The 51,988-nt window shown below is 64.1% G+C and carries 37 protein-coding genes and 2 pseudogenes; 19 read left to right on the forward strand and 20 right to left on the reverse strand.

From position 1 onward, the window contains the following. Positions 1 to 144 precede the first annotated feature (144 nt). From IFT67_RS19650 to IFT67_RS19665, 4 genes and pseudogenes are all read left to right on the forward strand, one after another. A pseudogene (locus IFT67_RS19650) lies at positions 145 to 800 on the forward strand (alpha-hydroxy acid oxidase). Between the two features lie 246 nt (positions 801 to 1,046). Beyond that, positions 1,047 to 1,985, forward strand: a complete 939-nt coding sequence (kdgD, locus tag IFT67_RS19655; RefSeq protein ID WP_192239787.1) for a 5-dehydro-4-deoxyglucarate dehydratase — start codon at positions 1,047 to 1,049, stop codon at positions 1,983 to 1,985. 31 nt (positions 1,986 to 2,016) lie between these two features. Next, positions 2,017 to 2,907 carry a LysR substrate-binding domain-containing protein gene (locus IFT67_RS19660; RefSeq protein ID WP_244647625.1) on the forward strand — a complete coding sequence of 297 codons (891 nt, stop codon included), beginning with the start codon at positions 2,017 to 2,019 and terminating at the stop codon, positions 2,905 to 2,907. After that, the gene (locus tag IFT67_RS19665; protein WP_192239788.1) at positions 2,886 to 4,448 is read left to right on the forward strand and encodes a carboxylesterase family protein; all 1,563 of its coding nucleotides are present in this window, start codon (positions 2,886 to 2,888) and stop codon (positions 4,446 to 4,448) included. Before IFT67_RS19660 ends, IFT67_RS19665 begins: the two co-directional genes overlap by 22 nt. Here IFT67_RS19665 and IFT67_RS19670 read toward each other — a convergent pair. Beyond that, positions 4,445 to 6,280, reverse strand: coding sequence for a DUF8034 domain-containing protein (locus IFT67_RS19670; RefSeq protein WP_192239789.1), 1,836 nt, complete (start codon positions 6,278 to 6,280; stop codon positions 4,445 to 4,447). The two genes, IFT67_RS19665 and IFT67_RS19670, sit on opposite strands and share 4 nt — an antisense overlap. Further along, the gene (locus IFT67_RS19675) at positions 6,277 to 7,629 is read right to left on the reverse strand and encodes an MFS transporter (protein ID WP_107964647.1); all 1,353 of its coding nucleotides are present in this window, start codon (positions 7,627 to 7,629) and stop codon (positions 6,277 to 6,279) included. Before IFT67_RS19675 ends, IFT67_RS19670 begins: the two co-directional genes overlap by 4 nt. Positions 7,630 to 7,913: 284 nt before the next feature. Between IFT67_RS19675 and IFT67_RS19680 the strand changes: the two genes are divergently transcribed. From IFT67_RS19680 to IFT67_RS19690, 3 genes are all read left to right on the forward strand, one after another. Beyond that, the gene (locus IFT67_RS19680; protein ID WP_192239790.1) at positions 7,914 to 10,793 is read left to right on the forward strand and encodes a TonB-dependent receptor; all 2,880 of its coding nucleotides are present in this window, start codon (positions 7,914 to 7,916) and stop codon (positions 10,791 to 10,793) included. Between the two features lie 696 nt (positions 10,794 to 11,489). Beyond that, positions 11,490 to 12,197, forward strand: a complete 708-nt coding sequence (locus IFT67_RS19685; RefSeq protein WP_244647627.1) for a peptide-methionine (S)-S-oxide reductase — start codon at positions 11,490 to 11,492, stop codon at positions 12,195 to 12,197. 403 nt (positions 12,198 to 12,600) lie between these two features. Then, positions 12,601 to 14,424 carry a diguanylate cyclase gene (locus IFT67_RS19690; RefSeq protein ID WP_192239791.1) on the forward strand — a complete coding sequence of 608 codons (1,824 nt, stop codon included), beginning with the start codon at positions 12,601 to 12,603 and terminating at the stop codon, positions 14,422 to 14,424. Between the two features lie 410 nt (positions 14,425 to 14,834). Here IFT67_RS19690 and IFT67_RS19695 read toward each other — a convergent pair whose 3' ends face one another. The 9 genes from IFT67_RS19695 to IFT67_RS19735 all read right to left on the reverse strand — a co-directional run bounded on the left by IFT67_RS19695 (position 14,835) and on the right by IFT67_RS19735 (position 25,315). Further along, the gene (locus tag IFT67_RS19695) at positions 14,835 to 15,557 is read right to left on the reverse strand and encodes a FadR/GntR family transcriptional regulator (protein ID WP_192239792.1); all 723 of its coding nucleotides are present in this window, start codon (positions 15,555 to 15,557) and stop codon (positions 14,835 to 14,837) included. Continuing rightward, entirely contained in the window at positions 15,554 to 16,306 is a 753-nt protein-coding gene (locus IFT67_RS19700; RefSeq protein WP_192239793.1) for a helix-turn-helix transcriptional regulator, read from the reverse strand. Before IFT67_RS19700 ends, IFT67_RS19695 begins: the two co-directional genes overlap by 4 nt. Before the next feature lie 96 nt (positions 16,307 to 16,402). After that, positions 16,403 to 17,707 (reverse strand): MFS transporter, encoded by a 1,305-nt coding sequence (locus tag IFT67_RS19705; protein WP_192239794.1) that lies wholly within the window; start codon positions 17,705 to 17,707, stop codon positions 16,403 to 16,405. Between the two features lie 9 nt (positions 17,708 to 17,716). Further along, complete coding sequence (locus IFT67_RS19710) at positions 17,717 to 18,652, reverse strand: alpha/beta hydrolase (protein WP_192239795.1); 936 nt, start codon at positions 18,650 to 18,652, stop codon at positions 17,717 to 17,719. A gap of 123 nt (positions 18,653 to 18,775) precedes the next feature. Further along, a complete protein-coding gene (locus IFT67_RS19715; protein WP_192239796.1) occupies positions 18,776 to 20,179 on the reverse strand; it encodes an FAD-binding oxidoreductase in 1,404 nt (467 codons plus the stop codon). Between the two features lies 1 nt (position 20,180). After that, the gene (locus tag IFT67_RS19720; protein WP_192239797.1) at positions 20,181 to 22,385 is read right to left on the reverse strand and encodes a TonB-dependent receptor; all 2,205 of its coding nucleotides are present in this window, start codon (positions 22,383 to 22,385) and stop codon (positions 20,181 to 20,183) included. A gap of 75 nt (positions 22,386 to 22,460) precedes the next feature. Then, on the reverse strand, positions 22,461 to 23,222 hold the full coding sequence (locus IFT67_RS19725) for an SDR family NAD(P)-dependent oxidoreductase (protein ID WP_192239798.1): 762 nt from the start codon (positions 23,220 to 23,222) through the stop codon (positions 22,461 to 22,463). 9 nt (positions 23,223 to 23,231) lie between these two features. Next, a complete protein-coding gene (locus IFT67_RS19730) occupies positions 23,232 to 24,716 on the reverse strand; it encodes a carboxylesterase family protein (RefSeq protein WP_192239799.1) in 1,485 nt (494 codons plus the stop codon). 131 nt (positions 24,717 to 24,847) lie between these two features. Next, positions 24,848 to 25,315 (reverse strand): NUDIX domain-containing protein, encoded by a 468-nt coding sequence (locus IFT67_RS19735; protein ID WP_342450656.1) that lies wholly within the window; start codon positions 25,313 to 25,315, stop codon positions 24,848 to 24,850. A gap of 207 nt (positions 25,316 to 25,522) precedes the next feature. On the opposite strand from IFT67_RS19735, the gene IFT67_RS19740 reads away from it, so the two are divergent. Next, positions 25,523 to 26,695 carry an alpha-hydroxy acid oxidase gene (locus IFT67_RS19740; protein WP_192239800.1) on the forward strand — a complete coding sequence of 391 codons (1,173 nt, stop codon included), beginning with the start codon at positions 25,523 to 25,525 and terminating at the stop codon, positions 26,693 to 26,695. A 430-nt stretch (positions 26,696 to 27,125) separates the two neighbouring features. Here the strand turns inward: IFT67_RS19740 and IFT67_RS19745 are convergent, their stop codons facing one another. Together IFT67_RS19745 and IFT67_RS19750 are read right to left on the reverse strand one after the other, a co-directional pair. Beyond that, positions 27,126 to 27,599, reverse strand: coding sequence for a PaaI family thioesterase (locus tag IFT67_RS19745; RefSeq protein ID WP_192239801.1), 474 nt, complete (start codon positions 27,597 to 27,599; stop codon positions 27,126 to 27,128). 9 nt (positions 27,600 to 27,608) lie between these two features. Further along, entirely contained in the window at positions 27,609 to 29,078 is a 1,470-nt protein-coding gene (locus IFT67_RS19750) for an efflux transporter outer membrane subunit (protein ID WP_192239802.1), read from the reverse strand. Positions 29,079 to 29,164: 86 nt separating this feature from the next. Between IFT67_RS19750 and IFT67_RS19755 the strand changes: the two genes are divergently transcribed. From IFT67_RS19755 to IFT67_RS20460, 6 genes and pseudogenes are all read left to right on the forward strand, one after another. Next, complete coding sequence (locus tag IFT67_RS19755) at positions 29,165 to 29,782, forward strand: TetR/AcrR family transcriptional regulator (RefSeq protein WP_192239803.1); 618 nt, start codon at positions 29,165 to 29,167, stop codon at positions 29,780 to 29,782. A 73-nt stretch (positions 29,783 to 29,855) separates the two neighbouring features. Continuing rightward, positions 29,856 to 30,602: efflux RND transporter periplasmic adaptor subunit (locus IFT67_RS19760; protein WP_342450657.1), on the forward strand; the 747-nt coding region annotated here is incomplete at its 3' end. Between the two features lies 1 nt (position 30,603). Further along, positions 30,604 to 30,896, forward strand: a pseudogene (locus IFT67_RS20825) (permuted SH3 domain-containing protein); the annotation flags it as partial. Continuing rightward, on the forward strand, positions 30,893 to 34,012 hold the full coding sequence (locus IFT67_RS19765; RefSeq protein WP_192239805.1) for an efflux RND transporter permease subunit: 3,120 nt from the start codon (positions 30,893 to 30,895) through the stop codon (positions 34,010 to 34,012). The pseudogene IFT67_RS20825 and the gene IFT67_RS19765, both read left to right, overlap by 4 nt. Positions 34,013 to 34,155: 143 nt before the next feature. Beyond that, positions 34,156 to 34,617 carry a Rossmann-fold NAD(P)-binding domain-containing protein gene (locus IFT67_RS21040; RefSeq protein WP_197983181.1) on the forward strand — a complete coding sequence of 154 codons (462 nt, stop codon included), beginning with the start codon at positions 34,156 to 34,158 and terminating at the stop codon, positions 34,615 to 34,617. Then, positions 34,518 to 34,862, forward strand: a complete 345-nt coding sequence (locus IFT67_RS20460; protein WP_197983178.1) for a Rossmann-fold NAD(P)-binding domain-containing protein — start codon at positions 34,518 to 34,520, stop codon at positions 34,860 to 34,862. The genes IFT67_RS21040 and IFT67_RS20460 overlap by 100 nt, the downstream gene beginning before the upstream one ends. Positions 34,863 to 35,034: 172 nt before the next feature. On the opposite strand, the gene IFT67_RS19775 is transcribed toward IFT67_RS20460, so the two are convergent. From IFT67_RS19775 to IFT67_RS19785, 3 genes are read right to left on the reverse strand one after another with little or no spacing between them, the layout of a single operon-like run. Then, positions 35,035 to 36,402 (reverse strand): MFS transporter, encoded by a 1,368-nt coding sequence (locus tag IFT67_RS19775; RefSeq protein WP_192239806.1) that lies wholly within the window; start codon positions 36,400 to 36,402, stop codon positions 35,035 to 35,037. A 3-nt stretch (positions 36,403 to 36,405) separates the two neighbouring features. Next, on the reverse strand, positions 36,406 to 37,785 hold the full coding sequence (locus tag IFT67_RS19780; protein ID WP_342450658.1) for a mandelate racemase/muconate lactonizing enzyme family protein: 1,380 nt from the start codon (positions 37,783 to 37,785) through the stop codon (positions 36,406 to 36,408). Further along, on the reverse strand, positions 37,667 to 38,605 hold the full coding sequence (locus IFT67_RS19785; RefSeq protein WP_192239807.1) for a dihydrodipicolinate synthase family protein: 939 nt from the start codon (positions 38,603 to 38,605) through the stop codon (positions 37,667 to 37,669). Before IFT67_RS19785 ends, IFT67_RS19780 begins: the two co-directional genes overlap by 119 nt. Positions 38,606 to 38,721: 116 nt before the next feature. Between IFT67_RS19785 and IFT67_RS19790 the strand changes: the two genes are divergently transcribed. The 5 genes from IFT67_RS19790 to IFT67_RS19810 all read left to right on the forward strand — a co-directional run bounded on the left by IFT67_RS19790 (position 38,722) and on the right by IFT67_RS19810 (position 48,262). Beyond that, positions 38,722 to 39,438 carry a FadR/GntR family transcriptional regulator gene (locus tag IFT67_RS19790; protein ID WP_132741312.1) on the forward strand — a complete coding sequence of 239 codons (717 nt, stop codon included), beginning with the start codon at positions 38,722 to 38,724 and terminating at the stop codon, positions 39,436 to 39,438. Positions 39,439 to 39,661: 223 nt separating this feature from the next. Next, positions 39,662 to 42,601 carry a TonB-dependent receptor domain-containing protein gene (locus IFT67_RS19795; RefSeq protein ID WP_192239808.1) on the forward strand — a complete coding sequence of 980 codons (2,940 nt, stop codon included), beginning with the start codon at positions 39,662 to 39,664 and terminating at the stop codon, positions 42,599 to 42,601. Between the two features lie 136 nt (positions 42,602 to 42,737). Then, complete coding sequence (xylB, locus tag IFT67_RS19800) at positions 42,738 to 43,523, forward strand: D-xylose 1-dehydrogenase (RefSeq protein ID WP_192239809.1); 786 nt, start codon at positions 42,738 to 42,740, stop codon at positions 43,521 to 43,523. 344 nt (positions 43,524 to 43,867) lie between these two features. Further along, positions 43,868 to 46,651: a TonB-dependent receptor gene (locus IFT67_RS19805; RefSeq protein WP_244647635.1), complete on the forward strand. Its 2,784-nt coding sequence runs from the start codon at positions 43,868 to 43,870 to the stop codon at positions 46,649 to 46,651. Between the two features lie 54 nt (positions 46,652 to 46,705). Beyond that, the gene (locus IFT67_RS19810) at positions 46,706 to 48,262 is read left to right on the forward strand and encodes a sulfatase family protein (protein WP_192239811.1); all 1,557 of its coding nucleotides are present in this window, start codon (positions 46,706 to 46,708) and stop codon (positions 48,260 to 48,262) included. A gap of 214 nt (positions 48,263 to 48,476) precedes the next feature. Here IFT67_RS19810 and IFT67_RS19815 read toward each other — a convergent pair whose 3' ends face one another. The 4 genes from IFT67_RS19815 to pdxR all read right to left on the reverse strand — a co-directional run bounded on the left by IFT67_RS19815 (position 48,477) and on the right by pdxR (position 51,736). Further along, complete coding sequence (locus IFT67_RS19815) at positions 48,477 to 49,061, reverse strand: glutathione S-transferase C-terminal domain-containing protein (protein ID WP_192239812.1); 585 nt, start codon at positions 49,059 to 49,061, stop codon at positions 48,477 to 48,479. Beyond that, positions 49,058 to 49,459: a hypothetical protein gene (locus tag IFT67_RS19820; RefSeq protein WP_342450659.1), complete on the reverse strand. Its 402-nt coding sequence runs from the start codon at positions 49,457 to 49,459 to the stop codon at positions 49,058 to 49,060. The genes IFT67_RS19815 and IFT67_RS19820 overlap by 4 nt, the downstream gene beginning before the upstream one ends. Further along, the gene (locus IFT67_RS19825; RefSeq protein WP_192239814.1) at positions 49,456 to 50,199 is read right to left on the reverse strand and encodes an SDR family oxidoreductase; all 744 of its coding nucleotides are present in this window, start codon (positions 50,197 to 50,199) and stop codon (positions 49,456 to 49,458) included. Before IFT67_RS19825 ends, IFT67_RS19820 begins: the two co-directional genes overlap by 4 nt. Positions 50,200 to 50,323: 124 nt before the next feature. Beyond that, positions 50,324 to 51,736: a MocR-like pyridoxine biosynthesis transcription factor PdxR gene (pdxR, locus tag IFT67_RS19830; protein ID WP_244647637.1), complete on the reverse strand. Its 1,413-nt coding sequence runs from the start codon at positions 51,734 to 51,736 to the stop codon at positions 50,324 to 50,326. Positions 51,737 to 51,988: the final 252 nt, after the last annotated feature.

Raw genomic sequence — 51,988 nt, forward strand, 5'->3', positions numbered from 1 at the left:
GCTCATCCACGCTCTCCTCACGGAGCCTGAATCAGATCGCGCCTCTCACATCAATGGGTCCTGACCCTAGGAGTTGGTACCCGACGTCCTGAACGACGTTTCGAAGATCAGGACCGGCACGGCATGCTTTACAGTCTGTCGACGATGGGAACGACACGGCTGGAAGACCTTGCCCATGCATTCGTCGGACCGAAGGTTTTCCAGATTTGTATCTTCAAGGACCGCGGCCTGACCACAGAGTTCGTCGCGCGTTACCGAGATGCAGGCTTTCACGGGCTGGCGTTGACCGTCGACACGCCGGTTACCGGCAACCGCGACCGAGACAGGCGCAGCGGACTGTCCCTGCCGCCGAGCTGATGCTGAAGTCGTTCCTGAGTTTCGCGCGTCATCCGTCATGGTCGTTGCCCGCGTTGACAGGGTCCAAATTCGATCTCGCGAACGTCAGCCACAAGATCGACGCGCTTGCGTGGGGGCCGATGAGCCTGTTCGAGTATCTCGGCGGCCAATTCAATCGATCGGTCGGTTGGCGCGATATCGAATGGCTCGCACGCGAGTGGAACGGGCCGCCCGCGATCAAGGGCGTGATGACACCTGAGGACGCGCGGCGTTCGATCGCGACGGGCGCGACCGGCGTGATGGTGTCGAACCACGGCGGACGCCAGCTCGATGGAGCGCCCGCCCCGATCGACCTGATCGCAGCGGTGCGCGAGGCGGTTGGCGATGGGCCGGACGTCATCTGCGACGGCCTCATCCGACGCGGCTCGGACGTGGCTTCTCAAGATGATCATCCGTTCACGTGAGTGCTGCCCCTGTTCCGGGAGGGATCACTACTCTTTGGAACGACGGGACCCGGGACGAAGCCGCCATTTATGGACTCGACAGCGAACGTCACATAGCAGTTTGATCGGTACAATTGCGCGGATCAAGCCACGGCGTGCATCGATCTAGCGCGCCTTTGGTTTGGACCCGCGTCGTCCCGCGACCTACCACCACCCTCGAAACGGCCGCGACCTGAGAGCGGCCAGACGATCGAGGGGATGCACGTTATGACGACCATGAGCCCGACCGAGATGGCGCAGCGCCTTGGCGGCGGATTGCTGTCGTTTCCCGTCACGCATTTCGATGCCGATGGCGCATTCGTCGAGGACGCGTATCGCAAGCACTGTGCGTGGATGCTCGAACACGAACTGTCCGGCCTGTTCGCCGCCGGCGGTACCGGCGAGTTCTTCTCGCTGACGCCCGCCGAAGTGGCGCAGGTCGTCGGCGCCGCCGTGGCCGAAGCCAACGGGCGTCTCCCGGTGATCTCGGGCTGCGGCTACGGCACCGCGATCGCCACCGGGATCGCGCGCGATGCGGAGAAGGCGGGCGCGGACGGCCTGTTGCTGCTGCCCCCCTATCTGGTCGGATCGAAGCAGGAGGGGCTTGCCGCGCATGTCGAGGCGGTCTGCAAGGCGACCGGGCTAGGCGTGATCGTCTACAACCGCGACAATGCGATCCTCGACGACGATACGCTGGCCGGGCTCTGCGACCGCAATCCCAATTTGGTCGGCTTCAAGGACGGCGTCGGTGACATCGAGCTGATGACGCGCGTCTATGCGCGGATGGGCGACCGGCTGACCTATATCGGCGGCCTGCCGACCGCCGAGACGTTCGCGACGCCGTATCTGACGATGGGCGTCACGACCTATTCGTCGGCGATCTTCAACTTCCTGCCCGAATGGGCGCTGGCGTTCTACAAGGCGGTGCGCGCCGACGACCGGGTCGAGGTGCTGAACCAGCTCCGCGATTTCGTGCTGCCCTACATCACGCTGCGCAACCAGGGCCGCGGCTATGCGGTGTCGGTCGTCAAGGCGGGCATGCGCGTCGTCGGGCGCGATGCCGGGCCGGTGCGCTCGCCGCTGACCGATTTGTCCGCAGCCGAGGACGAGCGGCTCCGCGTGCTGATCGAGAAGGTTGCCCCCGCTGCTCTCGCCAAGGCGGCGTGACAGCGGGCGAAAACCAACGGATAGTCCGGCGATGATGTTCGAACTGAGCCAGCTTCGCTGCTTCGTCGCCGCCGCCGAGGAACTCCATTTCGGGCGCGCAGCCCAGCGCCTGAACATGACGCAATCGCCGCTCAGTCGGCAGATCCAGCTGCTCGAGCGGATCCTCGACGTGACGCTGCTCGAACGCACCAGCCGGCAGGTGAGCCTGACGCCCGCGGGTCGCGTGTTCCTGATCGAGGCGCGGCGGATCGTGCGGCTGTCGGAGAGCGCGGCGCTGTCGGCGCGACGCGTGGCGAAGGGCGATGCGGGACGCGTCGCGATCGGCTTCACCGCCGTGTCGGGGTATAATCTGGTGCCGCAGATCGTCGCGCAAGCGAGAGCGAGCCTGCCCAATATCGACCTCGAACTGCGCGAGATGGTGACGACCGACCAAGTCGACGCGCTGCTGACCGGGCTAATCGACATCGGCTTCGTGCGGCCGCCGCTCGATCGTCACGAGTTCAACACCGTCTGCGTACAGGTCGAGCCGCTGGTCGTCGCGCTGCCTGCGGGGGATTCGCGACAGGCGAAGGCGGTGCTCGAACTGAGTGATTTCGATGGCCTACCGCTGATCATGTATGCGCGGCAGGGCGCGGGGTATTTCCACCAGATGCTGATCGGGCTGTTCGACGCTGCCGGCGTGTCGCCGCACTATGTCCAGCACGTGACGCAGATCCATTCGATGCTGGGGCTCGTGCATGCGGGGCTGGCCGCAGCGATCGTGCCTGAATCCGCATCGGGGCTGCACATGAACGACGTGCAGTTCCGCCGGCTTGCGACCGAGCCCGAGAAGCCGGTCGAGCTGCACATGGCATGGCGGCGGGACAACAGTAACCCGGCGCTGGAGCCGATGCGGCGACTGTGCGCCGAAACCGCGGCGTGATCGACCGGCGCGCGGTGCTCGCCGGGCTCGCGGCGACACCGGCGCTGGTCGCGGCGCGCGTACCGGGCGATGCGGTAGCGACGACGCGCTACGGACGAGTGCGCGGGACGGTCGAGCGCGACGTGCTGGTGTTTCGCGGCGTGCGCTACGGGGCGGATACGCAGACGGGGCGATTTGCGCGTGCGGTGCCGCCGACGCCGTGGACCGACATTGCGGACGCCACGCGCTACGGCGCTGCGTCGCCACAGACCAAGGCGACCGAGCCTACGAGCGAGGATTGCCTATTCGTTAACGTCTGGACACCTGCGCTCGACGCGGCGCGGCGGCCGGTCATGGTCTATATCCACGGTGGCGCGCACGCGCACGGGTCCGGGTCCGATCCGCTGTATGATGGCGGCAATCTGGTGCGGCGGGGCGACGTGGTGGTCGTTACCTTGAACCACCGGCTGGCGGCGCTCGGCTACGCGTATCTCGCGCCGCTTGGCGGGCCGGCGGAGTCGGGGAACGTCGGCAATCTCGACATCATTCTCGCGCTGCAATGGGTGCGCGACAACATCGCGGCGTTTGGCGGCGATCCGGGGCGGGTGATGCTGTTCGGCCAGTCGGGCGGTGGCGCCAAGATCGTCACGTTGATGGCGATGGCCGAGGCGCGCCCGCTGTTCCACGCCGCCGCGACGATGAGCGGCCAGCACGTTACGGCGGCCGGGCCGAACCACGCTACGATCCGGTCACGGGCGTTTATGGCGAAGGCCGGCGCGGGCGACTTTGCGGCGCTGAACGTGCTGCCGATCGAGCGGCTGGTCGAGGCGATGGCGACGACCGATCCGATCGAGGGCAAGGGCGAGATCAGCTTTACCTCGACGCTCGATCATCATGTGCTGACGCGGCATCCTTTCTATCCGGATGCTCCGCGCGAGGCGGCGCATATCCCGCTGATCGTCGGCAATACGCATGACGAGACCGGGTTGTGGATCGGCGAGATCCTGAAGCGCGGCGACACGAATTGGGAGAACCTACCCGAACGGCTCGGGCGCGAGATGACCAAGGATCTCGCGCCCGATCACGTCATCGCGCGCTACCGCGACCTCTATCCCGATCGGACGCCGGGGCAGATCCTGTTGGCGGCATCGACTGCGGGTCGGTCGTGGCCCGGGCATCTGATCCAGGCGGAGGAGCGGGCGAAGATCGGTGCGCCGGCCTGGATGTATCAGCTCGACTTTCCAGCACCGGAAGCGGGCGGCGTGCTTGGCGCGTTCCATTCGCTCGATATCGGGCTGGTGTTCGATAATACGCGGGAGCCGAGCGCGCGGACGGGTGATGGCGCTGAAGCGAGACGGCTTGCCGGGCGGATGGCGGATGCGTTCATTGCGATGGCGCGGACCGGCGATCCGAACTGTGCGAGCGTGCCGACCTGGCGTCACTATGACCTGGCGCGGCGCTCGACGATGATCTTCGATCGGGCGGTTCGGATGGAGGACGATCCCCGGCGCGAGGAACGCCTGCTGTTCGCGGTCGCTCCGTATATCAAGCCGGGCGGCTAGCGGTCCCACGGAAAGGCGAGCGTCGGGCGGTTGGCGTAGCGGCGCATGCGCAGGCTCAAGCGCGCGCCGGCGCCGGGCTCGAGCCGGATCGTGAACGCCGCGCCGGCGACGTCGGTCGTGCGGCCGTCGATCGTCACCGCCTCGATCCGGTGCTCGGCATAGGCGCCGCCTTGCACTACGACCGTACGCGCCTGGCTGATACTCAGGTTCACCAGCGTCACCTCGGTCGTCGTGTCGCCCAGCGTATGCACCAGCGCGGCGACATCTTCGGGCACGCCAGCGCGTTTGCGGTCCGCATCGAAGTAGCGGAGCCGGCAGTGGAGCGGCACGCCGCCTTGCGCTGGCGAGGTCTTCGACCAGGGCGGGCGGGCGATGTGCAGGCCCCCGGTCATGAGCTGCACAAGGCTGGTGACGTTGGCCGGGTTGATGTCGATCGGCCAGTCTGCGAGCCGGGTTTCCGGCGTCGTCGGATCGGACACGCGCGCGGCGACGCGGTCGGCGACCGCATTCAGGTCCGCGCGCAACGCGGTTACGGCGTAGCTCGGGTTCTTGCCTTCGAGGAAGCTCACCCACGGATGATCGCCGGCAGCCGCGCGATCGGCAGGGGTTTGCGACATGTACCAGATCTCGAAGCCGTTGGTCTTGAACGGACCGGGTTGCCAGCCATACCAGCCGTCCGCGCCGTGCATCGTCGGGGTCGACAGCACGCCCCCGATCGTCCTGGCCTGCGCATTGATCCGCGCGGTCTGACGGCGCCAGACGTCGATATAGCCTTGGTCGCCGGACAGCAGCGTGCCGGTCATGAACGCGGTGATCGAGCGGGGCACGCGGTTGCGGTTCTCGCGCTTGCCGGTCTGCGGCACGATCGGCGAGAAGCCCCAGCCGTATACGCCGCTCCACCAGTCGCGCGGGACGATGCCGTCCAGACCGACGCGGCTGGGGATGAAATCTCCGTTCGCTTTTGCACGGCCAACCCACGCGTCGAGATAGTCGAGCGCCCAGGTCCGGTATCGGTCCCCTGCCCCGAGCGCATAGGCGTTCAGTCCGAGCGTCGTCGCCTGCAGGTTGAGCGGATTGTCGCCAACAACGTCGCCGTATTCGGCATAATGCGCGAGCGTCTGCGCGTAGGTCGTCTCGCCATGTTCCATGTGGAAACGTTCGCCGGCCGCGAACGGATCGCCCGCCCAGTCGAGCTCGGTCGCACGGCGCAGCATCGGCCCCCGGCTCCCGTTCATCAGGCTGCGCATGATCCGCAGCTTCGGATCGTAGTTGCGGGTGGTCGGATCGCGGCCGGTGTAGAAATCGGCGTAGCGACGCGTGCGCTCGATCAGCTTCAGGTCGCGCGGACCTGACAGCCCCATCATGTTGAAGGTCGTCAGCCCTTCCGCATTGTGCTGCCAGTCCATCTGGACGGGAAACTCGCGGAAATACATACCCGCGCGGGCGATCGGCACGTCAGCCGTGCGCGCCGCGGCGAACTGCTTGAGGTGCCCTTCCCAGGCTCGCGCATAAAGATCGCGGATACGATCGGGACCGCCGAGCGCGTGGAGGATCGCCCAGTCGTTCGTCGCTTCCGCCGCATCGTCGGGGCCGTCGTTCGCACCCCAGCGCTCGAACACGCGCAGCCACCCGCGACGATCGACATATTTCGCGTAGAACGCCTCGCACGCCTCGGCATTGGCGGCGAGCAACCGGCGTTGCAGGACCGCCCATTCCGGCGCTGCCATCGGTGTCGCGACCCGCAGCACCGCGGGTGCAGCACGGGCGGCGGCGGGCAAGGTGGCGAGCGCGGCCGCGGCACCCCCGAGCAGCGTACGGCGATCGACGGTCATGCAGCCAGCTCGACCCGGCGGATCGGGCCGACGATCACGAGGAACGAAAAGATCGTCAGCAGGCAATGCGCGCCGACGAACACCAGCGCCCAATCGAACGAGCCCGTAGCGCCGACGATAAAGCCGATGACGATCGGGGTGACGATTCCGGCGACGTTGCCGAACATGTTGAACACCCCGCTGGTCAGCCCGGCGAGCTGCTTCGGCGCGACGTCCGACATCACCGCCCAGCCGAGTGACGCGACGCCCTTACCGAAGAACGCAACCGCCATCAGCGTGACGACCAGCCATTCCGCCTCGACGAACACGCAGGCGATGATCAGCGTCGCCAGCAACATCCCGAACACCAGCGGCACTTTCCGCGCGATGTCGATCGAGCCGGTGCGCTTGAGCAGGAGGTCGGACGTGTAGCCACCGACCAGTCCGCCGACGAAGCCGCACAGCGCCGGTGCGGCAGCAGCGAAGCCCGCCTCCATGATGTTCAACCCGCGCTCCTTCACGAGGTAGATCGGGAACCAGGTGACGAAGAAATAGGTCAGCACGTTGATGCAATACTGGCCGAGATAGATGCCGAGCAGCATCCGGTTCGCGAGCAGCTGGCGCAGGTTCGTCCACGAAAAGGCCTGCGGACGGTTGGCGGCATCCTCCATTCGGATGAGCCCGCCGCCAGCCTCGATATGCGCGAGTTCGGCGGCGTTGATCTTCGGATGGCGGACCGGGCTGTGGATGTAGCGGACGAACAGCGCGGTCGCGGCCAGGCCGATTGCGCCCATCACCCAGAACACCGCGCGCCAGCCATAGCTGTGCACTAGCCAGCCCATCAGCGGGGCGAAGGCGACAAGCGAGAAATACTGCGCCGAATTGAAGATCGCCGACGCGGTGCCACGCTCCGCGCCCGGAAACCAGGCGGCGACGAGGCGGGCGTTACCAGGGAAGGATGGGGCTTCCGCGAGGCCGACGAGGAAGCGCAGCGCAAACAACATGGCGACCGCAGAAACGCCCGCGATCAAACCGGTCAGCCCCTGGGTCGCGGTGAAGATCGACCAAGCGAGGATCGCGCCGGCATAGACGCGCTTGGTACCGAACTTGTCGAGTAGCAGCCCGCCGGGGATCTGCGCGAGGACATACGCCCAGGCAAACGCGGACAGAATGAAGCCGGTCTGGACCGACGACAGCCCGAGTTCGGTCGATGCAGCAGACCCCGCGATCGAGAAGGTCGCACGGTCGGCGTAGTTGATCGACGTGATCAGGAAGATCAGCGCGATTACACGGTAGCGCACCGCGGTCGGGCGCCCGGCCACGCCTCCTGCAACCGCGTCTTTGGCGGGGGCTGCTGCGGCGATCGTCATGCTTCGCTCTCCTGTCCGGCACTCGATCTGCGCGAGTGTTCCGGTCCGGTGTATCGAGCGGAAGGCGGACGGTCCAAGTCCTAAAACGGGTTGATCCAGTCAAGCAGCGACTTGATCGGGTGACTTGGCGCCAAGCCAATGCCGGATCAGTGCATCATTCGCATCGATCGATGCCTGAATGAGATTGGCTTAGGCAACGAAACCCGGCCTAACACAGATTGCGACAGACCGGCTCCAACGAAGCCGGCGACGGGCACGAACGTGCCGGAGTTAGGGGAGTGAGTATGACCGGGATCCGCAGCTTCAAATCCGTATTGGCCATGTCGAGCGCGATCGTCGCGTGTTCGCTGGCGACGATGGCACACGCGCAAAGCGTGCCGGAAACGACCGCACAGAAAGACGCTCGGGCTGCTGGCAACACGACCGATACCGACGCGCCTCCCGCCTCCCCCGCCCTGCCGCCCGAGCAGACCGTGACCGACGCGCCGCTCGCAGCGGATGCGCCAGATATCGTCGTCACCGGGTTTCGCGCGAGCCTGAACACCGCGATCAACATCAAGCGCACGCAGACCGCGACCGTCGATATCATCAAGGCGGAGGACATCGCCGAGTTTCCCGACCTCAACCTGGCGGAATCGTTGCAGCGCATCCCCGGCGTCTCGATCAGTCGCGTCAACGGCGAGGGTCGTAACATCTCAGTGCGCGGTCTCGGCCCCGACTACACGCGCGTCCGGATCAACGGGATGGAGGCGATCGGCACGACTGGCGGCACCGACAATTCGGGCGGTGTGAACCGTGGCCGCGGGTTCGATTTCAACATCTTCTCGTCCGACCTGTTCAACAGCATCGCAGTCCGCAAGACCGCGACCGCCGATGTCGAGGAAGGCTCACTGGGCGGCACCGTCGACCTGCAATCGTCACGCCCGTTCGACTACAAGAAGGCCACCGCGGTCATCTCGGCGAGCGCCAGCTACAACGACTTGCGCGAGAAAGTGACGCCGAAGATCTCGGGACTCATCACCAAGACCACGGACGATGGCCGGTTCGGCGTGCTGCTGTCGGTCGCGTACGAAGAGCGTGCGATCAAGGAGGAAGGCGCGAACATCACGCGCTGGACGTATGGCGGTTTCAATGCCGGTTTCAACGCGGCGTCGCGGTTGCCGGGCAAGACGCTCGCACAGATCAACGATCCGAACCCCGCAACCGGGTTGTACCATCCACGCATCCCCGGCTTGGTAAGCTACGACATCTTCCAGAAGCGGCTTGGTGCAGCGGGATCGGTCCAGTTCCAACCGACGCCCAAGACCTTGATCTCGCTCGACGCGCTGTATTCGCGGCTCGACGGGACTCGCAAGGAGTCGCAGTTGCAGGCGATCAGCTTCAGCCGTTCGGGCACGGGCAAGCCCCAGACGATCATCCGCGACGGCGTGGTCGACGGCGACAACAACATCATCAGCGGCACGTTCGACAATGTCGATCTGCGCACCCAGTCACGCTACGACAAGCTGGTCACCGATTTCTACCAGGTGACCGGTACGCTCGACCAGAAGTTCGGCGAGAACTTCAAGATCGGTGCGGTCGTCGGGTATGCGGACTCGAAGTTCAGCAATCCCATCCAGTCGACCGTCACGATCGATGCCGCCAATACGCCGAACTTCTTCTACGATTTCCGCACCCGGTTTCCGACCATCAGGCCGGGCGTCGACCTGACCAACCCGAACAGCTTCGCCTTTACCAACGGCACGTCGGAAGTTCGTATCCGCCCGCAGACCGTCAGTAACAGCTTCACCAACGCCAAGACGTTTGCCGAATGGACGGTCAACCCGTTGCTGAAGCTGAAGGTCGGCGTCGACTGGCGCCGGTTCGATTACAGCTCGACCGAGCAGCGGCGCCTCTCCGGGGAGTCGGTCGTGCAGACGCTGACGCCCGCACAGCTCGCCGCGGCCACGACGCTCTTCTCGGGCTTTGGCAAGGGACTGGACACGCCAGCCGGTACACCGACAGCGTGGGTCGTCCCCGATCTGGCCAAGTTCGCCGAACTCTACGGAATCTACTCCAACTCGCTCTACACTACCGGCGGGGTGACCAACGCGAGCGCCCGCGGATCGTACATCACCGTGCGTGAGGACGATATCGGCGGCTGGGGCATGGCGGAGTTTAACTTCGCCGATCGCGGCCTGCCGATCCGCGGCGATGTCGGCGTACGTTACGCCAACACCGATCAGCGCTCGACCGGCTATGCAGGCCAGGGTGCCGCGACCAACCTCGTCGTCGCAGACCGGAGCTATCATCGCTGGCTGCCGTCGGGGAACCTGGTGATGGACGTCACCGATACGCTGCTGGTGCGCTTCGCAGCGGCCAAGACGCTCGCACGCGCCGGCATCTCGGCGATCGCACCGGGCGGCAACCTCAGCGTTTCGGGCGGCAACCGGACCTTCAGTAGCGGCAACCCCGATCTGAAGCCGACGGAATCGGACAATCTCGACGTCTCGGTCGAATGGTATCCGACGCGCGGCGCGATCTATGCGGTATCGGCGTTCCAGAAGGACATCGGCACGTTCGTCCAGTCGCTCAGCACCACGGTGCCGTTCAGCAGCCTGGGCCTGCCAGACTCGCTCCTGGCTGGCACGAGCGCATCACCGACCGATCTGTTCATCGTCAGCCAGCCCGTCAATTCGAGCGGCGGGCGACTCAAGGGCTTCGAGGTCAACGTACAACAGCCTTTCAGCTTCCTGCCGGGCTTCCTCTCCAACTTCGGCGTGCTGGCCAACTACACGCACGTGACGTCGAACATCCAGTATCTCACGTCCGCGACCGGTGGCACGTCGGTGACGGCGCCGCTGATCGGGCTGTCGAAGCACGCCGCCAACGGCACGCTGTATTTCGAGACGGCGAAGTTCCAGATCCGCGGCTCGATCGCCTATCGCTCGCGCTATCTGACGGCCGTCCCCGGCACCGAGGGCAACGCGTATAACGGCACGAGCGGCACGACCAACGTCGATGCACAGATGTCGTACAACCTGACCGACAACCTCAAGTTCAGCGTCGAGGCGATCAATCTCACCGATCAGGTCAACGACCAGTTCGTCGACGAAACCAACCGCCTCAGTGTGCTGACGCATAGCGGACGACAGTTCACGGCGGGGATGCGCTTTTCGTTCTGATAGACGTCGCACGTAGCTTGGCCGACAGATCGCCAACCCCGAGAAATTGGGCGCATACCGCGAGAAGAGGTTACTTTATTCTCACATTCGAGTGCCGGCCCGGCCAACGGACTCGATCAGACGATTTTGTTGCAATGAGTATGCGCCGACGGCACAAACATCTGTGCGCCGCTTTCGAAGGTCGACCGAGAGAAAGAGACCTATACAACGCTCAACCCAAGCAGGGCCGAAACCGTGACCTTGAGCGTCAATTCTCGCCCATATCGAGAGAAGCAAATTTCCGGGAGACGACGATCCGATCCTACGCACGGAAATGCGACGACTAACTCCTAGGCCTGTGCCGCCCCCCACGCTGACGCGCCCAGCACTAAGCCGGTCGATACTTGGTTTTGTCCGTTGCCCTTGGTGTGACACAGAGCGCGATTGGCGAACGCGATAAGTGCGTCGGGCGTGCTGCATACCCGCCTTCTCGCCAGCGAACTGTCGCTGCTGCGAGGCTCATCTTCGTATTCCATCGTCCGCAGGAAGCTGCCTGTGTGGAAGTTGCAGACGATGCACTGCGTTGCATGCAAACTCCGCGATTTCTACCGTCCGCAACTGGGCAAGCACGTCCCTGCCCTACGACTTCCGGCCAGACCCTCAAGCAGACGGTCATAGGCTATTCGCGATCTCCCACAAACGGACGTCCAAGGCGACTTGCGTGTCTTTCGAAACCAGCCGTTCGTCCAGGTGCTGTCCAGCAGGTGTAATTGGGCCGGTATTCGTCAGTACCGTTGGCGTACGGGCTCGTGGAGCCGACGGTTCGGCCGATGCTGGGCCACTATGCGATCAACGCTCCACGTCGCCGCCATTGAACGCGAAAAGCGGAACGCCATCTCGCTGGACCGGATGGAGAGGATGACCATGGAAACGGCAGGCTTCGGCGGCGGGTGTCATTGGTGCACAGAAGGCGTGTTCCAAATCCTGCGCGGTGTTTCCGAGGTCCATCAAGGCTTCCTGCAGTCGACCGCACCCGATGATGCCTGGGCCGAAGGAGTAGTGCTCCGCTTCGATCCCGGGATGATTTCGCTCGACATTCTGATCGAGGTTCATCTGCGCACCCATTCGGCAAACAGCGGCTATACGCCGAACGGGCGTTATCGCAGCGCAGTCTACGTTGCGGATGCCAACCAGCGGCATCAGGCTGGCACGGCGATCACCGGGCTTGGGAAGGATGTTGACACCGCTGCGCGGACGAAGGTGCTCCTGCTCGCCGGGTTCCGGTCATCGGAAGAGCGCTACCGCAACTATTACCGTACCGATCCGACCCGACCGTTTTGCCGACGCTATATCGACCCCAAGCTGGTTGCTATCCGACGCGACTTCGCCCGGCATGTCCTGTCCGAGGGCGATGGAGTCCGATAGAGATTCCGGCGGCTGTCATGCCGTCGCGCGGCAGCGACCCCTGCTATTCCTCTGCCCCGCCCCGATATCATTGCGATCTACGTTGAGACCGTCTGCTCGCGGGTCAGCAGCATTCGTCAGATCGGTATCGTCGGCTTTGCCGGCGATGCGGAGGTCACTCGTGTCGGCCGGATATTTCCTTCCTTCCCAGCGTTCTTGTCAACCGTGCATGCTACTGCTCCACGCCGAGGGTGGGCAGGACTTAATAGAGGTCGTTCAGCAGCAGTTTTGCCTGGTTCGTGGCTTGTCATTCATTCACATTCTTATCGATCCGATCAATCTTTCCAACTCGACGAAGCAAGACCGGTGCGATGCATAATGCCGAGTAACCAAACGCTAAGTCTTTGCCGTTAAGCATGCTGCCATGTTCGTCTCGCTAACCGCCCGTATCACCGCGATCGGGCTCATAGTCCTGCTTGCGCTGGGCTCTTTGGCGGGGCTACTCGCAGATGCGTCGTACCAGGCCAGCCAGAGCTTCCACTGGGCCGCGCATTCCGCCGGAATTATCGAGACGACCGAGGCCGCACTCGGCGATCTGCGCGAAGCCGAGTCCGGCCAGCGCGGCTTCGTCATCACCCGCAATCCGGCCTATGCCCGATCGTTCGCCGAACGTGTCGACAGCGCCGCCCGAACCATCGCGAGAGTGGTTGATCAGACCGAAGACAACCGACTTCAGCATGCACGCGCGCGGGAGATCGCGTCGCTGATGAAGGAGCGCTCCGCCTTCCTTTTGCAGCCGCTCGACCGTGCTCGTCGGGGTGATTTCCCCGGAGCGGTCGCGATCATCGCGAGTGGCCGGGGGCGGGAATTGATGGACGCGATCAGCGTGCGGGCCAAAGGCTTCCTCGACGAGGAACGCGCGCTTCAGACCATGCGGCAGGATGCCGCGGTGCAACGCCTGCGCAGCGGCAAAAGGCTCGCCATCCTCGGTGCGATCGCCGTCGCGCTTCTCGTCGTCGGCAGCTTTGCGTTGCTGGTACGGGCGATCCGCCGCCCCCTGGATACCATGATGCGCGCGATGACCGCGCTGGGAAGTGGCGAGCAGGAGGCGCGCATCGACATCGCGATGGGCTCACGCGAGTTTACCCGCCTCGCCACGGGCTACAATGCGATGGCCGACCGACTGGAGGGCGCCGTCGCCGACCAGGGGGCCAGCGAGCGCCAGTTGCAGGTCGTCAATACGGAACTGGAGCGGAATACCAGGACGCTTCGGGAACGTGGCGACGTGATCGAACTGCTCGGCGGCATGGCGCATCGCATGCAGGCTGCGCGTACCGACGACGAGCTGGCACAGATCATCCGGGTATTCGTGCCGCAGGTGCTCCCGAACATCCCAGGCGCCCTGTATGCGCACAATAATTCGCGCAACTGCCTGGTGCCCGTCGCGACCTGGGGTGGCATCACCGTGGCGATTGACGGCTTTGCGCCCGAACGATGCTGGGCGCTACGCCGCGGCCAGAGCCACTCCGTAAAAGATCCCAGCCGCGAAATCGTCTGCGGTCACGTGGCCGAGGACGAGGTCTATCACTGCGAACCGTTGCTGGCGGGCGGCGAGGTCATCGGCGTGCTCTATCTGCAAGGACGGATCGAAGCCGAGAACCGCTTCCGGATGAGCGTGCTGACCGAGAACATCGCGTCCGCGCTGGTGAACCACCGCCTGCAGCGATCGCTGCGCGAGCAGACGATCCGTGATCCGCTGACCGGTCTGTTCAATCGTCGCTACATGGAAGAAGCGTTGAAGCTGGAGATTGCCCGCGCAACCCGTGCTAGCGGTCCGCTGAGCCTCGTCATGTGCGACATCGATCATTTCAAGCGGTTCAACGACGAGTTCGGCCACGATGCCGGCGATGCCGTGCTGCAGACGGTAGCCGCAGAAATGCGCAGTCGGTTCCGTGACGGCGACGTTATCTGCCGCTTCGGCGGCGAAGAGTTCACAATCATCGCGCCGGGTACGACGGCGGAGGCGCTTGCCGGGCGCGTTGAAATCGTACGTCAGGCGATCGCCGAATTGAACGTCCGGCATGGCAACCGCACGCTGGGCTCGACCAGCATGTCATTCGGCATCGCGACCTGGTCCGACGCCATGGACCGGGATGGCTCTACACTTATCCAGGCGGCAGACATGGCACTGTATCAATCCAAGCGTGACGGCCGCAACCGCGCTACCATCAGCATGCTGGCGGCATAATTCCAGCCGGTCAGGTACGATCAGACAAGCCCGACAAAAGCTTATACTGCGCTAGCCAGCTTCTTGCGCCGACGACGATGCTTGCGGCGCGACGACCCAGAAGCGGACGCTAAGGCGGCCTGAAGCCCTTCCAAACTTCGGATGTCCGTTCATGTTAGTGCGAAATTGTCTGAAATATTGATACTTTGCATTCCGTCAGTCAACGGGCAGGGTCAACTGAATGCATTTCAGAAGGAATATGAATTTTCTAACTTTTCGGATAGACCTTCAATAGGTTGCCGTTGCAATAACGATCAGACATCGGTTCTCATTGAACAATGACCGATTTGTCCACCTGATATGATAAGACTCTGGCCTTCGGAGACACCTGTTCCGGACGCCTTACTTACATCGCGCTGACCAAATACCGGTTAATTGACTTCTTCACGTCGCGCGAACAGATCTCCGATGGACGCGACAAAGTGCGTGTTCATTGCTGCGATCGCCGCTTTCGGATCACGGTCGGCGATCGCTTGTGCCAGGTCGTGATGGTGCGCCAGCACGGCGGTGCGCTGTCGCGCGGTGGTTCGCGTCGCCCAGGCGGCGGGCACTGCGTGGATCATCATCGGTGCGAACGAGCGGATGATCTGCAAAAACAGCATGTTGCGCCCTGCCTGCGCGATTGCCTGGTGAAACGCGATGTCGTGGCGGGTCAGCGCGTCGACATCGGTACCGGCCGCTTCCATTGCCTCGGCCAGAGCGACGATCGTCCGTGCCTCATCGTCGTTGCGTTCGATCGCCGCGAGCTCAGCGGTGCGGAGTTCCAACGTGCGGCGCACGTCCCAGATCTGCACCATCGAGATCTGCGCCGTCGCCACCGCGTGATCGAGCGAGGTCGCCATCACCGATCCGTCGATCGCCGCGACACGCGCACGCCGGCCGTTGCCCACGTCGATCAGCCGCAACGCCGCCAGCGCGCCGAACGCCTCGCGGAGGACTGGGCGGCTCACACCGAGTTCTGTCGCAAAATGGCCCTCGGACGGCAGCGTGTCGCCGACCTTCAAGTCGTTCGTGCGGATGTGCGTGCGGACCGCGTGGACCGCCTGATCGACGAGCGAGCCGCCTTCGACCAGTCGCAGGCTTGCCGCGCTCATGCTGCGAGCCGTGGTGTGCGCAGCGACGATGGGGTGGCGCCGAACTGCCGGGAGAAGGCTCGCGTGAAGCTGGCATTATTCAAATAGCCGCATTGGTACCCTATCGACGATACCGGCAGGTCGGTCGCCATCAGCATCTGGCGTGCCGCTCCCAGCCGCCTGTCCAGCAACGCGTCGGCGACGGTGCAGGCGAACATGTCGCGGAAGCCGCGCGTGAGCTTAGCCCGGTTCAGGCCACAGGCACGCGCGATCGAATCGAGCGTCATCTTCTCGCCCCAGCGCTCGTCGATCATCCGCTTCGCCGCGACGATCCGCTGGCTGTCGCGAGCGGACAATTGCCCGGCACCCGCGAGAGGGACAAGGTCGTCCTCGACGATCCGCTGGAACGTGCTGGACAGGAGCTCGATGCATTTTGCCGAACGATGCGTGCTGCGCCAGGGTTCGGGCAGCGTGCAATCGAGGATCGCGGCGACCATCATCCGCAATTCGCTCGGCAGATGGCACGCAATGTTCGCGTCGGGTGCGTAATCGAAGACCCGCAGGCAGGCGCCACGTTCGACCGCAAGGACGAGGATCGCGCGCTCCTCCGAAGGCATCGTGCCGGTGGTGACGGTGACGTGCGCGGGTGCGTCTTCGCCAAGCGTGAAGCAAAGGACCACCGCGTCGGCGGAAACAGCCGCCGGGTCGACCAGGCCCTCGCCGATGAATGCCGCCATCTCGGACGACACCGTGACCCGTTCCTTCTGCATGCTACCCTCGCCCAACACCGATCTCCTGTTCCCGATTGCCGGGATTGGGTCGATCATGCAGCTATCGGATAGCTCGCGCAAGAGCTATCTTACAGGTCAAGCGGTTGCCGATACCGGTGCGCGACGCATCGCCATCGTGAAGGCGATGACGGAGATCGCGCTGGTCACCACGCCGACGATCGCGAGACCTTGCGCGAGATGCGCCTCGCCGCCCAGCATGCCGCTTGCCGCCGCGACCAGCGTCGGTGCGAGCCCGTAGCCGATCAGCCCAGCGATCGCGATGAACGCGCCGATGCATAACCCGCGGAGTTCGTTGGGGATCAGCACAGTCAACGCCACCGAGGTCACGACACCCGTCACCGCGCCGCACGTCACGAGAAGACCGACGGCGACCCCGAACAGCAGGACCGAGGGCATGACCGGGAACAACGCTGCAGGCACGCCGACCGCCGCGGCAACGATCGCACCAATCAGCAGGCCACCGCGCCGCCCGCTCTTCTGTCCGCGGTCGGCGGACAGGCCGCCAACGATCGCACCGACGACGCCCGAGCCAAAGAGCAGCGTGCCCATCCAGCCGGCGAACTGGTCGGGCTGCAGGTGGAAAGTGCGCGACAGGACCGGCGAGACCCAGATCCCGGCGGCGGCATCGGCCATCACGACGCTGATCTGGCCGATGAACAAGGGGATCAGGAACACGCGACGCGCCCAGAGTTCGCCGGCCACGACCTTGAACGGCGCATGCGTGCCCGCCGCAACCTCCTGCCGCGCCGGTTCGCGCAGCAGGAACAGCGGCAGGATCGCGATCACGCTGATGACCGCAAGACCCAGATGGACGCTGCGCCACGGCATCATGCCTGCGAACCACGTCGGCGCGCCGCCATGCGCGAACAGGCCGAACAGCGCGCCTGACAAGCCCAAAGCGAGCGCGACGCCGAGCGACTTGCCGAGGTTGACGATCAGCATCGCCCTGCCCCGCTGCGTCGGGACGCAGAAGTCTGCGCACAGCGACAGCGCCGCGGTCAAGGCGCCGGTCGTGCCGATCCCGGTCAGCATGCGCGCGACGAACAGCAGCGGCACGCCGTGCGCGAACGCGGTGAGCACCGTGCCCAGCGTCCAGACTAACGCGAGCGCGATCATCATCCGCACGCGGTTGTAGCGATCGACCAGGATACCGATCGGGATCGAGAACACCGCGAGCGGCAGTGCCGCCGACAGTCCCTGGATCAGGCTCAGCGTATAGTCGCTAAGATGGAGTTCGGCCTTCGCGCCCTCCTGCACCGTCCCGAACGAGCCCATCATCGTGAAGCCGACCGCCATCGCCAGCGCGAGCGCGAGCAATGGCAACAGCGTCCTTGCGAACGGCGGAGAGGCCGCGTCGATCGGTCGGGCGAAATCGGTCATGTGAGGTCCTTATGCAAGCGCACGGCGCAGTGCCTCGTGGCTGTCGCGGCGCGCCTGTTGCGAGACCGGACCGTCGGCGAAGACATCGAAGGCGTGATAGCCGCCGGGATAGACGTGAAGCTCCACCGGCACGCCCGCGCGGATCAGCCGCGTCGCGTAGTCGATGTCCTCGTCGACGAAGAGATCGAGCGCACCGGTCGCGATATAGGCACGCGGCAGGTTGCCGAGGTCGGTCGCGCGGGCGGGGGCCGCGTAGGGCGAAACGTCGTTGCCACCGGGCGCGTGGCCGAGCAGCGAGGTCCAGCCGAAGCGGTTGCTCTGCGCAGTCCATATGAACTCGCCTGCGTACGGATGCGGCGCGGCGGTGCACGTACGATCGTCCAGCATCGGATAGATCAGGTGCTGGAACGCGAGCGCATACTCACCACGGTCGCGCACCATCAGCGCCAGCGCCGCCGCATACCCGCCGCCCGCGCTTTGCCCCATGACGCCGAGCCGCGTCGGATCGATGCCAAGCTGCTCGGCATTAGCGATCGTCCAGGCGAGCCCGGCGTAGCAATCCTCGATCGGACCCGGAAAGTTCGTCTCGGGCGCGAGGCGATACTCGACCGACACCATGACGCATTGCAGGTCGGCGATCAGCGGACGGACCAGCGGATCATATTCGCTGACCTTGCCCATCACATAGCCGCCGCCGTGGATGTGATAGATGCAGGGCAGCGTGCCGGTGACGCCCGCCGGGCGGTACACGTGGAGATCGATATCGGGTGCGCCCGCAGGTCCCGGAACGGTGTGGATCTCGAGCGTCGCCAGCGACTCGTCGGCCGGCGGCAGCATCGACGGCCGGTCGCGCATCGCCGGCAGGATATCCGCGGTGAGCGAAATCTGCGGCATCATTTCCAGCAACGGGCGGAGCGTGGGATCGACGAGGTGTAGGCTGTCCATATCAAGTCCTTCTTCCCCCTCCGGCATGCGGGAGGGGTCGGGGGTGGGTCGGCTCGCAGCGAACCCTAGCGCTTGCCCATCAGCCCACCACCCCCGCCCCTCCCTTCCAGGGAGGCGAGCGAGTTAAAACGCGAAGATCTTGCCCGGGTTGAACAGGTTGTCAGGATCGAGCGCATGCTTCAGCGTCCGCATCAGATCGACCGCATCGCCGAGTTCCGCTACCAGCCAGTCCTGCTTGCCGATGCCGATGCCGTGCTCGCCGGTGCAGGTGCCGTCCATCGCCAGCGCGCGCTCGACCATCCGTGCGTTGATCGCCGACACTTCGGCCAGTTCCGCCTCGGACTCCGGATCGATCGAGAAGACGACATGGAAATTGCCGTCGCCGACATGGCCGAGAATGGTTGCAGGCACTGACGAGGCCTGCAGGTCGGCCTTGGTCTCGCCGATGCACTCCGCCAGGCGGCTGATCGGCACGCACACGTCGGTCGCCCAACCGACAGCGCCGGGGCGCAGGTTGACCGCCGCGTAATACGCCTCGTGCCGCGCCTTCCACAGCTTCGAGCGTTCCTCGGGCAGGTTGGACCAGCGGAAATCGCCGCCGCCGTTCGCCGCCGCCAGCTCGCGCACCGTTTCGGCCTGTTCGTCGACATAGCGCGGCGAGCCGTGGAATTCGAAGAACAGCGTCGTCAGTTCGGGGTAATCGAGCTTCGACCAGGCGTTGACCGCCTTCATCTGCATGTCGTCGAGGATCTCGACGCGGGCGAGCGGCACGCCGATCTGGATCGCCTGTACTACCGTATCGACCGCGCCGTTCAGCGTGTCGAAGCTGCACACCGCGGACGAGATCGCCTCGGGAATGCCGTGCAGCCGCAGCGTCACCTCGGTGATGATGCCAAGCGTCCCCTCGGAACCGACGAACAGCCGGGTCAGGTCATACCCCGCCGCCGACTTGCGCGCGCGGCGGCTGGTGCGGATCTCGCGGCCGTCGGGCGTCACCACGCGCAGGCTCAGCACAGCCTCGCGCATCGTGCCGTAGCGCACCGCGTTGGTGCCGCTCGCCCGCGTTGCGGCCATCCCGCCGATCGTCGCATTGGCGCCGGGATCGATCGGGAAGAACAGCCCCAGGTCGCGGATATGCTCGTTCAGCTGTTCGCGGCGGACGCCGGCCTGCACGGTGCAGTCGAAATCCTCGGCGTTGACCGTGACGATCTGTGTCATCTCGGACAGGTCGACAGAGATGCCACCGTGCACCGCCAGCGTGTTGCCCTCGATGGAGGTGCCTGCCCCGAACGGCACGATCGGCACCTTGGCGGCGGTGCACAGCTTGACGAGATCGACCACCTCCGCGGTCGATCGGCAAAAGACGACCGCGTCGGGCAGCATCGGTGCGAAATGCGCCTCGCTACTGCCGTGGTGGAGCCGCATCGCGTCGCTCATCTGGAGCGCATCGCCGAACCGCTGCTTGAGCACCGCGACGAACGCCGGGTCGAGCGGCGCACGCTCTATGGGGTCGAAATGCATGGTCATCCTAGAACCGGAAGCTCGCACGCACGCCGTACCGGCGGCGATCGCCCTGGATCGCGAGGTTCGCCGCGAGCGGTGCGAGCCCGGCCCGTACCAGCGCCGATTTGTCGATATAGCTTTCGATGAACTTGGTGTTGAACAGGTTCGTGCCGAACGCCGTGACGGTCAGGCCGCTCGAGAAACGGAAGCCGAGCGAAGCGTTGGTGATCGCATAGGCGGACAGTTTCGGCGCGACATTGGGGTCGAGCGAGGAGCCGATGCGGCTGCCCTTCCCGAAGATCCCGGCATCGAGCAGCACGGCATTGTCGCCGACCGGCACGGTGTAGGTCGTGTTGAAGTTGAAGTTGTAGTCGGGCGTGAAGATGATCCGGTCGCTCGATACGTGGACGCCGGTGGTCGCGAAATACTGGCTGTCGTCGGTGATGCGGGCATGGAGATAGGACGCGCCGGCATCGATCCGCCACTGGTTCGTCACGCGCAGATGCGCCTCCACTTCGGCACCGTAGCTCTCGACCGTACCGGTGTTCAGGTTGATCGCGACGAACCCGCCGGTCTCACTCGGTGCCAGCGAGTTCTGGCCGATGAAGTCCTTATAGTCGTTGTAGAACACGTCCGCGTTGATCGTCAGGCGACGGTCGAACGCATCGAATTTCGTACCGAGTTCATAGGTCCAGACATTGTCCCCCTTGTACGTCGCGTCCTGCGGCCGCGTGCCAGGTCCGTTCTGGCCACCGCCGCGAATACCCTTGGCGACCGATGCGTAGCTCATCACCGCCGGCGTCCAGTGCTGCGTCAGCGTGACGCGCGGCTGGAACTGGTCCTTCTTGTAGTCGGGCGCGGAATAGGGCGTCGTGCCGTTGACCTGGCTCGCGACCAGCTTTTGGTGATCGTAACGGCCGCCTACGGCGAGATCGAGCGTGCCGACTTTCAGGAACGCGGTGGCGAAGATCGCGCGCGTGTCGTTGCGGACATAGGTCGACGACGGCGTGGTCGATGCCGGCGCCGGGAAGGTTGGCCCCAGCAGCGCGCGGAAATCGATCGTCGTCAGCTGATCGCTCGTCTGCGTGTAGCGGTTGCCGTACAGCCCGATCAACGTCGAGAAGGCATCGCTCCACTGCGTATCGAAGCGCAGTTCGGCGGTCTTCGTCTTGAGCGTCGACGTACCGCTCGCGCGCAACAGGTCGACAACGCTGTAGTCGCCATCACCGGTCGTGGAGAGATCCTTCTGGTTGTAGGCCCCGATCGCGGTGATCTTGGTTTTTAGCGAAGCGACGTCGAACTCGCCCTTCACGTTCGCACCGTAATAATCGATCACCGCGCGGTTCAGGACGTTGGTCGCGCCGTCAAGGCGGTAATCGGTCGGCCCGGCGACGTGGATGTACGACGTGCTGCCGCCGGCGGCCTGGTCGTAGTTGCCGTTGACGGTGAACACCGCCCAGTCGGCGGGCGTGAAGCGGAGCGTGCCGCCGATGCTCTGCTGCTTCAGCGGGTTCATGTCGCCGATCGTCAGCGTGTTGCGCATGAAGCCGTCCTGCTCGTGATAGGACGCGCCGATCCGGAACTGCAGCAGATCACGGACGATGGGGCCGCTGACCGAGCCCGAAACCGAGGCGTAGTTGTCGGTGCCGGCGATCGCGGCGTCGAACCGCCCTTCCCACTCGTTGCCCGGCTGCCGCGTGATGACGTTGATCGCGCCGCCCAGCGTGTTGTTGCCGAACAGCGTCCCCTGCGGCCCGCGCAACACTTCGATCCGCGCGACGTCGACGATCGGCGAGTTCAGGTATGAAGTGTTCGGTTGATAGATGCCGTCGATGAAGATCCCGACGCCCGGCTGTACCGTATCGATCAGCGTCGTACCGATCCCGCGGATCGAGACGAACGCACGACCGACGCTGTCCGAATTGATGTTGAGGCCCGGCGTGTAGGACGCGATGTCCTTCACCGTGTTGACCTGGAGCTCCTTCAGCCGGTCGCCGGTGACCGCGGTGACTGCGATTGGCACGTCCTTCAGCGATTCCTGACGCTGACGGGCGGTGATGATGATGTCGTCGGAACTTGCGGGCTGCGTTGGCTGGGTCGCATCCTGCGCCAGGGCCGGCATGGTCGTGAGAGCGGCGGCGGCACATCCTGCGGCGAGCAATGTCTTGAAGCGCATTGGATCCTCATCCCTGTAGAGCGCCGATCCATCGCCGGCTACTTCTAGGATCAAAGCTATCCGATAGCTTACCTGTATGAAAGGTCTCTCGCTATGCTGTGCGGCTCGCGGACTTCGCCGATCGGTGCGCTACCAGCAGCTGTAACCGCCATCGGCCAGGACGATGCTGCCGGTCATCAGGCTCGCCGCATCGGAGGCGAGAAAGGCAACGATCGACGCGACTTCTTCGGGTTCGCCAAGCCGACCCTGCGGCGTGCCGTCGATCCAGCGCTTGTACATCTCCCCCTCGCGGTCCGCGAAGCTGTTGAGGACGGTGTTGATGTAGGTCGGGGCCACCGCGTTGACGCGGACGCCGCGCGGTGCCCATTCGGCGGCGAGGCTCTTGGTAAGCTGGTGCACCGCGGCTTTCGACGCGTTGTAATAGCTCTGCGGCTGTGGCCGGTTGACGATGAAACCGCTCATCGACCCGACATTGACGATCGCGCCCTTCCCCGCCGCCAGCATGTGCCGGCCAAAAGCGCGCGCACACCAGAAGGTGCCGTTGAGATTGACGTCGAGCACGTTCAGCCAATGCTCGTCGGCGACGTCCTCGGCCGCGGTTTCGCTGCGTGCGATGCCGGCGTTGTTGACGAGGATGTCGATCGCCCCGAGCTGGTCGGCAACGGCAGTGACACGCGCCGAATCGGTCACGTCCATTGTCACGCCGTCGGCCGCATAGCCCTTGTCCGACAGCGCCGCCTGCCCGGCCGCGATCGCCGCTTCGTCGCGGTCGGCGATCGTCACGTGCGCGCCCATTTCGGCCAGCGCTTCGGCACAGGCGAGGCCGATCCCCGCCGCGCCACCCGTCACGAGCGCACGGCGGCCGGTCAGTTTCAGTCTTTCGAAATACATGGTCGGTCCTCAGGGCAGGAAGGGTGCGGCCGGTATGGCCGGCTCATGCCGCGCCTCCTGCCGGACAAGCGAATAGACCTGCCGCGTTTCGGCATCGAATTCGACCCAGGGCAAACGGCCGTCGGTCGCGAACCGGATCCACAGCGCGTGCATCCGTTCGGCAAGATCCTGTGGTGGGTTGGGTCCGCACAGACCCTGCTCGCCGGTCGCACACGCTAGGGTGTCGAACACGAACGGCAACTCCATGCCGTGCGACGCGCCTAGCTCGCCGCCGAACATCGGCGAGCGCCAATCGAACTCGTACATGTGCGTGCGCCCCTTGTGCGCCTCGGCAAAGCGGCGTGCGGGCCAGCGAAAGACGAGGTCGTTCATCGCATCGGTCAGCGCCTGCCCTGGCTTCCTGCCCTTCGTGCCGATCCCGTATGCCTTCAGCACCTTGCGCGCCTGCGGTTGGGACTTGTGGAGGACATAGGTCGCCAGCAACCGGCCGATCTTGTCACGCACGCCGGTGGGGACGAGGTACAGGTTCATCTCCTCGGCATTGGTGCCGATCAGCAGATCGACCCCAGAGCCCGCGCCGTTCGCCAGCGCATCGAGCGGACGCTCCGGCAGCACGTCGTCGCCGTGAACGGGAACGAAGCGGCTGATTCCGAACACCGGTTCGTGGCCCGCCTCGTCGCGCAGATCGATCCGCGCGGTGGGTGCCGATACCGCCTCGACCGCGTCGATCAATGCGTCGTACGGCACGCTGCCAAAGCCGGTAGCGTCGGAGGTGATCTTCAGGATCTTCGCGAGCTTCTTCACCAGTCGCTGCATCACCGGGACCGACCGCGTCATTCCGCCGTGTCCGCTCTGGACGATCGCCCGCCGGAACAATCCCTTAGCGAGCGGCGAGGCGATCAGATCGGCGATCGCCATGGCACCCGCGGACTCGCCGAACACCGTGACGTTGCCCGGATCGCCGCCGAACGCGGTTATCCCGTCCCGTACCCATGTCAGCGCAGCGATCATGTCGCGCAGGCCGAGGTTGGTCGGCACGCCCGGGATCGGCAGGAAGCCGTCGACCCCCATCCGATAATTGATCGCGACGCAGATCACGCCATCGCGCGCGAACGTGCTGCCGTCCTGAACCGGCGCGTCCTTGCTGCCAATCACGAACCCGCCGCCGTGGATGAAGACCATCACCGGCAGACCAGTCCGGTCGTCGTCGGGGCGCCAGATATTTGCCGTCAGATACTCGTCACCCGGCGCCCAGCCCTCGCCGATCAGCGGTACGGTATCGAGGCCGGGAAACGCCTTGGTCCGCTGCGGCGCATTGGGTCCGGCCACCGTCGCGTCGCGCACGCCTGACCACGGCACGACCGGTTGTGGCGGCGCGAAGCGGTTGGCGCCCACCGGCGCCGCGGCGTAGGGCACTCCGAGGAACCGCCGTACGTCGCCCGCGGCACTCCCCTGCACGATACCGTCGGCGGTCGAAACGATGGGTTCGCTCACGATGTTCTCTCCTCCCGACCGCGGCTCCGGTCGGAGGACAAAGGTAGCAGCCCGGCAACGCACGTCGCGAACTCACGTTATGCCCATCGTTGCTTTCGTCGTGCAGTCCGGCGGGCCGGCGAGCGCCCGCTTTACCAGGCCCCGGTTCCGGTCGCCCCCTGCCGGTATTCGGCGATGCGCCGTCGGGTCGCCGGCGATGTCGCCTCCGGGAGGTCGTCCAGCGGGAACCAGCCGGCCTGTTCGATCTCCCGCAGGTCGGCGCGGCCAAGAACACCACTTGCCGCGGTCCGCACGACGAAGATGACGATATGGTCGTCCTTGCCCTCTCGGCAGCTGTGATAGACGCCTAGGACCCGCTCGATCACCGGGTCGGCAATCGCCACTTCCTCGGCAAGCTCGCGCATCAGCGCGGCGGCGATACTCTCTCCGCTCTTCACGCCGCCGCCCGGCAGATACCAGTGATCGGCATAGGTATGCCGCACCAGCGCGACCCGCCCGTCCCGGTCCAGCAGCAGCGCACGAACACCGATCGTGCGGGGGCTGGCGATCCGCCAAACCAGCTTGGCTGCCATGCCGATCAACCGATGACGTACACCCACGCGTCCATTCCCCTGCTTGTGATCGACTCATCCCAAGATACCCAGGAACCTGGTTTTACGCCCGATGTCGTTGGGAGGCACAGCCAACCAGCGGACGGGCACAGCGAAGCCCTTTGTAGCGCGCTCCGACCGCGCGCAGATTACGTTCGCATCGCCGACATTCTGATCACGGAAGCAATCAGTGGCGATAGAAAAGTGGCAGGACCGATGACGCGACTTCGACGGGCGAACAACATAGCCGATCTGCGTCTGCTGGCGCGCAAACGGCTGCCGCGACCGATCTTCGACTATATCGACGGTGGTGCCGACGACGAGGTGTCGCTGCGCCGAAACGTCGATGCGTTCTCGCACTACGAGTTGGTGCCGGACGTGCTGAACGATGTCTCGGCTATCCGGACCGGCACGACGCTGTTCGGACAGCCATCACGCTGGCCGCTGATGCTGGCGCCGACCGGGCTTACCCGCATGTTCCACGGCCATGCCGAACTCGCGGTCGCGCGCGCGGCCGCGCGGCACGGTATGCTCTACAGCCTGTCGACGATGGGGACGACGCGGCTCGAAGACCTTGCCCAGGCGTTTGCCGGGCCAAAGGTCTTCCAGATCTATATCTTCAAGGACCGCGGCCTGACCGCAGAGTTCGTCGCGCGCTGCCGGGACGCAGGCTTTCACGGGCTAGCGCTGACCGTCGATACGCCCGTCGCCGGCAACCGCGAGCGGGACCGACGCAGCGGACTGTCGCTGCCGCCCAAGCTCACGCTCAAGTCGCTGCTAAGCTTCGCGCGTCATCCCTCCTGGTCGCTGCTCGCGCTGACGGGATCGAAATTCGATCTTGCGAATGTCAGCCACAAGATCGACGCGCTGGCATCGGGGCCGATGAGCCTGTTCGATTATATCGGCGGCCAGTTCGATCGCTCGGTCGGGTGGCGCGATGTCGAATGGCTCGCACGCGAGTGGAACGGGCCGCTCGCGATCAAGGGCGTGATGACACCCGAGGATGCGCGGCGTTCGATCGCGTCGGGCGCGACCGGCGTGATGGTATCCAATCATGGCGGACGCCAGCTCGATGGATCACCCGCGCCGGTCGACCAGATCGCTGCAGTACGCGACGCGGTCGGCGATGCGCCGGACGTCATCTGCGACGGCGGCATCAGGCGCGGGTCGGACGTGGTGAAGGCGTTGGCGCTAGGAGCGACCGCCTGTTCGATCGGGCGCCCCTATCTGTACGGCCTGGCAGCGGGCGGAGAGGCAGGCGTTGACCGCGCGCTGACGCTGTTGACCGAGGAATTCGAGCGTACGCTGACGCTCGCCGGCGTAAACGATGTCGCAGCCCTATCCCGCCGCCATGTTCAGAATCGGGAAAACATGCGCGATACGGCGTAGTTTTCGGCACGAATGGGATCCCCATGTTCACATCCGGTATTGAGCAGGCTCATCGACACGTGGCTATCCGCCGCCTGTCACCTTGAGCGCTCTGATGTGTTTCGGCATAGGTGTACTCAAGAAAACCAGCCTCATTGACCGATTGACGATCTAAAGTTTGAGCACTCGCCGACATCTGCAAAAAAAGATTTAGAGTTGACCCAGAAGCGGACCTTTGTGACCTCATCTTCGCTTCTCAAATCCGGCCGTTCGTTCATCCGGTTAGATGGCAACTTTCAAGGGAGACGAGAGACCGTTCGCTGCAACCAGTTCCCGTGGTCAGTATATGAGAGCCCCGCGAGTTGTAACGACACCTAAGCATCTGCATTTGCTGGATTGGCGTGACCGACCGGCAGCGGTACGCCAAGGTAAAACTGCAGCATCCCAGACGTCACGCGGTATCAATTGCGGGTTTAACCGGGCGGAGTTCGAAGACGAGCAGGGTGGACGTCGCGGTGGCGCAAATCTGTCCCTTTTCGTTGAACAACGTGGCCTCGGAGAAAGCCGCGCAGCCACCCATCGAGATCAGGCGCCCTATCGCTCTGATCTTGCCGCTGGCGTCGTTCAAGGAGCGGAGGAACGACACTTTCAGCTCCAGCGTCGTATATCCTAACCCTGGTTTCAGACCGGTGTGGGCGGCGATACCGCAGGCGCTGTCCAGGATCGCAGAGATATATCCGCCATGCACCGATCCCATGGGGTTGTAGGACGTGCCGTCGGGCGTGGCTTCGAATACGGCATGGCCATGTTCCGCTTCAACTAGAGAGATACCCAACTTCTCGCCCAGAGGAGGTTGTCGTCCGCTAGCAAGCAGAGCACGAACCTGAGCAAGGCCGTCGGGATTTGTGGCGGCATCGGTCGTCATGGGTTATCCTCACATTGCAGGCGTCGATAAGGTCACTGGAGCAACTGGATCCCAGCCTCCTCCTAGAGCGCGGAACGAGGCAACGGCGCCACGGCTGGCGGCTGCGCGTGCCTGGATCACACCGTCCCGCGTTTCGAGCAGGCGCCGGTCCGCATCCAGGACCTCGATCAGGCTCGACACCCCGCCCTTGTAGGCCGCAAACGAGGCATCTCGCGCGCGGCTCAACGACGTCTCGCCCTGGCTGAGCATGGTGGACCGCGCTTCCTGTTGAACCAACGTCGAGAAGGCATCCTCGACATCCTGCGATGCGCGCAGGACGGCCAGACGATAGGCACCAAGCGCTTCCGCGTTTCGTCCTCTGGCGCTCTTCACCTCGGCATCGACGCGGCCGAAGTCGAAAAGGCGCCAGCGCAGGCCCAGCACGCCGTTCGCCTGTGTTGCATTGCCACCGAACAGGCCGCCCGCCGCGGTCGTGGCAGTGCCGAGCAGACCGCTCAGCGAGAATTTCGGGTAATATTCGGACATCGCGACGCCGACCCGTGCGTTCGACGCCGCCAGCGTTCGCTCGGCCGCGATGATGTCGGGACGACGGCGCAACAGGCTGGCGGGACCGCCCGCGGTCGCGATCGCCGGAGGAGACGGGATCGCGGTAACGAACGTGAATTCGGAGGAGGTCGCGCCCGGCTGAACCCCGATGAAAATGTCGAGCGCGGTCAGCGCCATGTCGAGCTGGTTCTGGAGCGCCGGGACAGACGCGCGAACCTGCGCCAGCGCGCCTTCCACCTGCCGAAGTTGCAGTTCGGCCGCGACCCCCTTGCGGTATTGCAGCGCGATCAGGTCGACGAGACGCGCCTGCGTATCGGCCTGCGCGCGGGCAACGCCGAGCCGCGCCTGCAAGGCCCGGATCGCGATGTACGTGTCCGCCGTCTGCGCCGCGACCGCAAGACGCACGGCCACTGCAGCGGCTGCGGACGCCTGCCAGTCGGCCCGCGCCGCATCGCGCGCGGCATCTCGCCCGCCAAAGACGTCGAGTTCCCAGCTCGCGCCGACATTGAGTTCGTAGGTTTCGGTCGAACGCTCGAACTGGGGAAACGCGCTGCCGATCCGTCCGATCGGTGTCTCCAGCGACTGATAGATCTCGCCCCCCTGCCCGCTGACCTGACCGGACGGAAGCAGGGCTGCGTTGGCGGTCATCAGCGCGGCTCGCGCCTGGGTCACGCGCGCGCCGACCTGTTGCAGGTCGAGATTCTGGGCCAGGGCGCGCTCGACGAAACTGGTGAGCAACGGATCGTGAAACCCGCGCCACCAGTCGACGAGGTCGGCCTGCCTTGCACCCGCCGACCTCGTGTCGACGGCGCTGGCGCCGACAAAGGCGGCCGGTGCGAACGACGCCGGCACCGCGTAGCGCGGCGCGGTCGTGCAGCCACTCACCGACAGCAGCGTGGTGGCCAGAGTAGCAGCAGAGCGGAAATGGCGCATGATCGACCTTCGATGACCCAGACCGTGACCAATGATGCATATGGTCATTATTTGTCAACGGGCCGATGTCCGCCTATGACGCGGCGATGACCGATCCCGTTCCCCAATCTCCCCCGACGCGTGGCCCTGCCGAACATGCGGTCCGCGATCAGATCGTCGAGGCCGCAAACGACTGTTTCGCACATTACGGATACAGCAAGACGACCGTCGCCGACCTCGCACGCGAGATCGGGTTCTCCAAGGCCTATATCTACCGGTTCTTCGAGTCGAAGCAGGCCATCGGCGAGGCGATTTGCGGTGCGCGCCTCGAACAGATCCTGACCGAAGCGCGCAAGGCCGTCGATGCGGGCGGCAGCGCGACCGACCGGTTTCGCCGTATGTTCAAGAGCATAACCACGCTCGGCGTGGCGCTGTTCTTCGAGGATCGCAAGATTTACGAGATCGCAGCCTTGGCCGCGTCGGAGCGCTGGGGGTCGGCGCAAGCCTATTCCCGGTCGCTCCAGGACATGATCCAGGAGATCGTCAGACAGGGCCGGGAAAACGGCGAGTTCGAGCGCAAGACGCCGCTCGATGAGACGGTCCGCTCGATCTATTACGCGATGACGCCGTTCATCGATCCGCTGCATCTGGAGCGCAATCTCGATCTGCTTCCCGACGCGCAGAACGAGGTCACCGGGCTCATCCTGAGAAGCCTCGCGCCGTAGACTTTTGCGATGTGACCAGTTGACAATATGGTCATAAGGCAACATTCGGATCCCGCTTCTGTGGAGGATCCGTGTGTCGAACCGACTGTATATCGCCTTGGCCGTGCCAGTACTGGCGTCCGCGACGTTGACGGCATGCCATAGCGCGGAGCCAGATGCCCGCACACGGCCGCCGCTGGTCAGGATCGCCACGCCGGTCGCCGCCAATGCGGCAACGCGCGAGTTCACAGGGGTCGTCGCGGCACGCATCCAGAGCGACCTCGGCTTCCGCGTGGGCGGCAAGGTCACGCAGCGATTGGTCGACACCGGCCAGATCGTGCGCCGTGGCCAGCCGCTGATGCGGATCGACGGAACCGACCTGTCGCTCGCGACCCGCGCGTCGCAGGGAACGGTCGATGCAGCGCGCGCCCGCGCCGAACAGACCGGCGCGGACGAGAAACGATATCGTGACCTGGTCGGCGCAGGCGCCGTCTCCGCGTCCGCCTATGACCAGGCGAAGGCCGCTGCGGACGCGGCGCGCGCGCAACTGAGCGCCGCACAGGCACAGGCTCGCGTCGCGCGCAACGAAACCAACTACACCGTCCTGCTCGCGGATGCCGACGGGACCGTTGTCGAGACGCTGGCCGAGCCGGGACAGGTCGTTGCCGCGGGACAGATCGTCGTCCGTGTCGCCCGATCGGGACCGCGCGAGGCTCTAGTGCAGTTGCCGGAGACGCTGCGACCGCGCTTTGGCTCGACCGCGCGTGCACGTACTTTCGACGGTGCCACCGGCAGCGCAACGCTGCGTCAGCTTGCCGATTCCGCCAACGCAGTGTCGCGGNCGACCGCGCGTGCGCCGCTCGGCTCGACGGTGACCGTCACGCTGTCAGAGCCCGGCAACGCGGTCGCCACCGAAGTGCCGCTCGGCGCACTCCGCGATACCGGCCACGGACCGGGCGTCTGGATCGTCGGTGCCGGGGCGCAGCCAAGGATTACATGGCGGCCGGTGAAGATATCCGCGATCGGGGAAGAAACCGCCACCGTGACTTCGGGCCTGAGATCGGGTGACCGCTTCGTCGCGATGGGTGCGCATATGCTGCACCAGGGCCAGATCGTCCGGGTTGCCGCACGATGAGTGGCCACGAGCAGAAGTCGCCCGGCCGCTTCAACCTGTCGGCGCTCGCGGTCCGCGAACGATCGGTCACGCTGTTCTTCCTGATCGCGATCATCATCGCCGGGGTCGTCGCCTTCACCAGATTGGGGCGCGCGGAAGATCCGAGCTTCACGATCAAGGTAATGACGGTCGTCACCGCATGGCCCGGCGCCACCGCGCAGGAGATGCAGGATCAGGTCGCCGAGCCGCTCGAGAAGCGCCTGCAGGAACTGCGCTGGTACGATCGCAGCGAGACGTTCACGCGGCCCGGTCTCGCCTTCACCACGCTGACGTTGCGCGATACCACTCCCCCGAAGGACGTGCCGGACCAATTCTACCAGGCGCGCAAGAAGATGAGCGACGAGGCTCCGAGCCTTCCGCGCGGCGTGGTCGGGCCGTTCGTCAACGACGAATATGGCGACGTCACCTTCGCGCTCTACGCTTTGAAGGCGAAAGGCGAGCCGCAACGCTCGCTTGCGCGCGAGGCGGAGACGCTGCGTCAGCGGCTGCTGCATGTGCCCGGCGTCAACAAGATCAACATTGTCGGCGAGCGACCGGAACGCATCTATGTCGCGTTCGCCGAGGAGCGGCTGGCAACGCTCGGCGTCTCGCCCCGCGACATCTTTACCGCGCTTTCGAGGCAGAATCTCATCACGCCCGCGGGCTCGATCGAAACCAAGGGCCAGCAGGTCGTGGTCCGCCTCGACGGCGCATTCGACGACCTGTCGAAGATCCGCGACCTGCCGATCGTCGCGAACGGCAACACGCTGCGGCTGTCCGAGATCGCCAAGGTCGAGCGCGGCTACGAGGATCCCGCAACCTTCCTCATCCGTAGCCAGGGCGAACCCGCCCTGCTGCTCGGCGTCATCATGCGCGAGGGCTGGAACGGGCTCGATCTCGGCAAGGCGCTGAACGCCGAGGTCGCGAAAATCGGTGACGAACTGCCGCTCGGGATGAGCCTCACGCGCGTCACCGACCAGTCGGTCAACATCACCGACGCGGTCGACCAGTTCATGCACACCTTCCTCGAGGCACTCGCGATCGTGATGATCGTCAGCCTCGTCAGCCTCGGCTGGCGCGTGGGTATCGTCGTCGCGGCCGCGGTGCCGCTGACGCTGGCGGTCGTACTCGTCATCATGTGGGCGACCGGCCGGGTGCTCGACCGCATCACGCTCGGTGCGCTCATTCTCGCGCTCGGCCTGCTGGTCGACGACGCGATCATCGCGATCGAGATGATGGTGGTGAAGATGGAGGAAGGGTACGACCGCATCCGCGCGTCGGCCTATGCCTGGAGCCACACCGCTGCGCCGATGCTGGCCGGCACGCTGGTGACCGTGATCGGGCTGATGCCGGTCGGCTTCGCGCAGTCGACGGCGGGCGAATATGCCGGCAACATCTTCTGGGTAGTCGGTTTCGCGCTGATCGCATCGTGGTTCGTGGCGGTGATCTTCACGCCATACATGGGCGTGAAGATGCTGCCCGAGATCAAGCCGATCGAGGGCGGTCACGCGGCGATCTACCGGACGCCGCGCTACGAAAGGGTCCGCAGCATCATCGCCTGGGCGGTGCGCCGCAAGTTGCTGGTCGCATTGGCGACGCTGGGTGCGTTCCTGATTGCAGGCGCGGGCATGGCGCTGGTCAACAAGCAGTTCTTTCCCGCCTCGGACCGGCCAGAGGTGCTGGTCGAGGTGCAGATGCCCAAGGGCACCGCGATCGCGCAGACCGGCGAGGCCGCGAAACTGGTCGAGACGTGGTTGCGCAAACAGCCCGAGGCTAAGGTCGTCACGACCTATGTCGGCCAGGGCGCACCACGCTTCTTCATGTCGCTGTCGCCCGAGCTGCCCGACCCGTCCTTTGCCAAGATCATCGTCCTGACCGCCGACGAAGACGCGCGCGACGCCTTGAAGGTTCGGCTGCGTGAGGCCGCGGCAGAGGGGCTCGCGCCACAGGCACGGGTTCGCGCGACGCAACTCGTGTTCGGCCCCTACTCCCCCTTCCCCGTCGCGTTCCGTGTCAGCGGCCCCGATCTCGCAACCGTCCGCAGCATCGCCGACAAGGTGCAGGGCGTGATGCAACGGGATCCCACGATGCGTACCGTCAACGCTGACTGGGGCGACCGCGCGCCCGCGCTGCACTTCGTGCTCGAGCAGGACCGGCTGCGCGCGCTTGGCCTGACATCGAGCGACGTTGCCGAACAGCTTCAGTTCCTGTTGACCGGTACGACGGTCAGCCAGGCGCGCGAGGATATCCGGACGGTCGACGTTGTGGCGCGGTCCAGTGGCAGCGATCGGCTCGATCCGGCGCGCATCGGCGATTACATGCTGACCGGTGCCAATGGCCAGCGCGTGCCCGTCGGCCAGATCGGCAAGCTCGAAGTCCGCATGGAGGACCCGATCCTGCAACGCCGCGACCGGCTGACGACGATCACGGTTCGCGGCGACATCGCCGATGGATTGCAGCCGCCCGATGTATCGACCGCGATGCTCGAGAAGCTACAACCGATCATCAAGACGCTGCCGTCCGGCTACCATATCGACATGGCCGGCTCGATCGAGGAGGCAGGCAAGGCGAATGCCGCGCTCGCGCCGATCTTCCCGATCATGATCGTGCTGATGATGATCGTGATCATCCTCCAGGTGCGCAGCCTGTCGGCGATGGCGATCGTTCTGCTGACCGCGCCGCTGGGGCTCATCGGCGTGGTGCCGACGCTGCTCGTCACCGGCCAGCCGTTCGGCTTCAACGCGATCCTCGGCCTGATCGCGCTGGCGGGCATCCTGATGCGCAACACGCTGATCCTGATCGGGCAGATCCACGATCATGAGCGGGACGGCATGGACCCGTATCATGCGGTGGTGGAAGCCACCGTACAGCGTTCGCGCCCAGTGATCCTGACCGCCCTCGCGGCCGTGCTCGCCTTTGTGCCGCTGATCAGTTCGGTATTCTGGGGATCGATGGCGGTCACGCTGATCGGCGGGACGCTGGGTGGAACGGTCCTGACCCTTGTGTTCCTGCCTGCGCTCTACGCGCTCTGGTTCAGCATACGGCCGCCTGCGGACAATCAGCGTGAGGCACTCGGATCACGACCCGTCCCGGCGTGATCAAAGAGGCATCGGCCGGGCCGTTCCGGCGTTTATACCGCAACGGACATCTACAGCGGCTTGTCAACGTCGCAGGAGGGTAGACATGGCGCGGGTCTTATACCGGCGGTGCCGACGGACTTGGCCTCGCGGCAGCACAGTCACTGCTCTCTGACGGGTACCATGCGGTTCTCCATGCACGCTCCACGCAGCGAGCTGCGGAGCTAGGCGAATTACGCGAGCAGGTCGATGGTGTCGTTATTGGCGACCTGGCAAACGCGCGGGACGTGCACGGGATTGCGGATCAGGTGAACGCGATCGGCCATATGGATGCGGTGATCCACAACGCCGGGCTCTACACCGTGCCCGAGCGAGCCGCGACGCCAGACGGCCATCCTACTCTGGTCGCGGTGAACACGCTGGCACCTTATATGCTGACCGCGCTAATCGAGCGGCCCGCCCGGATCATTTATGTCAGCAGCAGTTGCATCGCGGAGGCCAGGGATCGCTGGAGGACATCGAATGGATGGCACGCGCATGGGACAGTTCTCGCGCTTATGCCGAGAGCAAACTGCACATGGTCGCGCTGGCTTTCGCTGTCGCTCAGCGCTGCCCAAACGTATTGAGCAACGCGGTCGATCCGGGATGGGTGCGCACGCGAATGGGTGGCGCCGGCGCGCCAGTTGATCAAGACACCGGGAAACGCATGCAGAGTTGGCTCGCCGTCAGCCATGATTCAACGGCACTGTTCAGCGGTGGCTATTGGCGCAACCTACAGCGTCAACAGCCCGCGGCTGAAGCTACGGATACGCGCTTCCAGGAAAGGCTCGTCGCCAAACTAGCTGACCTTACGGGTGTAGAGATGAGCTGATCTGCTTCGGCTAAGACCCACAAACGGACGTTCACGTGCCCCTCCCCGCCTCCCAACTCCGGACGTTCGTTCATGGTGTCGGTCACTGGCAACGACCGAACAACTGTTTGAAACGATGGTGAGAGGCAGGCGTGTTTCGATCGGCGGGCAGGTGCACGTCACGCGTGACGCCCTATCCTGCCTTTGGCTCGGCGAGTTGATACCGTTCGATCCGCCCTACGAGTAGCCAGTATGCGGCAACAGCCGCCAGGACGTGGCACCCGACATAGATCAGCGCGCCATCATACGAGCCGGTCCGGCTGACGATCGCTCCAATTGCTATCGGCGTGATGATGCCCCCGACGCTGCCTGCCGCATTGAAAAGCGCGCCCGTGACGCCGATCGCCTCCTTGGGCGCGGTATCGGCAATTACGGTCCAACCGAGTGCACCGAAGCCCTTGCCGAAGAACGCCGCGCACATGATCGCGACCACGACGGCATTTGCAGCGGTATAGTTGCACAGGATGATGGTGGCGCTCAGCCCGAGACCAAGAGTGATTGGCAATTTACGCGCGATCGTCAGCGAGCCCGTGCGGCGGAGCAGCCAGTCCGAGAAGAAGCCGGCGGACACGCCGCCAAGGCATCCGCAGATCGCCGGGAGCGCCGCCACGAACCCGGCCTGGAGCATCGAGAAATGCCGGGCCTCGACGAGGTAGCTCGGGAACCATGAGATAAAGAAGGTCGACAGTGAAGCGACGCAATACTGGGCGAAGAAAATCCCCAGCAGCATCCGGTTCGACAGAAGGCTGCGGATTACTTTCCCCGCCGGAACCATGTGAGTCACATTAACCTTCGACGACGCGCTTCCGAGCTGGGTCAGCGCGCCCCGCGCAGTGATGTCGTCATACTCTTCGCGCGAAAGCCGTGTGTCGCCGTCAGGAGCCTGATACTCCCACCACCAGATCATGGCGAGGACCAGCCCCAGACCGCCCATGACGGTGAAGATGTGTTGCCATCCGGCGTAGTGGAAGAGAAAGCCCATCAAGGGTGTGAACACCGCCAGCGAGAGATACTGCGCCGAATTGAAGATCGCACCTGCCACGCCGCGTTCGTCTGAAGGGAACCAGGCGGCGATGATCCGCGAACATGCAGGGGTCACCGGTGCCTCCAGGATTCCGAGCAGAAGGCGTAGCGCATAAAGCACGACGATTGGCGCTGCCACATACCCTACGCCGCTGGTCAGGATCGTCGCGATCGACCAGCCGACGAGGGCCACGAGGATGGCGATGCGCGAGCCTATGCGATCGACCAGATAGCCCGCGGGTATCTGCGCAAGGAAGTAGCTCCACGAGAATGCTGAGAAGAGCCAACCCATCGACAGCGGATCGATCGCGAGATCCTTTGCGAGGCCGGGCGCCGCCACCGAAAGCGTCGCTCGGTCGCCCGTGCTCAACGCGAGTACGGTCGTGATCAAGGCCAGCACTAGGAAGCGGCGATGCCGCCCGCGCGGCTTCCCATCGGAGTCCAGCTGCTTTGACGTCTCCGGATCTGTTCTATCCATGGCTCAGGCGAACGCTATCGAACCGTCGGGCCGTCTGGGAACGCGGCGTTCCCAGTGGACGTACCGGTCGGTCGCGAGATGGGCTTCGTCGATCTCGACGCCCCACCCCGCCCGATCCGCGCGCAGTTCCAGATAACCCTCGCGTGGCAGATAGGGGTCGGTCACATAGTGCGCGTCTCCGACCGCCTCCCCTACCATCCCGGCGCGGCCTGCGGGTAGGACGTCGGCGTTCGGCAACCGATATTCGAGTATCTTGAAGTTGGGTTGGGCGGCGCAAAAGTGCAGGTTCACCGCGGTCGCGAGCGGTCCCATCGGGTTATGCGGTGCGACGGTCACGTAGTGTGCTTCCGCGATGGCAGCGATCTTGCGCATCTCCAACAAGCCCCCGACGACGCAGATATCGGGTTGGATGATGTCGCATCCGCCAACCTGAAGCAGACGCAGAAACTCGAAACGGCTGTAAAGGGATTCACCGGTCGCCAGCGTGCAATTCAGACTGCGATGAAGTTCCCCCCATCGTTCGAAGTTTTCAGGCCTGATCGGCTCTTCGAAAAACAGCGGGTCGTACGGCGCCAGCGCATTGCCGAGTTGCGAAGCTAGGCGTGGCTCGAAAATTTTCGCATGCGCATCGAACGCGATATCGAAGGTCGGATCGGTCGTCTCGCGCAGTGTCCGAAAATACTCCGCGCTGGTACGGACAACCTCGCCCCAGCGGTTTGCGTGTATATCGATCCTGTACGGGCTGAGCTTGAAGGCATTGAAGCCCCAATCCTCGTTGAGCATAGCCATCGTCTCAGCGGCCGCGGGAACGTCGGGCGCTGTGTAGACACCCGAATAGACTCTGATCCTATCGCGTGCGTGGCCACCGAGCAGCATGTAAACCGGTACGTTCAACGCTTTGGCTGAGATGTCCCATAGGCAGTGGTCGATCGCGGAGATCGCCGCCAAGCCCAGAGCGCCCGGCGGAAAGCGCGCTTGCTGAACCAGCAACTGGATGAGGTACTCGATCCGGCGTGGATCATGTCCCGCGATAAAGTCGGCCAGATAATCGAGAATCGGCAGCAGGGCGCGATCGGGTCCGTGATTGTAACACTCGCCCCAACCGGTGACCCCCTCGTCGGTGTCGATGGCTACGAGGACCCTAGGCCGCCCGCCGTCCCTGGTCATGAATGCGCGGAGCCGATCGATCTTCATAACGCCGTCCCTATCCTTAGCCTGGCGGTGGTTGCGCCGTTTCGTTTCACGCGAGATCTGGCCCGGGAAGTCAGCGCACCGTCGGCAAACCAGCAGAGGCCGAGGCAGGAATCTCCTCGAGCAGCTGACGCAGAGCTCGCCACGTGTCGTCGGGCAGCGGCCAGGCCGCGGGGACGCGGGGCGATCCACAATCGTCGCCGAGGATCTGCAGCGCTGCCTTCACGACCGACACATTCGCGCCGTTCCGCTCTTCGGACCGCAGGACCTCGAAGCCGACAATTCCCTCGATCAACGATCGAGCCTGCACGTAGTCGCCCGATTCCAACGCGATGCTAATAGCGACGGAGCGCTCGGGCCAGACGTTGATCAGACCCGACGTGAAGCCACGTGCGCCCACGGCGTAGAACGCAGGTGCCCAAGTTTCGGCGAGTCCGCCGCTCCATACCAATCGCGGATCCGTCGCCCTGATGGCATCAGCCAGCTTCAACGGCGTCGGACACGCCCATTTCACTCCGACTACCCCAGGAATGCCACAGAGATCGACAATCGCGTCCAAGCCGATGCCGTCGTCGCGCAGATAGAGCAGGGCCGGAAGCCCCTGCGCCTCGTCGACGATCCGGGACACATACGCGACAACACCACGCGGTGCGACGAACGGGTCTGGCGGCTGATGGATCATCAGCGCACTCGCGCCCGCCTTTCGCGATGCGCGCGTCAGCGCGAGTGCGTCGCCGATGCCGCGACCGACACCAGCAACTAACGGTACCCGACCGTCGATCAGTTCGGAGGTCGCGTGAACCATGGCCTCGGCCTCGCCCGTCGTCAGCGCGTAGAATTCGCCAGTATTGCCGTTCGCGACGAGAACCGACACCCCTGCCTTCACCGCGCGATCCACCACCGGCGCGAGCCGCAAAGGAGCGATCGCGTCGTCAGGGTCGAAAGGGGTGACCAGAATGCCCGACACGCCCCGCAGCGCCTGCCGCAGGCGACCTTCCGCTTCCGTGGCCATCAAGCTACCCCTCCCGTTGATCTATCTTGTAATCCTTATTTACAGGTGAGCGTCCGCTGTCAACTCGGTGCAATCGTGCTAGCTAACGTCGGGATGTTCCTTGAAGGTGTACTGAAATGAGCAATCTGATCCTGGTGCCCGAAAAGAAGGAACGTCTCGGAGACAGGCTCTACGGCCAAATCCTGGAGCAGATCGCGTCCGGTACCCTTCGCCCCGGAGACAAGCTGCCCTCCGAGAACAAGCTGTGCGAGTTGTTTAACGTGTCCAGGCCCGTTGTCAGGCAGGCACTCGTCCGCCTCCAGGCCGACGGTATGGTGCTGACGCGCAAGGGTCTCGGCACCGTCGTTCAGAACGCGCCTCCCGAAGGTCTCACGCGATTCTCACAGCCCAGCGACGTCGCTCACATGCTGCGTTGCTTGGAACTGCGCCTCGCCATCGAGGGGGAGGCGGCCGCGTGGGCTGCGACCCGTCACTCCCTGCCCGAACTGAAACGTATCGGACGCGCGCTAGAACTCTTGGAGCAGCAGATGCAAGATGGCGCGATCACCGCGTCGGCCGATTTCGCCTTTCATCAGGCCGTTGCCGCGGCGAGCGGCAACATCCTATTCGAGCAAGTCCTTCAGTCGCTCGACGACGCGATCCGCCGTGGCATGGTCATCGCGCTAGGACTGACGAAGGAGCGCAGCCCGGAGCGCGCAAGACGCGTCTTGGACGAGCACAGGGCGATTTACGACGCGATCGCACGCCACGACTCACAGGGCGCGAGCCTAGCGATGCGCTATCATCTCGACCGGGTCCGACAGCGCGTGACGGACGGATCACGAGACCAGTAAACGACTATTGACGTTAGCCACCTGTTAGTTCAGTTTACATGTGGCTCTGGGTCAACGGTCACATCTCGTCGGCGAGCGCGCCGACGAGATGAGCTCTACCCCTGCTGAACACCGCCTTGAAGGGGGCTCAGCCCTCTTCAAGGCGGTGTTCGCCGCACGTTTCCGAAAGGCCGTGCGCAACGAACGGATCGGCCAACGAAGCCGCACGATAGGGGAGAGATGCATGAACAAGAGTCTCGTAATCGCACTGCTCGCAAGCAGCGCCCTGGTTCCGCCTCTTGCGGAGGCGCAGACGAACCAAGCGCCAATCTCGCCGGCCGTTCAGCGCGATGATGCAACGGTGGCCGCCGGACCGTCGGCCGATGCGCGCCCCACAGCTGATGCATCGGCAGGGCAGCAGTCCGGACAGGACGATCCGGCCGCCACTGCGGTCGAGGACATCGTCGTCACCGGATCGCGTGTCGCGCGCGCCGGCTATTCGGCTCCGACCCCCGTGACGATGCTGTCCACCGACAGCTTGAATGCGAAGGCCCCTGGCACGTTGGCGGACGGGCTGAACCAGTTGCCCGTCTTCACCGGGTCGATCAGCAACGCACAGGATCGTGGCTCGAACGCCGGGCGGGTACGGACGGGAAACTACCTGAACCTGCGCTCCCTTGGCCCACAACGCGTTCTGATCCTTCAGGACGGGCTCCGCCTGCCGCCGACGGGCAACGCGGGCGGCACCGACGCCAACATGATACCGCAACTGCTGATCGAGCGGGTCGACGTCGTGACCGGTGGCGCGTCCGCCGCCTATGGCTCGGACGCGGTATCCGGCGTGGTCAACTTCGTGCTGGACAAGAAGTTCACTGGCCTGAAGCTGCTCGGACAGGCCGGCATCTCGACGCGCGGCGACAGCGGATCGACGCGGATTGGCGCGGCCTTTGGTAAGAGCTTCCTGGACGACAGGCTTCATGTCATCGGCAGTGCCGAGCGATATCATTCGGATGGCATCGCACTGAAATCGTCGCGCGCCGGTATCAACGAGAACTATGCGGTGATCGGTTCCGGCACTACGGCCGATCCCTTCAGGAACGTCGCCAACGTGCGGTTCTCCACGGTAGCCGATGGCGGCTACATCGTGGATGGACCGCTCCGGGGGCAGCAATTCCTCGCGAACGGTCGGGTAGGCCCCTTCAACGCCGGCACGCCCACGGGTCGCGCGGGTCTGGCGTTCGGTGGCGATGGGACGGTCTTCCCAGCGGATCGGAGTACGTTGAGCGCGGCAGCGACGACCGAGCAGTATCTGGGGCGGGTATCGTACGACCTGGGCAGCGACATCACCGCCTACGTCCAAGGAACGTACAACCGAGCGGTGAATTCGGACTCGCCGCAGCCGGTCACGCGCAACGGTGCGACCGCCAGCACGCGGATCTTTGCGGAGAACGCGTTCCTGAACCCGGCAGATCGCTCTCTGCTTGGAGCGACGCCCAGCTTCACGACGGGCCGTTTCCTCGCCGACTTCCCCTTCTATTCGGCGCGGCAGAAGACCCAGTCGGCGATCGGCACCGCGGGTTTGGACGGACGGTTCGGCAGCAGCAGCTTCAAATGGGACCTGAACTACACCTACGGCTGGACTCGCCTGAACTCGTCGGCACGCGATCTGAACCTGCCGCGATACTACGCCGCGGTCGACGCCGTGCGAAATTCGGCAGGGCAGATCGCGTGCCGGATCACCGTCACCAATCCCGGCCTGCAGGACGGCTGCGTTCCGCTCAACGTCCTCGGCGTCGGAAACGCGTCGCAAGCGGCGATGTCGTATGTGATGCAGCAGACGTTCTGGCGCGCGACCAACACCATGCACGACGCGCAGGGAAGCATTTCGGGAGAACCGTTCTCGACTTGGGCTGGTCCGGTATCGATAGTCGTCGGTGGAGAATACCGCCGTCAGACGCTGGATCAGGTCAGCAATAGCAACCCGGCGACGCCACCCGACTTCACCGGCATCCGAGGCGTGCCGACCAATGCCGGCGCATTCTCGTTCACCAACGTCCCGTTCGCCAAGGGCAGGTACACCATCAAGGAGGGTTTCGGCGAGATCGTCCTGCCGCTTGCCAAGGACTCCGTCATCGGCAAGTCACTCGATTTGAACGGCGCGTTCCGGTACACGGACTATTCCACATCCGGCTCGGTCCAGACATGGAAATTGGGCGGCACTTATGAACCGGGCGCAGGCCTTAAGGCGCGAGTGACCCTGTCGCGCGATATCAGGGCACCCACCCTCTACGAGCTGTTCGCCGGCCCTTCTTTGCGGGTCCAGAGCTACTCGGACAAGCTCACCAACCAGCTCGCCCAGTACAACGAGGTGAATCAAGGCAACCCCAACCTAACGCCGGAAATCGGGTCGACGCTGACTGCCGGCTTGGTCTTCCAGCCGACGTTCCTGCCTGGGTTCGCGATCTCGGCGGACTACTACCGCATCAGGATCAGGGACGCGATCGCCAGCCAGTATACGAGCGTCCAGGTGCTCGACCTTTGCGCCAACAGCAACTACGCCAGCCCGGTCTGCAGCCAAGTCGTCAGGCCACTCGGCCCGACCAACACCTCGGCCGCAAATTTCCCAAGCCGAGTCAACATATTCCAGACGAACGTCGCCAGTGTCCGCACCAAGGGGCTGGACGTGGAAGCGTCGTACCGGACGTCTTTGTTCGGCGGCAGCCTTTCGAGCCGGCTGCTGACGACGAGGCTGTTTAGCTACACCTCGCAGAGCGTTGCCGGATCCGCCCCGCTCGAATACGCTGGCAACGCCGACTTCTCCGATACCGGGAACCAGCCCTTTCCAATGCCGAAATGGAGGGGCACGCTCGATCTGACCTATACCAACGGCGGCTTCACGATCAGTGGGCAAGAACGCTACATCGGCAGCTATAATCGTTCGAAGATTTTCGTGTACGACAAGAACAAGGTCGGTGCCGTCGCATATACCGATTTAAACCTAAGCTACGATATCAAGACAGCGTCCGGAACATTCCAGGTTTTCACAACGGTGAACAATCTATTCGACCGGGGATATCCGATCACCGCGATCGGATCGAATCCCGGTCTCGCCATCTCGACGTTCCGTTCGATCTACGACGTTACTGGCCGATACATAACAACTGGCGTCCGTATCCGCCTTTAGGCGTGATCTCCGGTGACGGCTATCGCCTTCGCCGGAGCATCTTCGAACGGACTGCGGAACCGATACTACTCGGAATCCGATCTAAATTGACCTGCGGCGCCCAGATGACCAGGCGTCACCGCTGGAGACCAACAGCATGTCATCTCTTTTAAGTTTCGCCACTGTCCGTGCGATCTATCCTAGCCTTTCGGGCAAGCGAGTTCTCGTCACGGGGGGCGGTTCCGGTATCGGCGAAGGTCTCGTGGAAGCCTTCGTCGCTCAGGGATGTCGCGTCGCTTTCGTCGACATCGCGGACGATGCCAGCAAGGCCCTGGTCTCCCGCCTGAGTTCCGACGCGGCGTATGTCCCTCTCTACCTTCACTGCGACCTCAGCGATCTTGCCAATTTGAAGACGGCGATCACGGACCTTGCCGAATCCCTTGGGGGGATCGACATCCTCATCAACAACGCCGGCAACGACGATCGACACGCGCTTGAGGACGTGACGCCCGAGTATTGGGACCAGCGCCTGAACGTCAATCTTCGCCATCAGTTCTTTGCAGCCCAAGCTGTTGCTCCGTCGATGAAGCGTGCCGGCGGTGGTGTCATCCTAAATTTTGGATCGATAAGTTGGCACTTGGGCTTGCCCGAGCTCGTCCTTTACCAAACATGTAAGGCCGCCATCGAAGGCCTTACTCGTGGCTTGGCGCGTGATCTCGGAAGCGATAACATTCGAGTGAACACGATCGTACCGGGCAACGTTCAGACACCCCGTCAAGAGCTATGGTATACGCCCGAGGGTGAGGCAGCGATCGTTTCTGCACAGTGCCTAAAAAGCAGAGTGCAACCAGCCGATGTTGCGGCGTTAGTTCTATTTCTCGCGTCGGACGATGCAAAAATGTGCACTGGTCATGACTACTTTGTCGATGCGGGGTGGCGATAAAGCACCAGAAAAGGTTGGGGTTTCATCACGACCTGATAAGCAATCCGTATCAGACCTTACCCAATGACGTTCGAGTTCAGTAATTCAGAACGCAGGCGGCCGCTAAACAGCAGTTTATCCTCTTTCTTTGATGTAGCGGTGACCCACTTATGGCCGTTAAACGGGGCCTTACCCCCTTCCCAGCTTCGGACATCCGTTCACATATTGAAGCCCCTTTGAGGTTAGCTAATCGACCGAACTGCATGGGAGCGGGTGAGCCTGAACCACCAGTTGGACTCTGCGAAGGAAACCTTTCTCGCATTTCCTAGCCCGCTGGTAGGATTATGGCCCCAACGGGGGAACATATGCCAGTTCGAACAAAGTGGCTTCTAGAAGCCAGCACTCTAGCCGCGTTCCTTCTTCCGACCGGTTCCCTTGCCCAGGTTGCACCGCAACCGGGTGGAGAGACTGGTTCAGGTATTTCGGCAGGCGACCTAGCTACGGATACGGGCAGCCAGGATATCGTCGTCACTGGGATACGGAGCGGCATCGAGCGGGCGGTGAAGATCAAACGCGATGCGGACAGTATCGTCGACGTAATCAGTGCCGAAGACATCGGCAGGTTCCCGGACGTGAACGTCGCGGAGTCCGTGCAGCGCATCAGCGGCGTTCAGATCAATCGGACTCGTGGCGAAGGCCGCAGCGTCAACATCCGCGGATTGCCCGACACGTTCACGCTTGTGACGCTGAACGGTCGAAGCGTCCCGAATGCGTTGAACGACCTATTCACGCCTTTCTCACGCTCGTTCGACTTTTCCGCGCTTCCCTCAGAGTTCGTAAGGACGCTCGAGGTCTACAAGTCGCCAACTGCGGATCTCGATGACGGCGGTCTCGCTGGAACGGTCAACATCCGTACGCCACGTGCACTCGACCTTGGAAAACGCGTGTTCGCGCTTTCCGCCCAGGCTGAACACGAGAGCAATTCGGGGAAGGCGTCGCCGCGGATTTCAGGTCTGTTCGCCAATAGCTTTCTCGATGGACGATTGGGCGTAACTCTCGGCGGATCCTACACGCAACGTCGCCCGCAGACGCATCAGGTCGAAACCGGCTGGAACACCGTCACCGAAGCTCAGGGCGTGCCGCTTGGCGGAGGCGGGGACGACCTGAACGGCGATGGCGTGATCACGCCGAACCGGCTCGTGCGCATTCCAGGTCTGATAATCCACGACATGTTTACCGAGAACAACCGTCGCCTCAGCGGCCTCGCATCGCTGCAGTATCGACCCACCGACACGGTCGATCTGTACGTCGACGGCTTCTACACGCGCGTCGACGTCGAGGCCGTGCGCCAAGAGAACTTCCAGAACTTCGCCGGGTCGTCGGGCGTCGTGGCGTCCTCAACGCAGGTGCTCGACGGCGTCGAGACAGCAACCGACTTCACCGTAAGCGGCCTCGATCTGCGCAACGGTGGCCGCTACCAGGATCGCAGCGGCTACATCCGCTCGCTCGTGGGGGGAGCCAAGTTTCACAACGACGACTGGACGGTCGTCCTTGAAGGCTCCGCCCAGAGCTCGCGCCAGCGACGTAACACGCTCAACATCGCCGACAGCATCAACGGTACCGCGCGCGTCGTCGCCAATCCCGGCGATGACATTCCGAGCATCACCTATCTTGACGGCTTCGACCAGCGACGGCTCGACCCGAACAATTTTAGGTTGTTGAGCCTCAACGGCGAACTGAACCGCGTCACCCGCGATCGCCTATGGGATGCCAAGTTGGATATCCGGCGCGACCTCGGCGACCGGGGCATCACATCGTTGCGCGCCGGCGCGAAATACGTCGATCGCGCACTCTACCAAGACAACAAGACGCTGACGATCTCCGCTGCAGGCGTATCCCAGCTCTACGGCGGCCTCCCCGCTGGACCGGTGGCCGGTTCGTTCAGCGCCGCGCCGTTCATGATCCTGATCAAACCTGGGTCCGGATCGTTCCTTGGCAGCTATTCGGGGGACGCCTCCTTCCCGCGGCAGTGGCTGGGGTCGGACGCGAAGTCGTTCGTTAAAGGACTCACCGAGGACCAGCTTATTGCGGCCGGCACGTATACCAACGACGCGACGGGTATCCTCGACGTCGCGGAAAAAACCCTGGCACTCTACGCGCGCAGCGACATCGCATTTGGCAAGTTGACCGGCAATGTCGGCTTCCGCGCGGTCCGAACAGACCAGACCACGCGCGGCGTCAGTCCCGATCTCAACGGCATCACCGTGGAGGTCGAGACCGGCATGATCACGCGCGTGCCGGCGGCTGGGCCGCTCGCGGTGCACCGCACCTATTGGGACTATCTGCCGAGCCTGAACCTCAAATATGAGGCGACCGACAAACTGCAGCTCCGCGTTTCGGCGTCACGGACCATATCGCGACCCAACCTGGGCGACATATCACCGACCACCACGGCGAACGGCACCGGTCTCACGGTCACGAAGAACAATCCGTATCTCGATCCCTTTCGAGCCAACAACGCGGACGCGACGATCGAATATTATTTCGGTCGTGACGCGCTCGTCGGCGCCTCCTTCTTCTACAAGAACCTGGAAAGTCTGATCCGCCGCGAAATCAGCATCCAGTCCCTGCCAGTGACCTATATCCGGACTACAGGCAGCACGACGCTGCAGACCGACTTCACCGTCAGTCAGCTGGTCAACGGCTCCGGTGTCGATCTGAAGGGGGTGGAACTGTATTTCCAGCAGGCCTTCACCTGGCTGCCCAAGCCGTTCGACGGGTTTGGCACTGTCCTGAACTACACGTACATCGATAACAGCGACCCAACCCAGCTGACGGCCGCGTCCAAGCACAACTACAATCTGATCGGCTACTACGAGAAGGGTCCCATCGGTGCGCGCGTCTCCTATTCCTGGCGCAGCAGCTACCTTGCCGCTGCAGCCGTGGCGCCGGTGATGGGGCGGGTCAACCGCGCGTTTGGCACGCTCGACGGCAGCGTCAGCCTGAAGGTAACGCCGCAGGTGTCAGTGGTGGTGGAGGCGGTGAACCTCCTCGATCGCGACGAGATCGTCGAATACACGACCGGCCTTCCAGCAAACTATCTCGACTCCGGTCGACGCCTCTTCGGTGGTGTTCGCGTCAATTTCTAACACGCCCGACAATCGGCGGCTCCCAAGACCGGGGCGCCCAAGCAGGACAAGACCATGACTGACTCGATCAATCGGCGCGGCGTACTGTTGGCAGGCACTGGTAGCGCCTTCAGCCTCTACTCGTGGGCTGCCGCGGCCCAGGCGGCGACGCCGCAGACGAAGCCCGACCTCCGGCTTGCGCGACGCCCTGGATCGAAGCCGAAGAACATCCTCGTCGTGCTCACCGACGATCACCGCTACGACGCGATGGGGTTCATGAAGGCCCAGGATTTCGGCGACACCCCGACACTTGATCGGCTTGCGCGCGAGGGCACCCATTTCACCAACGCCTTCGTGACGACCGCGCTGTGCTCGCCGAGCCGCGCATCGATCTTCACCGGCCTGTATGCGCACCAGCACAAGGTGGTCGACAACAACCATCCAATCCCGCCCGGGCTGGTCTTCTACCCGCAATATCTGAAGCAGGCGGGCTACGACACGGCGTTCATCGGCAAGTGGCACATGGGGACCGAGGGTGACGCACCCCAGCCGGGGTTCGATCACTGGGTCAGCTTCAAGGGCCAAGGCACGTATCTCCCCAGTGCGGATGGCCTGAACGTCGATGGCCGTCACGTCCGGCAGAAGGGCTACATCACCGACGAACTGACCGACTACGCACTCGACTGGATCGGCAAGCGCGACGGCAACCGGCCCTGGATGATGCACCTCGCGCACAAGGCGGTCCATTCGGAATTCATCCCGGCGGACCGTCACAAGGGCCGCTACGACAAGGAGACGTTCCGCTACCCCGAAAACATGAAGCCGGGCATGCCGGGGCGTCCCATGTGGGTCGAGAACCAGCGCAACAGCTGGCACGGCGTGGACTACGCCTATCACGGCAACCTAGACATCGCGGACTACTACAAGCGCTACATGGAGACGCTGCTGGCGGTCGACGAGGGATTGGCACGCATACTGAAGCTGCTGGAACAGCGCCGCGAGCTCGACGACACGCTGATCCTGTATCTGGGCGACAACGGATTCATGTTCGGCGAACATGGCCTGATCGACAAGCGGGCGGCGTACGAAGAGTCGATGCGGATCCCGATGATCGCGCGGTGCCCATCGCTGTTTCCAGCCGGTAGCAAGGTCGAGGCCGTCGTCGCCAATATCGACATCGCACCGACCATGCTCGCCGCTGCCGGGCTGCAGGCCCCCGCGCACATGGCCGGCGCCGACATGTTACCCCTCGCCAAGAACAAGGCGGCCCCGTGGCGCGATGAGTTGCTGTACGAATATTACTGGGAACACAATTTCCCGCAGACGCCCACCGTGCACGCCGTGCGCGAGGAGCAGTACAAGTACATGCACTTCCATGGCATCTGGGACTTGGACGAACTCTACGATCTGGCGGCGGATCCGCATGAGAACGACAACCTTCTGGCGAAGCCGGGGCACGAGGATCTGGCCGCGCGGTTGAGCACGAAGCTGTTCGCGCTGCTGGAGGGAACGAATGGAATGCAGATTCCACTGAGCGCTGATGCAGGTTTCCAAGCCCGGCTGCGAGCCCCTTCAGGAGCAAAGCAGGCACCATTTCCCGCAACCTTTTATCAGCCCCCACCCAAGAGATGATTACCCGAGTTTGTTGCGGAACGGGAATTTGGGAGTACACTCAGGCTTGGGTAGGGGGCTTTCGGTACGTCCCTCTAGAAGACCCAGTTCTGGCCATTCACGCCCCTCAACTCGCTTCCCGCAATCGGACATTTTTTCACGTACGGGCGATACGAGAGGTCGAGGAATGGTGAGCTGCTGGGACCTCAGCTATCGCTAAGTGATGACGGTCGGATCAACCTATCCCCTCCGCGGCCATGGCCGCCTGGACGGCGGGCCGCGCCTTCATGCGCTCCCGCAAGCCGAGTAGCGGCAATGGCAGATCTAGCGCAAACCGATCCGCCCAGAGCAGCATGACGAACAGGTAGAAGTCGGCGACGCTCGGCGTGGCCCCGAACAGATAGTCGCCCTGCAAGCCATCGGAAAGAGGTTGCATCAGGCGGAGCACCGTATCGCCTGCCCTCGCTTTGTCGGCAGCGCTACCGGCGTGCCACATCGGCTTGTACGCCCGGTGAATCTCAGTCGTGATATATGTCAGCGCCTCGATGACCCGCGTCCGCCCCATCGCGCCGCCGATCTGCAACGCAGGCGTCTCGCCCGCGATCCAGTCGAGAACCGCTAGATTCTCGGTGATCATCGTGCCGTCGTCGAGAATGAGCGCCGGCACGTATTTCTTCGGATTGATCCGTGCGAAGTCTTCGCCGCCAGCCGTGCGGAACATGCGCAAATCGACGCGTTCGGCTTCAAACGCCATCCCCGCCTCTCGAAGCGCGATGTGGTCGGCCAGGCTGCAAGCGAGCGGGCTGTAATAGAGCTTCATCGAATAGATTCCTTGTGAGACACGGCATGGACGGTGATCGCGATTGCCAACACAGCGGGAAGCGTCACGGCAGGGAAATCACGAAGCAGCGCGGACGGACCACAGATCCCGACTGCCACTTCCCAGACGTGGAAGAGCGCATGCCCCGAGAGCCAGATCGCGGCCGCCCCCCAGGAAACCGAACGATGGATCGGACGTGCTGCCCCCGACAGGAACGCCGTGCCGACGCCGAGGAAGATCAACCCGATGTCGCGTACGAAATGCTGGTTGAATGGTCCGGTCGTGGTGACGCCGGGAACCGCGAAATACCAGCTCACGGGCGAGGCGAGCATGAAGCCGCCGTTTGCGGCCGCGCCCACTCCCAGCAGGATCGCGATGCCCAGGACGACGCGGCTCACCGGCCTGCGAACCATGTGTCGTAGTCAGTCGCGCCGATATGCGCTCCGGCCGCGGGCATGAGCGAGATGTCGTCGATCTTCGCGCCAAAATAGAGCGCGTCGGCCTCCCCCACTACGCCGCGCGCATCACCGGTCGCCTCGAGATAGCGACGCACTAGCGCATCCATCCGGAACGCCGTCGGGCCCGCCACCTCGATCGTCCCGTTCGCAGGCGGCGCGACGACGATCGTGGCGAGCGCGTCCGCGACGTCATCGGCCGCAATCGGCTGGAACAAGGCGGTCGACAGTTGGATCGCTTCGCCCGCTGCGGCCGAATGCGCGATGCCGCCGAGGAATTCGAAGAACTGCGTCGAATGCAGTATCGTATAGGGCACGCCCGACGCGCGGATCAGCGTCTCTTGCGCGACCTTCGCGCGCATATAGCCGCTGTCGGCAAGGCGCTCAGTCCCGACGACCGACAGCGCGACATGGTGCCGGACGCCCGCGCCTGCTTCGGCAGCAAGGATGTTGCGGCTCGAGGTTTCGAAGAATGCGAGCACCGCGGCATCCTCGAACGATGGTGAGTTCGCGACATCGACGACCACTTCCGCCCCGGCCAGCGCCTCGGCGAGGCCCTCCCCCGTCAGCGTGTTCACGCCGCTGTTCGGCGACGCGGCGACGGCCTCGTGTCCCGCTGCCTCCAAACGCGAAACGAGCTTCGAACCGATGAGGCCAGAGCCCCCGATAACGACGATCTTCATGTCCCGATACCTTTTGCAAAGCGGCCCGCCGGATCGGCATCGGCTCACTGTAGGACGGGAGGTAGCAGGGCGTTGGCCCAGGCTCGTAGAGCCAAGAACCGCGAAAGCGACTAGGCCAAGATCATCATACTCGGTCGGCCAGCAGTCGTCGTAAGGCGGCGACCGCCTCGTCGACCCTGTTCGGGCGAAGGTTCGTTGCGCTCAGCAACAACCCCGGCATACGGCGCTCGGGATCCTGATACCAAGGCGACAGCGGCGACGGCGCGATCCCGAGTTCGGGCGCTCGCCGCGCCAGCGCCATATCGTCGATCCCCTGTGGCAATCTCAGGAGTGCGATCGGGCCGGCGACGGTCTCTAGCGGATAATCCGCCTCGAGCGCACGGTGCAGCGCGGAAAGCCGTTCGGCATAGAGCCGCTTCATATTGCGCAGGTGACGCAGGTAATGACCCTCGGCGAGCAGCTGAGCGATCGCAAGCTGCGACGGCGCGAAGAAGCTCGGCCCCAAGGTTGCCGCCGCTTGCCCGAAGCGCGTGGCGAGCGCCATCGGCGCGACGACGAAGCCGATTCCGACCCCGGGCTTCAACGTCTTGCTGAAGCTGCCCACATGGATCACGCGCCCCGCGGTATCGGCGCTTGCCAGCGCCGGCGCGGCGCGCGCGCCAAGTTGGAGCTCCCCCAGATAGTCATCCTCGATGATCCAACCGTCGGCCGCCTCGGCCCAGTCCAGCAACGTCCGTCGCCGGGCATGGCTCATAGTCGCGCCCAGCGGGGAATGTTGCCCTGGCGTGACGATCGCGACCCTGGCGTCGGGCGCGAGCGCTATTCCTGCAGCAACGTCGATCCCCTCCCCGTCAACGGGCACGGCGACCGGGCCGACGCGCGCCATCTCCAGTCCCATGCGGGTTATGGGGTAGCCCGGCTCCTCCATCCAGGCGCGCTGCCCCGATGCGCCCAGCACCTGCAACGCCAGCGCGAGCCCACCGCGATAGCACACAGTGACGATGACTTGGTCGGGCACGCAACGGAGACCTCGCGCGATCGCCAGGTAGGCGGCAATCTGCGCGCGCAGTGCAGGGTGCCCGCGCGGATCGGGATAGGTCGTCGGCGTCATCGCATCATCGCGGACCGCACGTCCGAGCAGGCCGGCCCAGAGCTTTGTCGGAAACGCATCCTGCGCCGGCACGCCGGTCTGAAAGGGCAACGCCGTTAGCGAAAAGCCGCGCAGCATCGTCGAGAGCGGCCGGACGATCGGCTCGCTCGGCGTGGAAGCATGGCGGGGAGGCTTGGCGATCACGCGGGTGCCGCCCGAACCGGCGGTGCTCAGCAGCAATTCAGACACCAGCGCATCGTAAGCAGCCTGCACGGTTCCTCGAGCTACACCCAGCTGGCTTGCCAGATCGCGGACTGATGGCAGGCGCGCGCCAATCTCCAGCCGCCCGTCGTCGATCGCCGTTCGGATGTTGTCGCAAACTTGATTAGAGAGCGACATTGTCGCCCTTCGGTCCGGCTTGATGATGAAGTGCGCATGGGAAGCCATGCTCTTACGGTACAGGGTTAGTGTCCCATGACGAATGCGTTCCGATGACCCTGGAGACAAGTGCAACATCTCGGTGCCAAGACCATTGCCTAACGGAGGGAGCGAGACCCACAAGCGGACGCTCAGGCCGCCCTGCTCGCTTCCCAGCTTCGGTCGTTCATTCAGTGTCAATTGTTGGCCCAAAATTTTTATAGGCCATCAGTAACGACCGCTTGCCGCATAGTCTTTCCTAGGAAACCGGCCGCAGTCGAA

The sequence above is a fragment of the Sphingomonas sp. CFBP 13728 genome, from assembly GCF_014841895.1.
GTDB lineage: Bacteria > Pseudomonadota > Alphaproteobacteria > Sphingomonadales > Sphingomonadaceae > Sphingomonas.

Bases quoted from the DNA above. Each gene is read 5' to 3' on its own strand.
- kdgD (WP_192239787.1), top strand. From the start codon at position 1,047: ATGACGACCATGAGCCCGACCGAGATGGCGCAGCGCCTTGGCGGCGGA.
- IFT67_RS19660 (WP_244647625.1), top strand. From the start codon at position 2,017: ATGATGTTCGAACTGAGCCAGCTTCGCTGCTTCGTCGCCGCCGCCGAG.
- IFT67_RS19670 (WP_192239789.1), bottom strand. From the start codon at position 6,280: ATGACCGTCGATCGCCGTACGCTGCTCGGGGGTGCCGCGGCCGCGCTC.
- IFT67_RS19675 (WP_107964647.1), bottom strand. From the start codon at position 7,629: ATGACGATCGCCGCAGCAGCCCCCGCCAAAGACGCGGTTGCAGGAGGC.
- IFT67_RS19680 (WP_192239790.1), top strand. From the start codon at position 7,914: ATGACCGGGATCCGCAGCTTCAAATCCGTATTGGCCATGTCGAGCGCG.
- IFT67_RS19690 (WP_192239791.1), top strand. From the start codon at position 12,601: ATGTTCGTCTCGCTAACCGCCCGTATCACCGCGATCGGGCTCATAGTC.
- IFT67_RS19695 (WP_192239792.1), bottom strand. From the start codon at position 15,557: ATGAGCGCGGCAAGCCTGCGACTGGTCGAAGGCGGCTCGCTCGTCGAT.
- IFT67_RS19700 (WP_192239793.1), bottom strand. From the start codon at position 16,306: ATGCAGAAGGAACGGGTCACGGTGTCGTCCGAGATGGCGGCATTCATC.
- IFT67_RS19705 (WP_192239794.1), bottom strand. From the start codon at position 17,707: ATGACCGATTTCGCCCGACCGATCGACGCGGCCTCTCCGCCGTTCGCA.
- IFT67_RS19710 (WP_192239795.1), bottom strand. From the start codon at position 18,652: ATGGACAGCCTACACCTCGTCGATCCCACGCTCCGCCCGTTGCTGGAA.
- IFT67_RS19715 (WP_192239796.1), bottom strand. From the start codon at position 20,179: ATGACCATGCATTTCGACCCCATAGAGCGTGCGCCGCTCGACCCGGCG.
- IFT67_RS19725 (WP_192239798.1), bottom strand. From the start codon at position 23,222: ATGTATTTCGAAAGACTGAAACTGACCGGCCGCCGTGCGCTCGTGACG.
- IFT67_RS19740 (WP_192239800.1), top strand. From the start codon at position 25,523: ATGACGCGACTTCGACGGGCGAACAACATAGCCGATCTGCGTCTGCTG.
- IFT67_RS19745 (WP_192239801.1), bottom strand. From the start codon at position 27,599: ATGACGACCGATGCCGCCACAAATCCCGACGGCCTTGCTCAGGTTCGT.
- IFT67_RS19750 (WP_192239802.1), bottom strand. From the start codon at position 29,078: ATGCGCCATTTCCGCTCTGCTGCTACTCTGGCCACCACGCTGCTGTCG.
- IFT67_RS19755 (WP_192239803.1), top strand. From the start codon at position 29,165: ATGACCGATCCCGTTCCCCAATCTCCCCCGACGCGTGGCCCTGCCGAA.
- IFT67_RS19765 (WP_192239805.1), top strand. From the start codon at position 30,893: ATGAGTGGCCACGAGCAGAAGTCGCCCGGCCGCTTCAACCTGTCGGCG.
- IFT67_RS20460 (WP_197983178.1), top strand. From the start codon at position 34,518: ATGGCACGCGCATGGGACAGTTCTCGCGCTTATGCCGAGAGCAAACTG.
- IFT67_RS19775 (WP_192239806.1), bottom strand. From the start codon at position 36,402: ATGGATAGAACAGATCCGGAGACGTCAAAGCAGCTGGACTCCGATGGG.
- IFT67_RS19785 (WP_192239807.1), bottom strand. From the start codon at position 38,605: ATGGCCACGGAAGCGGAAGGTCGCCTGCGGCAGGCGCTGCGGGGCGTG.
- IFT67_RS19790 (WP_132741312.1), top strand. From the start codon at position 38,722: ATGAGCAATCTGATCCTGGTGCCCGAAAAGAAGGAACGTCTCGGAGAC.
- IFT67_RS19795 (WP_192239808.1), top strand. From the start codon at position 39,662: ATGAACAAGAGTCTCGTAATCGCACTGCTCGCAAGCAGCGCCCTGGTT.
- xylB (WP_192239809.1), top strand. From the start codon at position 42,738: ATGTCATCTCTTTTAAGTTTCGCCACTGTCCGTGCGATCTATCCTAGC.
- IFT67_RS19805 (WP_244647635.1), top strand. From the start codon at position 43,868: ATGCCAGTTCGAACAAAGTGGCTTCTAGAAGCCAGCACTCTAGCCGCG.
- IFT67_RS19810 (WP_192239811.1), top strand. From the start codon at position 46,706: ATGACTGACTCGATCAATCGGCGCGGCGTACTGTTGGCAGGCACTGGT.
- IFT67_RS19815 (WP_192239812.1), bottom strand. From the start codon at position 49,061: ATGAAGCTCTATTACAGCCCGCTCGCTTGCAGCCTGGCCGACCACATC.
- IFT67_RS19825 (WP_192239814.1), bottom strand. From the start codon at position 50,199: ATGAAGATCGTCGTTATCGGGGGCTCTGGCCTCATCGGTTCGAAGCTC.
- pdxR (WP_244647637.1), bottom strand. From the start codon at position 51,736: ATGGCTTCCCATGCGCACTTCATCATCAAGCCGGACCGAAGGGCGACA.